The sequence below is a fragment of the Erysipelothrix rhusiopathiae genome (assembly GCF_900637845.1).
Lineage (GTDB): Bacteria > Bacillota_I > Bacilli_A > Erysipelotrichales > Erysipelotrichaceae > Erysipelothrix > Erysipelothrix rhusiopathiae.
This window is the reverse complement of record NZ_LR134439.1, coordinates 1-57,671: the sequence shown is the minus strand read 5'-3', so window position 1 is coordinate 57,671 and position 57,671 is coordinate 1. Positions and strand designations below refer to the sequence as shown.

Sequence of the window (57,671 nt, the reverse complement as noted above, 5' to 3'; positions counted from 1 at the left end):
CAGGTCCTGTAGTTACAGAAGATACTACTGACATGAACGAATTCCCTACAGATTCTAAACTTCAAATATATGAACCTAAAGTTCAAACAAATGTCATTACAAACAATATTACCCAAGAATATATTGACCATGTTAATAAACTCGATTCCGATAAATATATTTCGATACAATATATTCATAAAGCGAATATGAATATGATCCGTAAATCAGGTGATAAATATGTACATGTTCAATCAAGTTCATCCCACATGGGAGAGTTACTTGATAATGAGGACTTCAATAACAATCAATATGATATTCTTGAAGGTCGTATGCCTAAAGGTGATAACGAAATGATTTTAGTTGTTGATAACTATAACCGAATTGCAAAAGAAACGGTTAAAGAACTTGGACTGGGTGATTTAGGGGATAAAGTCGATCTAAAGTCCTTAGTAGGTCAAGAGTTTAAGTTAATTCAAAATAATGATTATTTTGTTAAAGATGAATTTGGACTATACCGAGAAGCTAGCCAACAAAATTACGAAACAATCTACGGAAGTGATAAAGCGAAGACATTATCCATTGTTGGTGTTATGAGACAAAAAGAAGATTCATCGTTCCAAATGTATCAACCAGGTTTATATTACCGTTCTGATTTAGTAAAATCATTCATTAAAGATTCTACAGATTCAGAAGTAGTTAAAGCACAAAAAGAAGTAGGTAAAGAATACAGCGTTGTTTCTGGAATGGGATTTGAAGGTCATCCATTTAAAGAAGCCGATGCACTTTATCAAGATCAACTTGAGGAACTCGGATCCTCTTCATTACCACGAAACATTTCAATCATTCCTGCAGACTTTGAAGCTAAAAAGGAGATTCGATCACATCTTGATGCCTATAATACAGATAAAAAAGATGCTGATAAAATTACATATAGCGATATGTCAGAGATGATTACTGGTGTTATGGAAACAGTTGTTAATACGATTTCATATGTATTAATTGGTTTCTCATCAATTTCGCTAGTGGTTTCATCATTGATGATTGGAATCATTACCTATGTATCCGTAATTGAACGAACAAAAGAAATTGGTGTGCTTCGTAGTTTAGGAGCTCGTAAAAAAGATATTTCACGTGTGTTTAATGCTGAAACGTTCTTGATTGGATTTGTATCAGGTACATTGGGTATTGTGGTAACTTACCTATTAACCTTCCCAATTAATGCGATTATTTATAACTTAACGAAAACAGAGAATATTGCTGTAGTTAATCCTTTACACGCTGTGATTTTAATCATTATTAGTATTATCCTTACATCCATTTCGGGCGTAATCCCTTCAAGAATGGCTGCTAAGAAAGATCCAGTTATTGCTTTAAGAAGCGAATAATAAATGGACATCCTCAAATGGATGTCCTTTTTTGCATTTAGAGCACAAAATCTAAAAAAAAGAAGTCTTCTAGACTTCGATTTTTTTCATATATTGAAATGCAAGAGATCCAATTCCAACATGAACACTTACTGTTGAAATTAACTCAGTTACATAGATTTCTGTGTTTGGGAATGCTTCTTCAAATTTCTTAACAGTTTTATTAAGCTCATCCTTTGCATCCACATCCACAATCGTAATTTTATAAGTTTCATCAACACCAGCTTCTTGCATCGCTTCAATTACACGATCAATTGCTTTGGACATCGTTCGAACTTTATCAAAAGGTTCAATAATTCCTTTAGTGTCTTTATTGAGATGAAGTATTGGTTTAATTTTTAGAAAACCACCAAGTTTTGCGGCAAGAGGGGAAAGTCTTCCACCTCGTGATAGATGCGCCAAATCATCAGGAATAATAAACGTGTTACCATTATTGAGTGCCACATCAATACGTTCTTTGATTTCAGGAATATCATATCCTTGATCAAGAAGTTTTCGAGCAGCGAGTGCACAATCAAGTTCAATTGATGCAGCTGTAAAACAATCAATGAAAACAAATTCTATATCGACAAATTGGGCAGCTGTATTCATTGCGCCAATAGTACCAGAGATTCCAGTGGTAATAGGTATCGCAAGAATTCGCTCGTATCCTTTAGCCTTAATTTCTCTAAATAAGTCTTCAATCATGCCAAGAGCTGGCAGTGATGTTTGAAGCATGATGTTTTCCCTCATGAGGGCATTAACCTGATCAATTGAAATCTCAACACTTTCAAGTGAAGCATCGTCCTCATTGATGATCTGTAAGGGTATCGCGAAAAGACCATCCATTTCGATATTTTCATTATAATAATTACTACTACTATCGACAATAACCGCAGTTTTCATAATACAACCTCCAAGTACTATCATTATACACTAATAATGAAAGGCATACGACCTCACTTGATATATTTATCGGTTTTCGGAATCCATTGAATTGCGACAGTTCCAAGACCCGCGTGCGTTGCGACAGCAGCCGGTAAGTCCATAATATACGCATCATGAGTACCAAAGGATTCAGAAATTGCATCACGAAGGCGTGTTGTTATTTCTTTCGCATCGCTGTGTAAGTAATAAAAATCATACGACTCAGGTGTAACGCCTTGTTCCTTCATATGTTTAATCAACAGTTCGAAAATCTTAGTTTCTGTACGCGCAGTTCCAAATTTTTCGATGGTTAAACCATGGTTTTCAAGATATAGAAGGGGTTTAACTTTTAAAAGTGATGCAAGAGTCGCAGCATGTTTTGAAATTCGTCCACTAACACGTAATTGATCTAAGTTTTGTGGATATACAAATGACTCGGTGCGTAATAAAAATGTATTGATTCGTGTTATCATCTCATCGATTGATACGCCGTTAAGTTCCATGGCTCTTATAAGTTTTACGGTTTGTTGGACCGGACCCCCTAAGGTAAATGAGTCGACAACATGAATTTCGCATCCTTCTACATGTGATGCAGCTTGATTAAAGGCACTGTAAGTCCCTGATAGATTTGAAGAGAGTGTTACCGCAAGAATTTGCTCGTAACCTTCATCACATATTGCTTCAAAAAGATTGATTAATGAACCAAGATTAGGCTGAGAAGTCATAATCTTTTCTTTCTTTGAGAGTAATTCATGTACCTCTTCTTTTGAGATGGTTTCTTGGTCTAAGTACTCAGTGTTGTTGTGGATTAAAGTTAATGGTGCAATAAAAACGTTATACTTTTTAATTTCTTCTGGTGTGAAACATACTGATGAATCACATACAATCGCTAATTTTTTCATACATATCCTCCGATGAAAGCATTATAGAATATAATACTTTGAAAGTCAAACTATTATATTCCTTTATGAAAGAACCAAAATGATTTATAATACATACATGGAACAATTAGACTATAAAACAATTCAATCGGAAGTAATTGCGGAACAAGAGATCAATAAATCTAAATTTATTGGATTTTTAGCGCCAATTAATTCTGAAGAAGAAGCGAAGGCATATTTAAAATCAATCAAAAAAATGCATCCTAAAGCAACGCATCATTGTAGTGCTTATCGAACGGGTGAGATTGAACGATCGAATGATGATGGCGAACCCGCATCGTCAGCAGGCTTACCCATGCTTCAAGTCCTTCGCGGTCATAAACTTGAAGGGGTAATTGCGGTTGTGGTGCGTTATTATGGCGGGGTTTTACTTGGTGTAGGCGGTTTGATTAGAGCTTACGGTTCAACGGTCTCTCTTACTCTTGAAGATGCGAAATTGCTTGCACCTCAAAAGGTATATACGATGGAACTCTCATTTCCCTACGAGTTTATTAACGAGGTGGAATTGCACATTACAAGTGTGGGAACTGTTTTGGATCGTAACTATGATTCCTTAGCACGCTATCAGATATGTGTTACCGATCCAATGTTATTGGAACCGTTAGATGATTTAACACGTGGAACTATAAGTAAGAGTATTATTAAAGAGTCAATTGAGTTTATTTAGGAGGTCTTGATTATGGATATCAAAACAGAATTAAATCATCATGGCATAAAATCAACACGTCAACGTGAAGCGATTTTAACGATTTTAAAAGATAGTGATACACCTATCACAATCAATCAAATTCGCGAATCATTGGATGCGGTTGGAGAATACATGGACTTATCCACGATTTATCGTGTTTTGGATGTCTTTGAACAAAAAAATATTATAACCAAGACAGTGCCACTTGAGCCATCGCAAAGTGTATATGACTATAAACGACATATTCATAAACATCACCTTATTTGTACCCAATGTGGAACCATCACAATTATTGAGGGATGTCCACTTGGAGATTATGAAGGTAAAGTTGCGCGTGATAGTGGGTATATTATCGATCGACATCAATTAGAACTCTACGGGTTATGTCCAGAGTGTCAAAAAAGTGCTTAGCACTTTTTTATGCATAATCCTTTCTTTTATAACATAGTGTAGTAATATGTTAATAGAGGTGAAACTATGAAAACATTAAACAATATATCAATCAAAAACGTCGTACTTAAAGTTTTAGACATTGAATCGATGCAATCTTTCTACGAAAAAACATTAGGGCTTACAGTTCTAAATCAACATGAAAAGAGCGTTGTTTTAGGAATTGATCACATTCCGTTACTCACATTAAAGACTTCCAATCGTTATGAAAAACCCAATCAAAATTACAGTGGTCTTTATCATATGGCATTTTTATTGCCAGAGGAAGCGTATCTTGGGCAATTCATTAAACACCTGGTTGCTTTAAAACAACCAATTACAGGACTTGGGGATCATATTTATTCTCAGGCTATCTATCTCAATGATCCCGAAGGAAACGGGATTGAAGTTTATGCGGATCGTCCGCGATCATCATGGATCATCAATAATGATGGAACGATTATTGGGGGAACAAGGGCTGTGGATGTTGAGGGGCTCATGCGTATCGCTCATCCTCAAGCATGGAGTGGAATGCCTGAGCATACTATATTAGGACATGTTCATCTCCAAGTATCAGACATCGAGAGTGCTCGTAGTTTTTACTTGAATCGATTAGGTTTTGAACTTAAAACGGAAATGCAGAAAGCACTTTTTGTCTCACGTGATGGATATCATCATCACATTGGGATTAATGAATGGGCAGGACCCAATATTGCGGATTTACCTGAAAACACAAGTGGTATGGAATCCTTTACGATTTCGACACCTTCCTTTGTGACCTATAGGGAAGAACTTATTCAAGCGGGTGAGAAGATTGTGGACTTAGATGCGAATCATTTTGAAATCATCGACCCATTTCACATAAACATTATCTTTGAGAAAATTTAATATGATATAATAGGCATATGAAAAACTTAGAAAACAGAAATGTGATTGGAATCAAGGCAGGTATTGTGGGAATAATCTGTAACTTGATTCTTTTTACTTTAAAATTAATCGTTGGTACTTTATCGCATAGTTTTGCGATTCTTGCGGATGCAATCAATAATTTATCAGACAGTTTGTCGTCAATCATCACGATTGTTGGATTTAAAATTGCCGCGAAGCCTGCAGATAAGGAGCATCCCTATGGGCATGAACGTTTTGAATACATTAGTGGCTTTGTAATATCCATCATCATGCTCTACTTAGGTGTAGATATCATTAAATCATCCGTAAAGGATATTTTAAATCCGATGCCTATGCAAATGAGTAAGGCTATGGTGGTTGTATTAGTAATATCTATTATTGTGAAGTTAGGAATGTCTTTATATTATTCAAAGAAAGCTAAAGAAGCTGATTCTGAGGTGTTGGTTGCGAATGCAAAAGATAGTCGTAATGATGTATTTATAACCAGCTCTATTTTATTTGCTCTTTTCATTCAATATTATTTTAATCTGAGGATCGATACGTATCTTGCGATTATCATTGCATTATTTATAATCTATTCATCAATCACAATGCTTCGAGAGTTTATGAATGAGCTTCTGGGTAGTAGACCGGATACGGATACATTATTAAAGGTTAAACAAATTTTATGTGACAACCCGCAGATTGAAGGATATCACGATGTGATGATTTATAACTATGGTACATTTCATGTTTATGGTGTTGTGCATGTGGAAGTCGATGCTAAGTTATCATTAATTGAAGCTCATAATATCATTGATGCGATTGAGCGCGAAATAAAGAAGGAAACAAATATAGACTTAGTAATACATCTCGATCCTTTGGATATGGATAGCCCAGAGATTTTAAACATACAACGTGTGATAAAAACTTACTTGAAGGAATCCTGCGAGGGATGTAAGTTTCATGATTTACGTATAATTAATCATGTACTAAGATTTGAAATTGTTCTGTGTGATGGATTAAAACATGAACCTGATCGCATCAAACAAGAAATTACGGCGTATTTACGGAGTGAAGGAATTCAATACGAATTAGAAATTACGATGGATACAGATCAATTAATTTAAAAAACGTCTTGGTTACATAACCCGGACGTTTTTTTTAGAAAAATGTAGCGAAGATGCTAATTGACCAAAGTGTGAGTGGATAAACAAGAAAGAGTGAAGAAATTAGTGTTCGAAGTGAGTCGTACTTTCTAATTTGAGAGAATGGAAAGAATAAGATGCTTAAAGAATAAAAAGGATTCATTAAGATTGATAGTATCAAAGAGAGTATGAACCACCCAAATAACTGATTATAAGAAGAGTCTCTAAAAATATAGAGAATACTTAAAAATGCGAGAATGATACCAGCGTCTTCAATAAACTTAAAAATCAGAAAGAGAACGCATGGTAACAGGAACCAACCAATTAATTGAAATGTTGGATATTTTTCAGTAATAAAATATTCATACAGATATAAAAGTATAAAAATTAAGAAAAGTGTAATGCATAGGTTTGTATGAACTTGATATTGCGGTGCTACGACGAAAGCATTGAATAATGCATTAAGTATAAACACAAGAGTACTACCAATAAAGAGTTTGTAAAGCATAATCCGTCTATTTTTTGAGGCAAGAAAACAATGAAATCCGAGTAAAGCAATGAGCGGATTGATGAGTGGTAATAAATCTTTAAAATAACTTATCGAGCTAAGTAAAGTATTCAAAGTATCAACTCCTTCTATAAATATCATAGAAAAATATTGAAATTTTCGCCATTGAATTTACTTACATCGACCTTACATTGTTGTAAGTTAGTTCGTACTATAATTATAGAAATGTTTAACCTTATTTTTTTGAGGAAGTATAAAGATAAACAATGCAAGTAGGTAGAATAGCTGTGCAAAAAGGTGAACTTGAGGAATCGGAAAGGATTCCGCAAGAGCACCAAACACGACTTGACCAAACATGCCAGATCCTGAAATAAGAATGATGAAAAAGGAATTAACTTTAGCGCGATATTGTGCAGGGACATGCTTTTGGACGGAACTTATTCGAATGTTTGCACTGTTCATACCCAATACGCCAAGTGTCATGCGAATCAGCACCATAAATGGAAAAGAGACAAAATAGAAAATACTCTCAAGTACGATAAAAAGAACGTAGACAGAAACTGCGATTGTATAACGATGGTTATCTTTAAAAATAACAATACTGTGGATCAATCCACCAATTAGGTAACCAAGACTTGCGAGGGATTGCAGTGTGGCGAAGTGATTTTCGTTTAAGGAAGGACTCGACATGAAGAAAGGATACATTAAAGTTGATGAAGAACTTGAGAAAATAACAAGTGCAAAGAACATGAATACTGAACGAAGTGCGCGATCTGATTTGAGATAGTGTAGACCTTCATTCAGATCATTAAATAAATCGTTTAAGTTCGTTTGGTCAGAATGAATATAGTCAAATTTCGCATTTATCTGATACTCAATAAGTACATCAATCATCGTTAGAAGGGCATATGCGAAGAATATAAAATCCAGACCAAAATAGCGGTACAAGATCATAGCGATGGGTGTAACGATTACACTGCATAAAGGATGAATTGTATTAAGAATCGCATTACCTCTAGAAAAATCTTCCGGGTGAATGATTTGAGGAATGATGGATTGTGATGCAATTGCGGAAATGTTTCCAAGCGAGCTAATCGCAAGGATTATAAATAAATACGAGTAGTAATTAAACGAAAAGAAATGGACGTACAGTCCAGCAAAAATAAAGACTATAAGTAAGATCGATTCGTTTGTTATGAGAACTTTGAGTGGGTTCTTACGGTCAATAAGGGGTCCAATTACAAGTGGAAGTATTAAATTAGGGATCATAGAGAGTGCTGCAAAGATTCCTGAAAGTAAAGTCGATTGTGTTTGGTCAAAGATTACTAAGCTGAGGGCAAGGTTAAGTCCGATGCCACCCATTTCTGAGAAAATAGTACCTAAAAATACGCGAATAAAGTTTTGATTCCATAATGGTTTATGCATAGAAAAACCTCCTACTTTAATTAAACACGTTTTGTTTAAAAGATGTAAGAGGTTGATATTGAGAAATTATGATGTGATTTCAACTGATTTTAGACAATAATGAAGGGAAATTAAGAAATATTGAACTCACTTGTAAGTGCGAGTGCTTTTTTATAGAGACGATTGGCTTTGTAGTACTGAATGAGAAACTTCACATACATAAGGACATAGCCGTGATGAGCTTGAAGATTTGCGGTATCTTTACACATTATTAAAATCGATTCATATTCTTTCTGATGAATATAGTCTGGATTTTCTAACATAAAATCGAGTAAGGCGTAGACAGTTTTAGAGAGTCGATCTGTTGGCTTTTCCAGTTGATCGAAATGGTTTTGAGCTAGATCTCGTTTGTTTTGGAAAATGTTTAGAAGACACGACTTTTGGAGAATTAATGTGTTTAGTTCAATATGTTGTAATGTTTCGCTTTGGGTGTGTTCATACGCACGGGTGAGATGTAGTTGAGCTTTTGTGTAATCCCCAATCAATAAATACGTCGCGCCGAGGTTGTAGTTTATTGAACTTGGAGCGTTAGAATCTTTGAGATAACGATTGAGCTTTAATCCGCGATTATAATAAAATTCCATCATTTCTAACTGATCAGGACTTGTATAAGTTAAATTCGCATAGGATGAACCCATCGTAAACGAGCTCAAATACATTCCTTTAACGTTACCTTGTTTTGAAAATCGTTCGTATGCTTGACTAAGTGTTTCAATCGCGCTGTAATAAAGTCCTGTAATATAGTAAGCAACGCCGAGTTCTTGGTGAATAATACCGTAGTGATCAATTCCCGTTGCATGAAGTAAATACTGTATTTGATCTTCTGAATTCAATGTTTGGGAATAAGCAAGGGTGTAAGCAAGGCGTTGATCAACAGAAAACAGCGCTTCAAAATCTTTGAGACGATTAAGGTATTGAGCGTCGTTTGTGGAATAATAAAGCAGAATATGTGCATTAATTGTTTGATGAGAGTATAAGCACTCTGTTGCAAGGGTTTCTAATTCTTTAGGGACTGTTGGAGTCGTATATGCCAGATAATCATTCCAAAAAGAATTAAAACCGGACAAAAACAGTCCAATTTTTGATTGATCTCGTACTAGATTAATTCCTAAACAATCAAACAGTAAATCAAATATTTCATCACTCGGTGTAACGGTGTTTGATTCGATTTTAGATAGATAAGACACCGAACAGATTCCTTCGCAAAGGGCTTGTTGACTCATGTTTTGCTTAAGTCGTTCATTTCTTAATAGTGTTCCAAGCATCGTATTACCCCCTTTAAATTCATTCTATCACAAACTATTGACTGACACGGTTATTATGTTAAAGAGTTGACAGTTATGACATAAACGCATATGATTAGTAAGAAATAGGAACCTTTAAAATTGTCCAGAGAGGCAAGCAAGGAAAGAGAAACAACCACTTCATCAAATGATGAGCCTCTTTTCGTGCGCGAGAAGGGGCTCTTTTCTATGATTGGAGGGAAATTATGACAAAAATGATTATGAATCAAGAGGAAATCCAACGTGCAATTAACCGTATTGCATTTGAAATTATAGAACATTATCAAGGCATTGAAAATATCGTACTTGTGGGAATTGAAACACGAGGTATCGATATCGCATCTCGAATACAGAAAAAACTTGAAAGCATTGAAGGACCCGTTGCATGTCTGAGTTTAAATATTCATGATTATCGTGATGATGTACGCTCAAAACAAATCTTTGAACGATCTGATGTTTTAGCACAAAAACACGTGGTTATTGTGGACGATGTTTTATTTACAGGAAGAAGTGTTCGATCATCGATGGATGCTATTATTGATTTAGGTCGTCCTTCTTCAATTTCCCTCGCTGTACTTATAGATCGAGGCCATCGCGAGTTACCTATTAGTGCAGACTTTATTGGTAAAAACATTCCAAGCTCTCAGAAGGAACGAATTTACGTTCAGACGATTGAGACGGATGGTATTGATAAAGTTGTGCTTGAAACTACGTAAAAGGAGAACGGAATGGAAAATGTTATTATTGCACTAGATTTTGAAGGAACGGAAGAAGCGTTGTCTTTCTTAGACTTATTCGAAGGACAACAACTTTTTGTGAAAGTAGGAATGGAGCTATATTATCAAAGTGGACCCTCAATTATTCATGAAATCAAAAAGAGAGGACATAAAATCTTCCTTGATCTTAAACTTCATGATATTCCAAATACTGTTGAGCGTACGATGCGTCGTTTAAAAACAATGGGTGTTGATATGACAAATGTTCATGCAGCTGGGGGACTTGAAATGATGGAAGCGGCTCGAAATGGTTTTGGTGAATCTGGAATACTTATTGCAGTTACACAATTAACCTCTACATCTGAATTTCAGATGCAACAAGAACAGTTAGTACACGCCTCATTAAATGATTCTGTATTACATTACGCAGAATTAACACGTAATGCAGGACTTGATGGGGTTGTATGCTCTCCTTTAGAATCAAAATGCATCCAAGACACACTTGGAAGTAATTTTCTAACGGTTACACCAGGAATAAGACCGAATGCTTCAGAAAAAGGTGATCAAAAGCGCGTTACAACACCTGCACAAGCTAAAGCAAATGGTTCAAGTTATATTGTTGTAGGAAGACCGATTACTCAAGCTGAAGATCCTGTTTTAGCTTATGAACAAATAGTATCTGAATGGAAGGTGGCATCATGAATACATCTAAACAAATTGCGCAATACTTACTCGAGGTAGAGGCAGTAACATTAAGTCCCGATCATCTCTTTACATGGGCAAGTGGGATTAAAAGCCCAATCTATTGTGATAATCGGATTACGATGAGTTATCCACAGGTTCGAAAATTTATCGCAGAGTCTTTTGCGAATGAAATTAAAACATTATATCCAGAAGTTGACTATATTGTTGGAACAGCAACTGCAGGAATACCACAAGCATGTTGGGTTTCGGATTTACTGGATAAGCCCATGGCTTATGTTCGACCTAAACCTAAAGATCATGGTAAAGGAAAACAGATTGAAGGCATGATTCCACGGGGATCTAAAGTGATTGTTATTGAAGACTTGATTTCAACTGGGGGAAGTTGTATTAAAGTTTGTGATGCACTTGAAGCCGAAGGCATCGAAGTTCTTTGTGTTTATGCAGTCTTTACTTATGAGCTTAAAAAAGCTCTTGTGGCTTTCAATGAAGCAAATATTACACTCCATACCTTATCGAATTACTCAACTTTGATTCAGGTTGCACGGGAAATGGAAGCGATAACGGATGATAACCTTGAGTTATTACAATCTTGGGCAATAGATCCATCATCATTTAAATAAAAAAAACTTAGTATATTCTCTATACTAAGTTTTTTTATTTCATATTTTTAAACAATTCAAGTCGAGCTCTGTTATCCAATGAATCATCAGCAATCCCTTTTAGAGGATTATCAGTATTAAAGATTGCGATCGACTTATGAGATTCTACCCAAGTAAGTTCTGGATATGTAACCAAAAAGAGATCATCGAGCGGTGTTGAGTCTAAATAATCTGTGAGGACCCGTTTGGCGAGATAGCCTCCCTCAAATAGATTAAACTCAACAACCCACATATCATACTTATTATCTTTAAGTCGCTCAATGATGCCATCCCCTAATGTCATCGCTTCTTCGTATTTGATATAAAAGTTTTTTTGCTCTTCAATACGATTAACGTCTAAATTATCAACGGGAACCGTAAAGCGATCAAGAACGACATTAAATCCTTTTAGAATATAGAGGTAATGACTGCGGTGCTCGCAACTCATTTGATGATTATTAATAACACGATTAATTCTTTCCTGTAACATAATTATCACTCCTTTAATTTAATTATACTCCACTCTGTTTACTAAACAATACTGAATGGACGAAAACATTCTATATACAAGAAATCAATGCTTAGATGTCAGTTTACATGGTAAAGTTCGCCTATTTTAGGAATGATAACTTTTTTGGGTAAACATTTTTCTTTAAATAATTCGGGATCGGCTTCGATAAGGGGAAATGTATTATAGTGCATAGGTATATAGTAGCGGGAAGATATAAAGTGAGTAGCATGTGCTGCATCATCAATACCCATTGTAAAGTGATCACCGATGGGTAAACACGCGACATCAACTGGGCCGATAAGTTCCATATCACTAAAAAGTGCAGTATCTCCGGCATGATAGAAACGTGTATGACGATCATCGATTACAAATCCAGCTGCAACACCCATTTCCTTTCCTTTATACGAAGAAGAATGGAGAGCAGGTGTCATTTTTATGGATGCAAAGGGAAGGTGGTACGTACCGCCAAGATTCATACCAATGGTTGAGAGACCTTCTTTCTCTAAATAGTTTGCAAGTTCTACAATACAAATTATCGGTGCATTGTTTTGTTTAGCGATTAATGCTGCATCGCCAACATGATCTTCATGTGCGTGAGTTATAAGGATAGCATCGACGGATATTTTTGAAATTTCGGTGGAGCTTAATGAATTTTCTGTAATAAAGGGATCAATAATTAAGCGCTTGTTCTCGCTACAAATAATTTCAAAACACGAGTGACCGTGCCAAATAAATTTCATAAGAAAACCTCCTTTACTTTAGTGTAACACGGGATTGCGTGTAAGCGATGTGAAAGAAAAGGAGTGAATAAAGGCTTGCACAACAATGGTATTAGGTGTATACTACTAATGAATTAGGTTAGCCTAATTATTAGAAAGAGGTATGCAATGACACCGAATCGTGAAGATTATATAAAAACAATTTACTCATGTAATGAAAAAAATGAAAAGCTAACCAATAAGGAACTTGCTGAACGATTAGGCGTTTCTCCTGCTTCAACAAGTGAGATGGTTCGTAAACTCATTGAATCAGATCATGTAGTTAAAGATAAAGAATTGGGATTATCTTTAACTGAAAAAGGGACGTTGGAAGCGAAAACCTTAGTTCGTAAGCACCGCCTTTGGGAAGTATTTCTAGTAGAGCATCTTGGTTATTCCTGGACTGAGGTTCATGAAGATGCGGAAGTTCTTGAACATGGTACTTCAGAACTCCTTGCAAATCGATTGAATGAATTCTTAGGATTTCCAGAACACTGTCCTCACGGAAGTCGTATTTATGGTAATACGACTGCAGATATTAATCAGTCTGTGCCATTGAGTTCACTTAAAAAAGGCCAACGTGGTGTGTTATCAAAAGTTAGGGATCATGAAGAGCTCTTAAATTATTTAGAACATGTGAAATTGAATTTAGGTGCAACGTTTGAAGTTGTGGAAGTTGATCCATATGAGGGACCCCACCATATCTTGATCGACAATCGACATGTTCCGGTTAGTCATAAAGCATCACAAGAAATCTACGTAATATTAGATAGCGAGGAATAGTATGAAAAAAATATTAGCAGTTTTACTTGTTTCACTCTTGGTATTAACAGGGTGTAAATCAGCACCGAACAATCCATCAACGGAAAATGATGGGAAAATAAATGTTGTTGCGACAACTACAATGATCAAAGATCTTGTGGAAATTATTGGTGGCGATAAAGTATCTGTAAATGGAATGATGGTAGCAGGGGTTGACCCTCACTTGTATAAAGCCAAACCAAGTGATGTGAAAGCAATTCAAGAAGCAGACGTCGTCGCATTTAACGGAGTTCATCTTGAAGCCAAATTGGATGATGTACTCTCAGGTCTTGAAGGTTCAGGAAAAAACATTATCAAATTAGAAGATGCACTGGAACCAAGTGATATCATCAATGATGATGAGCAAGGTGGGCATGATCCACATATCTGGTTTGATGTAAATCTATGGAAAAAAAGTGCACAACATGTAGCAGATAAATTATCAGAATTTGACGCAGAAAATAAAGACTATTATCAACAAAATGCAGCACAATATGTATCAGAGTTAGTAGATATGGATACATATATTAAAAACCGCATCGCTGAGATTCCTGAACAGCAACGTGTGTTAGTAACAGCTCATGATGCATTCGCATACTTCGGTCGTTACTTTGGCGTTCATGTGGAAGCAATTCAAGGAATTTCAACACAATCTGAAGCTGGTATTGCAGACATTAATAAAGTTTCAGACTTGATTGTTGATCGAAAAATTAAAGCAATTTATACAGAATCAAGCGTACCTAAGAAAACAATTGAATCCTTACAAGCAGCAGTAAAAGATCGTGGCTTTGATGTTTCAATTGGTGGAGAAATCTATTCGGACTCCTTAAAAGAAGATGCGAGCTATATCGAAACGTATAAAATTAACGTTGATACAATTGTAGACAACTTAAAATAAAAGAAAAGGGAGTGTGAATATGGCAGAGAAGGAATATGCAATCGAAGTAGAAGATTTGACGGTTACTTATGACGTTAAACCTGTTTTGTGGGATTGTGACGTGAAATTTGAAAAAGGTAAATTGACCGCAATTGTTGGGCCAAATGGTGCCGGTAAATCGACCATGATTAAGGCGATTATGGGTCTTTTAAAACCTATTTCAGGGAAAATAACCATTAACGGACAGCATCAAAAAGATGAGTATAAGAATATCGCTTATGTACCTCAAAGCGGAAGTGTTGACTGGGATTTTCCAGCAACCGTGGAAGACATCGTTTTGATGGGGCGTTATGGCCACATTGGTTGGATTAAACGTCCACGTAAAGAAGACCGTGAGATTGCTAATGAGATGCTCGAACGTGTTGGGATGAGTGCATATCGAGATCGACAAATCAGTCAACTCTCTGGTGGTCAACAACAACGTGTTTTCCTTGCTCGTGCATTAACACAACAAGCTGAAATTTATATTTTAGATGAACCTCTAAAAGGAGTCGATGTTAAGACAGAAGAAATCTTAATGACACTTCTTAAAGAACTTGCTGCATCAGGTAAAACAGTTATTGTTGTGCATCACGACCTTACAAGTATTGAAGGATATTTTGATAACATTGCGCTAGTTAACGTAAAACTTGTTGCGTGGGGTCCAGTTCAAAATACCTTCACACAAGAAAACCTAAAACTTACCTACCATACAGATGTAGGAGGTATTGTAAAATCATGATAAATGCAATTATAGATTTGTTTAGTAATTATACATTTCAAATCGTTGCACTTGGATCGATTGCGTTAGGAATTCTTACTGGAGTTACTGGAACATTTGCAGTACTTCGAAAACAAAGTTTACTTGGAGACAGTATCGCTCACTCTGCATTAGCGGGGATTACGGTGGCATTTATTATGACCGGTACTAAAAACACAGAAATACTGCTTCTAGGTGCACTTATTGCAGGTCTTCTTGCAACGTTTATTATTAACTCAATCTCAAATAACACTCGAATCAACTTCGAGAGTGCAATGGCACTTGTTATGTCGGTATTCTTTGGAGTAGGATTTATTCTTCTTACTCACATTCAAAAAATGCCTGATTCACAACAAGCAGGGTTGGAACGCTTTCTATTTGGTCAAGCAGCCACGATCTTACAAAGAGATGTTTACTTTGTAATTGGTGTAACACTTGTCGTAGTTGTGCTCATGATTCTGTTGTGGAAAGAAATTAAAGTATTCTCATTTGATCCTATTTATGCACACTCAATTGGGTTATCAACACAATTTCTCAATATTGTATTATCAGGATTTATTGTTGCAGCGATTATTATGGGAATTCAAATGGTGGGTGTAGTCCTCATGTCTGCACTTATCATTGCTCCTGCTGTTGCTGCGCGTCAATGGACACACTCTTTGACGGGAATGACAATTCTTGCTGCAGTATTTGGTGCAATTTCAGGTCTTGGTGGAACAATCGTAAGTTCTCTCATAAATAAATTTCCTACAGGACCTGCAATTGTCGTAATCGCAAGCAGTATTGTTATTATCAGTCTTCTTTTTGCTCCTGGACGCGGAATTATCAACAAAGGGATGCGACAACATGATGCAAAACAAGCATTTGAAGCTGATATGGCGATTATTAACTTATTGACACATCAGTTGTTAGATATTGATGCACATTTTACAAAAGAGCAACTACAAGAAGCATGTATCATTGATCATCATCGCGAAGGAAAATCATTTGATCGTCTCTTCAATAACCTCAAGAAACGTCATATGGTTGAACGTGTGGATGACTCAATGTACTTCAAACTAACACGTGTTGCGAAATTAGAATACGAACAAAATCGAGGTGATCAGTTATGACAATATCAATTCCAGTACAAATTATGATGATTGCGGTTGTCGTAGCATTATCTTGTTCATTACTTGGAGTATTCTTAGTACTTAAAAAAATGGCGATGATGAGTGATGCAATTACGCATACAATTCTGTTAGGGATTGTAATTGGATTCTTTATCACACATGATTTCAATTCACCTTTACTAATCTTAGGTGCTTCCATTACGGGAGTTCTAACGGTTTACTTAATTGAGATGTTACAGGGTACACGGCTTCTTTCGGAAGAGTCATCTATTGGTGTCGTATTCCCTTTGCTCTTTAGTATCGCGATTATCTTAATTACCCGTTATGCGGGTTCGGTTCATTTAGATACGGATGCCGTACTCTTGGGTGAAATCGCATTTGCGCCATTTGATACGATGCTTGTGTTAGGTATGGAATTACCAAAGAGCTTAGTAACCATGTCTGTTATTTTGGTTATCGACTTAATCTTTGTAGTAATTTTCTTTAAAGAACTTAAACTTACAAGTTTTGATCCACTTCTCGCAGCGACACTTGGTTTTGCGCCAGTGTTCTTGCATTATGCATTAATGACGTTAATTTCTGTAACGGCTGTCGGTGCATTTAATGCGGTTGGATCTGTTCTTGTAATCGCATTTATGATTGGGCCACCAATCACAGCATTCTTATTGACACATGACTTAGTTAAATTAATTCTAATCAGTTCCGGATTTGCAGTTTTCAATGCAATTTCTGGATATCAATTTGCGAGTTACTTTGATGTTTCTATCGCAGGAAGTATGGCACTGATGACAGGAATATCATTTGGTATCGTATTTCTCTTCTCACCACGAGAGGGTTTAATTTCAAATAAAATTCGCCGTCACCAACAAAAAAGCGAGTTTGCTGAACTTACAGTCTTATTCCATCTGTTTAATCACGAAGAAAGTGATGTTGAAGCAGAAGAAGCAGGCGTATGGAGTATTTACGAACACCTCAACTGGTCTCAAACAAAGATACAAAAAATTATTGAAAGTTTAGAAATGAAAAAGTATGTCACAATTGATCGAGATATAATTAAACTAACGAATTTAGGCCGTGAAGTAAGTATCAATCATGCTGAAACAATCTTTGACCGCTAGCAATAGCGGTTTTTTTATATCAGAATCCCCAATTCGTGGGAAGTATTTGTTATGATGAATAGGGTGATAAATATGGAACTATCAATTTTAAATTGGATACAGACTTTGAGAACACCGATGTTAGATCGCTTTTTCGCGCTCTTTACATCACTTGGAGATCATGGAGAGATTTGGTTTATAATTCTATTAATTCTATTTGTAATGAAAAAAACACGCAAGGTCGCAATACTAGGGCTCATTGCGATTTCGGTAGAGGTTGTATTAATTAGTGGCATTATTAAACCAATTGTCATGCGACCACGACCATTCTACGCAAATCCTGTGGACTTAATCATCTCGGTCCCAAGGGGATCTTCTTTTCCTTCAGGACATGCAGCCAGCTCTTTCGCAGTCGCGATGATTTTGTATTTCAATAATATTAAGTACAAACCAATTTATATATCATTAGCGATATTAATGGCATTCTCGAGACTCTATGCATACGTTCATTACCCATCCGATGTCTTGGTTGGGACACTGTTGGGAATTTTTATCGCATATGAAGTTACAAAATATCAGGATGTTCTTTTTATAATTATGAATTCAATCCTTGTAAGAATTGGTATAAAAAAAGAAATAGCACCTTAAGGCTATTTCTTTTTTTTATGAAGAAACGATTGAATCAGAGCTTCACGCTGTTTGAGATAGCCGTGATCTTCACGACTTGGATGAACGCGATGCGCAAGCAAAATCATTGCGCGATCGTTATGAAATATAACCATAGGACCGGTAAAACCCGTATGATAACACGCATTCATGTCATGATGAACATAACGGTTCCATCCATACGAACGTAATTCAATATCAGTTTCTCGTATTAGTTGATGGTACTCTGATGTTAAAAGTCGAGAATCTGAAGTAAGCATTGCTTCCATAAACCGTTTCAAATCGTGCAAAGTGGAAAAGATACCGGCATTACCAGCAATACCACCACAGTTTCGCGCAGTCTCATCGTGGACAATACCTTGGATTAAGCCGTATTTCTTTGTTTTTTCTGTAGGAACACACAAGAGCATATTTTTAGGATTAAACATCGAATTCGTCATGTTTAAGGGTTTAAAAATCGAATTATGGAGGCTTTGTTCTAAATTGGTGTCGACAGCCTCGATAAGGTATCCCAGGATTAAATAATTAATACATGAGTAGACCATTATTTGATTTGGTGTATTTATAAAATCGACACAATTCATGACACTATTATAGATTTGTTGGCGATCCATTTCTGCGCGTCCAGTAACACTTGGTGCCATACCAGATCGATGAAGCAGACATTGTGCGATTGTGATATTGGGTTGTTTAAAGGCTTTGATATATTTTTGAATGGGTGCATCTAAAGAAAGTACACCTTGATCACAAAGCTGGAGGATTCGTGTTGTTGTGAATAATTTGGTGATTGAAGCAATATCGAATTGATGTGTTGCTTCAAGTGTTGGTCCTCCAAATGTTGTGTGCCCATAAATTGTCTCAGTCCATGTTCCATTTTCATAGATGGCAAGAGCAAGGCCACTTACGTGTCCAGCATCAACCATCTTGTGTGCTTGCTCTATAATTGAATTCATTACAATACCGCTTTTAGGATGTCGGACGGTGTTTTTAGTATCCAGTCAATATCATCCATTCCTTCCATTGAAATATTTCCCCAACTTGCAAGCCCAAAAGCCATTCCAGCGGCTTTAGCTGCTTGGTAGTCAAAGATACTGTCTCCAATATATAAAGCACGTTTTGGATCGATATCAAGCATTTCTGCACATACAAGCAGCGGCTCAGGATGTGGTTTATGATGCTTAGTGTCTCCAGATAACACAACAGCCTTAAAATACTCATCCATTCCATTTTCTACAACATCAATGTCATATTGCAAGCGTCGTTTTGATGAAGCGACACCTTGTTTTACTTTGTCATCAAGTTCTCGAATTACAGATTCAATTCCTTCAAATAACGTTGCGGGATGGGGGTATTCATTGACATATTGAACCCATCGGGGATAAACATCCGTAGAGATTCCTAATGCATTTAAAACACCGTGTCCGTCATAACACGTTAAGTGCATCAGCTCATCATATGTCATCTCTATTCCAAGTTCCTCTTCAACAATTTTCATTAATGGGTAAAGGTTCATATCAAATGTGTTTACGACCGTCCCATCAAGATCGTAGATAACTGCATCATAGTTCATACGTTTCCTCACTTTTAATTCTATTATACATGATTTAGGATACGGGTTCTTGGACAAATAATGAACGATTTGAAATCAAAAAGTAAGAAAATGTATCGGAAACGTGATTTTTGTTCATCAAAAGCGAAACAATATGAAAAATTAGAGAAAGGAGTGGGATGAATTCCCATTATTTGTAACGTATAATAAACTAGGAATGGAGACGATACTTATGAAAAAACGAATTACCTTATTATTATGTATTGTATTGTTAACAGGTTGTGGCGCAAAGACAGAACCCGAAGAAGTGCTTGAGTCTAAAACACTTACAACAAAAGATGTGGAACTTCTAAAAAAACATGGCTTGGATGTTACTGAGAGTAATGAAGTTAAGGTTGATAAAGATGGTAATATGATCTTTACTGTTGATGAAAAGGAAGTTAAAGTTCCATTTACTTTACTCGATGATAAAGAAGCAGATAAAAAATTAACTGAAACATTGAAGGAACAGAAAGAGGTATCTAAAAAAGATACTGATCCGAAAAAAAATTCAAAAAAAGACACCAAAAAGGATTCGAAAAAAGAATCAAAAACAGAGGCTTCTAAAGAAACTAAAAAAGAAGAGAAAAAAGAAGTTGAGAAGAAACAAGATAAAGCTTCTGAGAAGAAAGAACCAACGGTGACTTATCGTGAAGCGAAAGACTATGAGTCCATCGCATTTTCAGAAGAATACCGCGAGGATGCATCGATGAATAAAGGCGAAAGTTATGTTCAACGTGATGGAGAAAACGGTAAGAAAGAAATCGTCTATAGCGTAAAAGTTGTGGATGGTGTTGATACGGAGTGGACCGTGAAAAGTTCTTCAGTTATCAAAAACCCAGTTAATAAGATTATTGTGAATGGAACTTATGAAGCGAGAGGATCAATCAGTGATGGTTATGCGACAGAGGTTTATAACCTTATTAACGCGAACCGTCGTGCTAAAGGATTAAGTAATCTAACATGGTCAAACAGTCTTTATAATTCAGCACAAATAAGAGCTAAAGAGATTTCAGTTCTATTTGAACACACCCGTCCTAATGGGCAATCAGTCCTCGCGATGGCTAATGATATCAACGGTGAGAATATTGTATATGGTCGCATTGACATGGATTTCTTAGTTAACCTATGGATGAATTCTCCAGGACATTATGGTAATATCATGAATGACTTTAAATATACTGCGACAGCAGTTTATATTGAAGACGGTTATGCATACGCAGTACAATTATTTGGATATTAGTAAAAAAGCGTACTTCTCAATTTGAGAAATACGCTTTTATTTTTGATTTAAGCTAAACGGCCTGTTGCTTCAAGATAAATGTTTGTAAAGTAGTTTACGGAAATAGGCGATATTAGAATACTGAAAGCATATTCTAGGATGTTTCCTTGAGCTGTTCCAGGACCAAACATCGAATCCAAGAGTGTTCTTAATATAAATTGAACAGAGACAATGGCAAGAGAAAAACCAAAAATGCGTAAACGGTAACCTTTGCTTATCTCAAAGCATTTCTCGAAAAGATTATTATCTTCTGGGAAATCCACAATCACAAAGCTTAAAATTGAGAAGGCAAGAGCAATCAAAATACCTGGAACAACTAATAATATAAGTCCAAGTGTAATTGCAAGCCCAGAAAGTAGGTAAAACTTTAGAGCGCGTCCCCAGTCAACATAGGAAGCGACTTGTTTTACGAGGTCCCAATTCAGTTCCGCATCTTCAAGACGACTGAAGAAAACAACCATCTCGACAAGACCTTGCAGTAACATCGATACAATCCCAATAATAATCATGAGAATTGCTGAGATTAATGGATCAACTCCAAAATCGAGGAATCCAAGTGCAAATGGAATTAAGAGGACGACAATTGATAGGATAATGATTTGTAAATAATTATGAAGTAGACTTTTCTTTGTCATAAGTTCTCCTTTATTTTTGTGTTTCAATATGGTTCATAAGTATCGTAGCGTCGTTTTGATCGATACGATAAACTTTTCGATCAACCACAAGCTTATCTTCAAAGACTGAGAGTTTCATGTGTTTCTCGTCCTTAAATGTGAGTTCCATATTATAGGTTACGGCAGGTTGTGATAGCTGACGTGTTGTACCTTTTAGTTCAATCGATTTTAAGAGTGTGATACTATCGAGAATACGATTTGTATCTTGAGTCGTGATTTCAATTTCTTTGTAGTTGTATAATATTGAATCAATCTGTGTTGGATCAATAGATTGGAGTTTTCCTTTGGATAAGTAATTGGGAAGACCCATCAGGACTAAAACACCGATACAAACAATAAAAACAATGATTCTTGAGTTTTTTTTCATGTTTCCCCCTTTATCTCAATTATAACGGATTTTAATAGTAAAATGTTGCGGTATCATATTTTGAACATTGGGATATGTGGAGGTAAAATAAAAAACCACTAATGGGTGGTTTGAAATTTAATATGGTGGAGATGGCGAGAGTCGAACTCGCGTCCAAGAAGTGTTCCACATTCGAATGTCTACAGTTTAGTCTGTTTCTAAATAATCAAAGTTCAAGCTCCAGACAAACCTTCCTTTGATGTGCTCTAAAATTTTCGTGGCATACACCGAGCAGTGCTGGCCCTTATTCTTTGTGAGTGAGTTGATATCGATTGCCCAAAGACCAAACGCCCGATATCAGGCTGCAGCGTTAAACGCTAATTAAGCAGCGAATTGTAAACTGTTGTTTCCAGTTAATTTTTTTTAGCTATTAGGTAGCAACTCCACTGCAATTCGAATCAAACGAAATCCTGTCGAAACCATGACATCCCCAGGACCACCATTATAACAATATTTCCGCAAAACTACAATAATTAGACGTTATCGAAGCTCTTTTTAAAAAATATCAGATGGTGTATTATAGATGGAGAAATAGAGGGACAGAAATCATGAATAGAGAAGTTTTGAGAGATAAAAAACGTATTGTTGTGAAAGTAGGGTCATCATCCCTTACGCATAAAGAATCAGGAGATTTAAATTTTCGTAAACTCGAGCAACTCGTCCGCGTTTTGGCTGATTTAAAAAGCCAAGGTAAAGAAGTTGTGCTTGTGTCTTCTGGAGCACAAGCTGTTGGTCGAAAGGCTTTAAATCTATCTCAAATCCCCGATAAAATGGCTAAAAAGCAGGCATTAGCGGCGATTGGTCAAGCTAAATTAATGATGACGTACCAACGGTTATTTGCGGAGTATAATCAAATTGTTGCGCAAGTATTGCTTACAAAGCATACAATGTTTAAAGAAGAAAGTCGTAATAACGCGAAGAATACTTTCCATGAACTGTTAGAAATGGGTGTTATTCCGATTGTGAATGAAAATGATACCGTTGCGACGCATGAGATTGAGTTTGGGGATAATGACCATCTCAGTGCGTTTGTACTTGCGATGATTGATGCGGATTTACTCATTATTCTTTCGGATATTGATGGGTTTTACACGGATGATCCATCACAAAATGAAGATGCACGACTCATCGAATATGTGGAGAAAATTGATGAGCGTCATCTAAAGATGGGAAAAGAAACAAGTTCGTCTGCAGTTGGTACGGGTGGTATGAGTGCCAAGATTGATGCAGGTCGCATTGTAACCAGTTCGGGAGCAGATATGGTTTTGGCGAACGGGAAAGACGTGAATATTCTTCATCAAATTCTTGATGGGGAAGTAGTTGGAACTTATTTTAAAGCAAATAAATCAGAATCGTTTGATTTAGAAGCTTATTTATAGGAGGAACGATGAAAGACATTGGAATAAAGGCAAAAGAAGCTTCACGCTCGCTTGCACTTTTGACACAAGAACAGAAAAATCAAGCCCTTAAACGTATTGGTGACGATTTATTAGAACAAGCTAATGAAATTATCGAAGCGAATCAATTGGATTTGGAAGCGGCAGATCAAAATGGAATTACGGGTGCATTGCGTGATCGCTTAATTTTAAATCAAGCACGCATAGAAGCAATGGTACAAGGTCTAAATGAACTTACGTTGTTAAAGGATCCAGTTGGTGAAGTTTTAGAGGTTTTAGAACCTGAAAATGGATTGTACATTGAAAAAGTATCCGTACCACTGGGTGTTATTGGGATTATTTATGAATCAAGACCCAATGTAACGGTCGATGCTTTTGGTTTATGTTTTAAAAGTGGCAATGCGGTTGTATTAAAAGGTGGAAAAGAAGCGATACATACCAATATAGAACTTGAACGAATTGTTCGTAACAGCTTGACGGATTTAAATATAAATCCCAACTGTGTCCAAGTTATTAAAGATACACGACGTGAAGTAACGACCCAACTTATGAAACTTAATGAATATATCGATGTATTGATTCCACGAGGGAGTGCGAGCTTGATTCGTGCCGTTGTGGAAAACAGTACCATACCCGTTATTGAGACGGGGGCAGGGAATTGTCATATTTATGTGGACTATGATGCGGATATATCGATGGCTTTAGATATTATTGAAAACGCGAAATGCCAAAGATTGGGTGTGTGCAATACGATGGAGTCTTTAGTTGTTCATAAAGATATTGCACCTACATTTTTACCGTTATTAGTGAATAAGCTTCCTCATGTTGTTTATCATGGGGATTTGGTTGCGTGTGAAATAGTGGATACAATGGTACTTGCAAATGACGTTGATTTTAGGAAAGAGTATTTGGATTTAGAAATGTCGGTTAAGGTTGTGGATTCTTTAGAAGAAGCGATTGCGCATATTAATTTCTATAATACTAAGCATTCCGAAGCAATCATTACAAATAATGAGAAAACGGCTCAACGCTTTACGCAAGAGGTTGATGCTTCGACGGTGTATGTGAATGCATCAACACGCTTTACAGACGGCTCACAGTTTGGTTTTGGGGCTGAGATAGGTATTAGTACTCAAAAGTTGCATGCGCGTGGTCCTATGGGCTTAAAACAGCTTACATCGTATAAATATATCGTAAAAGGAAAGGGTCAGACACGTGTCTGACCCTTTTAATTATTTATCGAGTGTTGTCATTAAAGAACGATCATAGAAAGTACTTCTACGAGATAGCTCTTCATTAAAGGTCTCAAGCCCATCACGCTCGACCAATGTTGGTTCTTTTGAGAATAAATCAGTACCCAAACCAAGGCGATGGCCTTCAATCTCGACACCCATTGCGGAAAGCGTTGTCGGGAAGAAATCAACAGGAGAAAAGGCACGGTTATGAGTTTCTGCTGATTTTTGGGGAGCATTTAGAATTAAGTTAAAGACAGTGCGTTGATAACTTGGATCAAAATTTTCGAAGAATTTTTTATCCATGCTTAAGTGATCACCAGTAATTAGAACGGTAGTGTCCTTATAAAAAGGCTGTGCTTGAATCCAACGAACAAATTTAACCGTCTCAGCCTGTGAAAATTGAATTACGTTAGCATATTGAGAATCGTATGGTGTTGGCGCACCTTCTTGTAAGTAACCGTCGGGGAAATGTGTATCGGCAGTTTCCATCGTAAAATTAAAAGGTTTACCAGTAGTGGAAAGACGTGTGATTTCATCTTTCGCAAAGCGATACAGTTTATCGTCTTCATAACCCCACCAAACTTGATAATCTTGAGGAATGAGGCCTTCATTACGGGCATGATTTAAATCGAATATATTGAATTCACCGTGCGAGGTGAAGTAGGTTGTAAGTCCACCGAAATCAGCATCAGCCCCAAACATAATTGTTTGTTCATATCCTCGGTCATGAAGAATGTCTCCAATACCGCGAGCACCCGGTAAGAAATATCCAGACTTACCGTAATCCTGACCTTCTGCGGGAACTTTTAAAGGAATTCCCATTCCCATATTAACCATAGCTGCCACAGACCATCCGGAACCATAGGTTTGGTAAGGTCCTCCAAATGTGTCATTATGAGAAAAACTAATCCCTTCTTTCGCAAGCTCAGTCATCTCGGGCATTAAATTCACATCCATGTGACCACCTAATTCTTTAGGTAGGTAAGAGTTCTCCACAGATTCGACATAAATATGAATTAGATTACGTTTTTTTTCTGGAAAACGAAGTAAATCATCGCTCGGTTTAACGTAATTAGACTCAATATAGGGAGATTTGCTTGCGACAGAAGTTGCGACTTCATCTAAGCGTAAGCGTTTCACGCCATACACTGTACCCACTAAAGCAAGAACAATTCCAATGATTAAGGTTGATGTACGCAATTGCTTAGCAGTAATTACTTCGCGACGGTGTTTTCTAAAAATATGTAAGTCCTTTTTGTTTAAGAGGATAAGAGCAAATACAATACCAACAAGAGCTGTCTTTACGATTGGTTTTAATAATTCAGTCATAACACTGTCTCCAGTTCCTTTGACTGGGGAAATCAGGTTAAAGATAAACTGCTCTGGTGTTAGTGCACCAAAGAAAGCTGTAAACCAACGTGAGAAGAAGAAAAATGCAGCGCCGATCACAATAAGTATGACAAGAATACTATTTACGATACGATGACCACGTGTACGAACATAATCTCCAGGAATAAAAATAATCGTATTATTGATAATCGCCTGAAGAAACATGAAGAGTAATCCTACTGGAATTGAAACAAGCACAAACTTAAGTGCAAAGCTTAAAGTATAAGCGCTGCTCATTAAAACTTGAGGTTTCTCCAAACCAAAACGGATGAATAATACCGTTACCGCATTAACAAGAATGCCATAACCTAAAAGATTAAACCAAAGTGATTGCTTGTGATGTTCTTGGTTCATTAAGTGTGTACTTAAAAAACCAAAAAAAAATGCAATAAAACTATATGTCATTATTTGTATAATCATAGTAATACCTCGAATCTATATAAACAAAGGATACAATATGAATCCAAAGCATACAAGATGAAAATGGTTAGAAAAGAGAAAAAGAGCCATTTGGCTCTTTTATCCTTGTTTATCTTTAAGAATTGTAGCGTGCGAAGCGGCGTGAATCGCTTCCGCAAAACCACTAGCATCAAGTGAACGAACACCCTCGATTGTTGTTCCACCAGGGGAACAAACACGATCGACAAGTACATCTGCCGGTTCTCCACTTTGACTTAAATAATCTGCACTTCCTGAAACTGCAGCACAGGTAATTCTAAGGGCGGTCTCATAATCAAATCCTTCATCAAGTACTGACTTCGCAAGTTCATCAATAAACTTAAATACAAATGCAGGAGAGCTCCCAGCTATTCCAATAAAACCACTAAACTGTGATTCAGGGATGGATACAAACCCACCAAGTGCATCAAAAATTCTTTGTACTTCTTCGAGCGCTTTGGTATCGATGCGATCGTTGTGACAAATTGCGGAAATACCTCGTTGAATTGCAACATTCAAGTTAGGCATAACTCGGATGATTGGCATGGGACCAGATAGGGATTCAATATCCTCAAGGGTCTTTTTAGCCGCAATAGAAACTAAGGTTTGATGATTTAAAACGGGCTTAATTTCATTGAGTACTGTTTCAAACATTTCCGGTTTAACGGATAGAAATAATAAATCGACACTTTGCGCACAGTCACGGTTTGATTTACATGCATGGACGCCAAGTGCAGATGCTTTATCACAAGTAGACTCATAGATTCTTCCACTAATATAGATTGAATCTTTATTCTCAATACCGTTTATGATCGCGTTAGCCATATTACCAACGCCGATAAATCCAATTTTCATAATTCACCTCATAGAGACTAAAACAAGTCTTCTTTATACATTACGCGATGTACCTGTTGTACCCATTTCTTAAATTCCACAAAATACGCATCATCCTTTACAAACTGAGGTCGGTGCAGTTCACCATAAACACCTTGTTCATATCGATTTCGTACGTTGTGATTCGCTTGAGTGGGTGCAATATCTTCAATACAATTTACGGTATAACTTAAATCTGTATTTGCACTACAAATATAAATACTTGCAGGATCAACGATATTCATGGTTGAAAGCTTATCCATCGTCAAAAATGTTTGACCTTCAATTTGAGGCATATAATACTCAATAATATGTTGTACAAGGAAGGTATGAAGTGATAAATCAAAATCATCACCAATCAAAGTACTGCCCATTAATGCATCAAACAGTGCAAATATTTTATTCACAAAATCATAGGTTCCTGAAGGGAATTCCCCAAATGGAATGGTGTAATTGCCTTCAATTCCCTTTTTAACGACTTTTAATTCATAATCCCACAAGTCCTTTCCCTTATGCGTAAAGGCATAATACGCTTCAATGACATTGGAAAAGAGCGTTACCAACATGTTACTTAATAAGGGTTGAGCCTTTTCAAACGCTAACTTCCCAAATGAATCATAAGTTCCAGAGAAAGGAGTGATATTGTTATCGGTAAAGAAATTAAAATAGGCTTGATGATCGAAATAAGGTTCAACACCAATGTGCATGCGACGGATAAACATACAAACATCTAAGAGCGTATATTTAATCGAAATTTTATAGAATGATTGTCGTTCGATGATAAAGTTAAGAATTGACAACATCGTGTGTTTACCATAATACATGTCATATAAATTTTGAATCACAGGCATATCTTTGGTAAGAATCATCCCTCTTCCGAATGAAAAGTCGGTTGGAGATGCAGTAAAAATAATAATGGCTCGGTTATTGATTCGTTTAAAGAGACTCTCACTTACAATTTCTTGATACTGATTAAATACGATTTCATAAACAAATACTTGTCCTTCAAGAATCATCTCATACGCTAAAACCATATTTTCTTGTGCAAAAATACGATAATGACGTTTTGCTTCCTCTTTAAGATTGAAGAACGCTATAGTAGGATGATCATATTTTGGATTATCACGTGTTTCGAGTAAATAATTAAGGTAAAGACCGTCATTCATCTTTCTCAAAAACGCAAAGGATAACAAGAGTGATGACTTACCAGAGGCATTATCACCATAAATGTAGACGCGTGGTTTTACAGTTCCACGCTTATTTTTAAACTCAACTCTTAAATCTCTATAACATCTAAAATTCTTTAGTGTTAGACTACCAAACATTAAAAGACCTCACTATTTTAAGTATTTATCCATCCAGTTGGTAATCTCTTCAAGTCGTTTAACACGAGCTTTAGGTTTACCAGTACGTGAAAGATCATGGTTTTCTCCACGTAACCAAACAAAACGTGTATCAACGCCGTTTTCTTTGATATATGTGAAGAATTGCATACCTTGTTCAATCGGACAACGATAATCTTCATCCGAATGAATAAAGAGTAACGGTGTTTTCACGTTGCGAGCATATTTAAGTGGCGATTGGTGCCACATTTTTTCAGTGTCTTCAATTGGATCTGCAGCCGTTTGATCGTCCGCAAAGTAAAAGCCAATGTCCGATGTACCATAGAACGAAATCCAGTTTGAAATTGAACGTTGGGTCGCAGCACATTTAAAGCGATCTGTGTGACCAACAATCCAGTTAGTCATAAATCCACCATACGATCCACCCGTTACACCAACACGCTTAGGATCAATTGCATAGCGATCTAAGACAATATCGGTAAACTTCATGAGGTCATCATAATCTACATCGCCATAACGACCAAAGATATCCATAAACTCATTTCCATAAACATCTCCACCACGAGGGTTAGTAAAGAAGACAATATAGCCTTTGTTTGCCCATACTTGCATTTCATGATAGAAAACATCGGAATAGATTGTTTTTGGTCCCCCATGAATATCTAAGATAGCAGGATAAGATTGACTAGGGTCATAATCTTGCGGTAAAAGAACCCAACCATCAAGCAATTGACCGTCATTGGTATATTCAAAGTGTTCAGGTTTTGCGATGTATGTATCTTTAAGAATTGATTGATTAAATTCAGAAACCCTTGAGACTGTGTTATTTGCTAAGTCAAGACGATAGAATTCTTGGAGGTTATTGTTATAGAGTCCAATACCGTAAAAATCATCGTTAAATTTGACCCACGCATCAAGACTTCCTAATGCATTAAATGCACGTTTGATTGATGTACCATCAAAACTATAGAGTACAGTTCGATCACGGTATGTTCCTACAAAATAATAGATATCATCGACGACACGGTTGGTTACTGATCCAGCAAAACGAACATCACTACCAATTGAACCCCAAGCACTTAATCCAAAATCTTGGATCTTAATGAGGGCATTGTGAGTGATTTGATATAAATCACTGTTTTGATTAATACCGTGTTTTTGGAGGTTACTTCCCAATGCGTAAACGGTATCGTTAATGATGAATACAGAACTAAAAGAAAAATCATGTTTTGTGTAGAGAGCTGTTTCTTCGTTTTTCTTAAAATCATACAAATAAATATCTTGGAAGAAATCAGGTTTACCCATTGCAACTTCACGTGCATAAATCATGCACTGTTTTTCTTTATCAAAATGATAAAGCGAAATGTCTTCATTTTTATCTGAGAGTGCGGTGTAACGATCTTCATCAATCGTATAGATAAACAATTGACTGCGTTTCGCTTGATTAAAACCGCCGCCATTTGAGTAGAACGGAATTTCTTCAAACACTTCATAGTATGTGTTAGCTTCCGTTTCCGCGTTATATTTCGAGCGTGCTTCATCATCACCTTCAAGGAAAACGTGATCTGTGACACTTAAACTACCTGAAAGTAATAAATGATTATCATCAATAACTTTTAAAAATCCTACTGGAAACTTGAAAGTATATGCGTGATTTAATTCGCCAGAATGAATGTCATAACGGTAAAATACTGAATGCTTCGCTTTGAGAGCATTCTTTTCGGATTCGATACGTGAAGTAGGGATTAGCAGCGTATCATCAGTCTCCCAAAAATAACGCGAATCATTTCCTAAATCAAAAATACGTTTATGCGTTGATCCATCCGTTAAATATAAATCATGAACATAATCATTTTCATCATAACGGGCATTTGATTTAATAAATGCCATGTGTTTCTTAGCAGGACTTGTCGTAAGTGAAGCCAAATAAGTATAATTCAGAAAATCTTTTAATTCTAATTGTTTCATATGTGTCACTCCTTTTTAGAATTATATCACAATCACGCCAAACAGAACCGTTTAAGCATAAAAAAAAGAGTTGGTGTTACCAACTCCTTAGACATTCAAAATTGAGCAGGGATTACTTAGATCGTTGTTCCTTTAAAGGAATAAATAGTCGAAGGACCGGAACCATCACAGCTGCGACAATACCGACCGCAAACCCGGTGTTATAAAGGTTCATCCCTGCATGCAAGGAACCCGAATTAAGAACAACAGAAGAGTTTATAAATCCAGCAACAACACCCCAAATAAATCCAAAGTCTCCTGCAATCGGTGCTAGGGCGGTACTAAAAAGAGCACCAAGCAGTACTGCAGGCTGATCTAAAGACCAACTCTTGGTAAGTCCACCGAGATAGATACCGATAAAAATAGGCGTAATATTTTTCCAATGTTTCCCAGCTCCTGAGAAACCAATTATTGTGAGAATACCGCCAATATTGGGTCCATTAAGTGCACCTTTCGCAACCACAAGCACAAAGAATAACGCTAAAAACCCGTTCACGGACATATTAATTAAGACAGCGCCAAGACCGTATTTTTTATAAAAATCGTTATCACCATGTCCTGTTTCATGAAGCAATTGGCGATATTTTTTAAAAGCATCATGATCACTGAGCCAACCGATATAAAACAGCAACAGAAATAGAATTGATAAGACAATTGCGGAGGGAACCGTATATTGAGTCGTTACGATCATGCGTTTATAGGGTACATAACCGTATGATTTCATGACGGATACATAGAGCGTACTCATAATACCAATCGCGAAACCAATATTCGCGAGGCTATAACCGTCATGAACTTTATATAAAGAACGTGCGACGGGTTTAATCGTAAATCCAATCGAGAGACCTACCGTAATACTCAAAAGTAATCGTAAGTAGAGAGGTAGGTTCACGACAAACATTAACTCACTTACAATTGGGGAAAAACTTGTAGCAAGCAACGATATATGTACGATATCTTTATAGGGCTCTTTGGTAACGAGTGCATAAAGATATGTACCAATGAGAATCGGAATAATATTGACAATGTTTTTACCAAACAATCCGAAACTTAACATAAGCATAATTGAGGCAATGACCGAACCTGAAAATTCGGTCTCAGAATACATAATGATTAAAACGGAAACAAGCGTGATCAGACCAGCATTAAAGAGTGCTGCGCCAACGCCGCCGATTGCGAAATAATCGGTAATCAAAATATCTGACTGAACAATGATCTGAATCATTCCAGAAAAAATAGCTTCAAGTGAATCAAGAACAAAAGCAGAGCCAATAAGTAAAACACTTAAATATAAGAAAAGCCGGTTTGTTTGATTACGCATAAATCACTTCCTTTTTCATAAATATAACTTAATTTTTCTTAAATAAAAAGCATTATATGAATAAAAGAACACCCAGAAAACAATAAAAAGAACGCATAAGCGTTCTAAAAATTGTTCTTTGAGTTTTCGTCGTCGATTAAATTTCGGATATCAAGCATTTTTTGATCAGTTTTCGCAATCGTCTCTGCACAGTCAAAAAGTTCTTCTGATACTAACTCAATATGACGATGATCTTTTTTATAACGGATTTCATGTTCCAACGAAGCCCAAAAATCCATGGCAATTGTACGAATCTGAATTTCTACTTTAGCGTAATGTTTTCCATCTGAAAGAAAGACGGGAACCTCCACAATTAGATGAAGGCTGCGGTAACCGTTCTCTTTAGGAAATTGAATATAATCTTTAATTTCAAGGACTTGGATATCATCTTGATTTGAAATCATATCTGCGACAATATAGATATCATCGATGTATGAACAGATTACCCGAACGCCTGCAACATCATTTAAGTGCTGAGGGATTGAATCCACATTTAAAGGGACTTCAAGTCTGAGCAGCTTTTCCACAATACTTTGTGGTTTTTTAACGCGTGATTTTATGGTTGTAATTGGATTTCGGGTCGTAAGTGTTCCAAGTTCTCTATCCAAAATTTCAAGTTTGGTGGTGATTTCGCGTACTGCGCAATCATATAAAAGCATTAAAGCAATGAAATTTTTGGTTTGATTTACAAAATCTGTGGGCACTTTAAATTTTTGATTATTAATAATAACTTCATTTCGTGACATAAACTCACCTCTAATATTATTTTATCATAAAATATTAAAAGTCTATGATATCTAGAAGAAAGTAAAAAAAAGAGGGTTACCCCTCTATTATTGTTACGTCGTATTTTGGTTCATCACGTTCTTTATCAAACGTAATGCTGAGGTCTTTATCGGCAAAAAACCAGTCATCTGATTTTTCAACATAAAAGTTGATGCCTTCTACTTTGATCATTTCCAGTGGTCTACTTGGTTCCATAATTGCCAACGCAAATGAGAAACCACCGTGAGGACCATAAACCTTACCAAAAAATTTAACGCTGTCGTTTGCATTAAGATTCAGTTCGCGAATATACCACTCTGCTGCTTCTTTTGATACTTCTAATTTCATTGTGTCACCTCTTTTAAGTTATGTTATCACACTCTGGTTGAATTATTATGTAATATGCTTACTCTCGATAGGTAGCCATCAAGTCTTTAAACATATCGGCTGTGCTTGGGGGTGTAAAGGATACAGCGTTTGCGCCAGCTTGGATGGTTTTCCGACATGATTCTTCCGTAGGGCCACCAGTCGCGATAATTGGTACTTGCGGATGATTCTTTCGAATTGCTGCAACAACTTCAGGTGTACGCGCTGCCGCGGATACATTGAGTATCGTTGCACCGGCATCAAGACGTGCCTGAATATCTTCATTTTCGTTTAGAACGGTGATAATAATCGGAATCTCAATCGCTTGTTTCACAAGACGTATTAATTTATTTGTAGTTGGAGCATTTAGGACAACACCTGTTGCACCTTGTTGTTCAGCATCAACTGCAAGACCTACAACGCGAAGTCCACGGGTAGTGCCACCACCAATTCCAGAAAAGACTGGAACATCCGCAACATTCTTAATTGCGTGTGTAATAATTGGTTGGGGTGTAAAAGGATAAATTGCGATGACCGCATCGGCATTACAATTACGAATAATTGCGACATCAGTCGTGAATAAAAATGATTTAATCGTACGACCAAATAATTTAATTCCACTTGCTTCCTGAATCGATTCAGGCACACGAATAATGTGTGATCTTAAGTTGCCATTATATTCTGGAACAAACATAATTACCTCCTAGATGAGACGTTTTTCAAATCCTCCGTCTACTTTTAAATTTTTTGTAACAATGATAAATGCATTGGGATCATGTTTTCGAATAAGTTGTTTTAATTCAACAACTTCACTTTGCGCAACAATGGTTACAAATACATCCATTTGACTACCTGTATATGCACCATAGCCATCCCAATACGTTACGCCACGGTGAATAACTTCAATAATTTCTCGTTTGATATCTTTGTTTTTCGTGTAAACCATAACACTTACCTCAATATTATGTTCATGGAACTTATCAAGACAGAAAGAAAAGATAAAGGAGTACACGAGCGAGTAAAGTGCAGTTTGTGCATTATAAACAATTAAACACACAAGATAAATTGAACAGTTCACCATTAAATATAATGAACCCAAACTTCCTTTCTTTTTTTGAGATAAATAAAACCCAATAACATCCAATCCACCTGAAGAACCTTTGGCACGATATGATAATGAGGCACCAAAAGCACCAAGAACAGCCGCAATGATTATTGAAATAAAAACATCATCTACAATTGGCTGATTTAGGACAGGAATTAATGTAAAACAGATTGCTTGTGTTACAATAGTTACAAGTGTATAACGCACAAAAGAATGCGAAAACTTGAACCAAGCAAAGACGAGCAATGGAATGTTTAAAAATAAATTAACAATCCCGGCGATATCAAAACCAAATTCAAATTTAAAGACATATTGGATGGCATCGCGCAGTAACTGGGCTATCCCCACCATACCGCCATTGTAAATCTGTGCAGGAATAATAAATAGATTAACAGAGAGTGCAAACATAATTGCACCAGTAATACAGAGTAAATAATTTTTTGTTTTTTTCATACTACAATTATAACAAAATCTCGGTGTTAAGAGTATTGTTTCTTTATGAAAGAATTTGAACCTATAAATTAATAAGATAAGAGGGATTAATGATGACACTACGAATTCGAAAAGCAAACAGGGATGATTTAACCAAAATCATGAACATTATCGAACAAGCGAAGAACGTTTTTCGAGAAAAAGGCATTGATCAATGGCAAAATGGTTATCCTAACGTAGATACAATTTTAAAAGATATACGTGATACGTGCAGTTATGTTATTTTAAAAGAACATGATATTGTGGGAACGTTTATGCTTCAATTTGGTGATGATGAAAATTATGATACGATTGAAGAAGGAAAGTGGCATCAAGAGGGTCCATATGCTGTAGTGCATCGAATTGCGGTAGATCCCACATACTATGGTCAAAAAATAGCGACACAGGCATTTCTTGAAATAGAAAGTACTTGTGGAAAAGCAGGTTATTCAGTACTTAGAATTGATACCCACAAAAACAATCTTGCTATGAATGCACTGTTAGTGAAAACAGGATACCAACTTTGTGGTAAAATAACTTTAAAAGATGGGGGAGAACGACTCGCGTATGACAAAAAAATATAAAATTATTGATTGGCACTGTGATGTGCTTTTAAAACTCCAACAAGATCAAACGCTTCAATTTAAAGATTCGGAAGATTTGGATGTAAACTATGAAAAATTAAAAGCCAGTAATACTAAAGTTCAAGCTATGGCGATTTTTATTGATCCCGATTTGAACTTTGATGATAAATATCAAATTGCTTTAGAACAAATCGAAGCTTATAAGCATCGTGTACTTACAACTCCAGGTGTCGTTCAGTTAAAATCTTTTCAAGATATCGAGAACTTGGGCGAGGATGAAATCGGAACGTTTCTAACTTTAGAAGGACTCGATTGTGTTGGCAGTGATATGAATAAAGTGAAACATCTTTTAGATGAAGGCGTTCTTTCAATCGGTATGACATGGAATGATGCGAATCTTGCATGTGATGGTATTGGTGAACCAAGAGGCGCTGGATTAACCGCTTTTGGGTTTAATGTAGTTGAAGAACTAAATGCTCGTAACTTATTTGTGGATGTATCACATATTAGCTTGAAGGGATTTGATGATGTATTAAATAATGCGAAGCATGTAATCGCTAGTCATTCTAATGTCAAGGCTATCGCGAGTCATCGACGCAATTTAGATGACAATCAGATTCGCCGAATGGTAGAGCATGGTTTTCCGATTCATGTTGTTTATTATGATGCTTTTGTAACCGATGAAGAAAAAGAAACACAAATTTCAGACTTGGTACGTCATATTGAATATTTAAGAAAAATGGACTGTACAAATCAAATTGGACTCGGGTCCGATTTTGATGGGATTGCAACTAAAATCAAAAATTTAGAAGATGCTTCAAAAACCCAGAATCTACTTAAAGAAATTGAAATGGAATTTGGTGAGAGATTTACAAATGGAATCGCTTATGATAACTTTATTAATTATGTTAATCATAAAATGATATAAAGGAGAACTAAAACTAAATGGAAATCTTTAACACTCGATCATTAACACAGAAACAAAGATTTAATGTAGCACTGCTTGTAGGACTTGTATCCGCTGTAGTCTTAGGAATTGTATCTGGAATTTTTAGAAATAAAGTAGCCAACTTTTCACTCGTAATTGTGGGGGTCGGCTATCTAATCGCACTTGCAATTCAAAAATTTGGACGCGGTGTTCAAATAAAATTTTCAATTGCAGCTGCCTTATTCACATTCCTTGCGATTGTCATGAGTGATGTTGTTACGGTAATGGGGATTGCGGGACTCTTTGACTTGAGCAGTTACCAAATTATTTTCAAGTATGCGGCGCAAAATGAAATTCATTCAGTTTTATGGATTGCCTATAGATTGCTTGCGATTTATATTAGCTATAACTATTCGAGGATTATTTAATGGATGGTAGAGAGACGATTGCAACGATAAATCTCGACAATCTTTCGTACAATATCAATAAAATACAAGAAGTGACTGGGAAGTCGCTTTTTGGCGTTGTAAAGGCAAATGCATATGGTCATGGTGATGTTGAATGCAGTCGCATCATGATAGAGGAAAATCTCCCATTTATTTGTGTATCATCGATTGATGAGGCACAACGATTAGTTCATAAAGGAATCAACTACGATATTCTGATTTTCAGTTATGTTGATCCAAAGATTATTGCGGAACAAGGGAAAGAACATTTTATTTATACCATCCCATCAATCCAGTGGTTTCGCGAAGTTACAGCCCTAAACCTTAATCTTCGCATGCATCTTGAAATTAATGTAGGGATGAATCGTATTGGAATTAAAAATGACAAAGAAATTGAAGAAATTCTATCGAGTGATGTTCCACTTGAAGGGATTTACACTCATTTACCTAGTCCTGAAAATCTTGAAAAAGGTAAGGAACAACTCACACGATTTGAGAATATAATTAATGCATCAGAACGCAATTTTAAATGGATTCACGTAGGAAATGCGCCGGTATCTCTAATTAAAGACAATACTTTAATCAATGGATTCCGTATGGGTTTGGCAGTATATGGATATCGCGTAGATATTCCGTCTCTTAAACCGGTTTTATCACTTCATTCGAAAATCTGCCATATTGATAGAGTAAACCCAGGAGAATCGATTGGTTATGATTATACTTACCTGGTAGAGAAGAAGGAATATTTTGGAACGATGCCAATTGGATATGCTGATTGTTTCGATGTTAGAAATAATTTAGTTCCAGTCTACATTAAGGGAAAACCCTATTCAATCGTCGGGAAGATATGTATGGATCAGACAATGATTCGAATTGATGAAAGTGTTTACCTTGGTGACGAGGTTGAACTTATTGGACCTCATCGAACCTGTGTAGAAATTGAATCAATTACAGGAATTTCTAAATATATTCAACTCTCAACATTAAGCGAACGCATTACGCGACACTATACCCGAAAAGGTCAAGTTGTCTATATTGAAAAAAGAAAGTAAAAAAGAGGATTCTAGAATCCTCTTTTTATATGGAATTTAAAACATAGGCTTTGATTTGGCTAAATGAAAATAACGTTAATCCCTCATAAGTACCTTCACGCCTTCTATGATTAAACCAGACCGCTTCCCACCCCGCGTTTTTAGCACCAATCACATCATTAGGAAGTGAGTCGCCAATCATTGTGAGTGGGCCTTCTTGTTGTGCTTCAATAGCACGAAATATTTCCCGGGACGGTTTATAATGTCCGATATCTCCAGATACAATAATTCGATGGGTAGGTAAGTATTTTTCAAGACGCAGTGCTTTGATTTTCTTCCATTGGTGTTCGGAAGGTCCATTGGTTAAAATGTAAAATGGAATATCTCGTTTCGCAAGAATTGTAAACAAATCATGGATTGAGGGATGAAGTTCTAAGCGATCCAAATAATAGGCATAGCGTTCTTGAAAAAAATCCGCTTGCTCATTGCCTATTATAATTCCAAGATCTTCTAAGGGTTTTTGAATTCTAAATCGTCTCATATCAAGATTGGTCATGGTACCGTTTTGAGTTGCATCAAATACAGCGTCACTATAGCTACGACTTTTTATGTATAAAGATTGAACGTCTTCTATGTTTATGAGTCCTGAGTCTTCGAGTGCTTTAGTAAAAGGGATGATTTGGTCATAAATTGTATCATCCATATCAAAAATAAATGTTGTCATAAAATCTCCTCATCACATTGATTATAAGGTGGAATGTATAAAGATAGTAGTTATAAAAAAGGATTAATTTGAATTAATCCTTTTTCTCTAAATTTATTTAATTTCCCACTGACTCTTGTTAGACATCATAAAAGAATTTAAAGAACGTAAGGCAACTTCTACCATGTCTGAAACAGCTTGATCTGTGTAAAAGGCACAATGGGGTGTAATGATAACATTTTTATGGCTTTCAAGTAGAGCAAGTTGATGATTTGAAAGTGTTGAAAGTCGGTGGTCCTTATGGAAAATTCCAAGTTCTCCTTCAAGAACATCCAGTCCAACAGCACCAATATGTCCATTTTCCACGTATTTAATCAAAGCATCGGTATCAATTAATTCACCACGAGCACAGTTTACAATTATAACTCCGGGTTTTGTTAGGGCGAGGCTTTCCGCGTTAATAATGTGATGTGTTGACTCGATAAGTGGAGCATGTAAAGTAATAACATCGGCTTCTTTTAAAAGTGTTTCGAGATCGACATAAGTAAGTACATCTTTGATAGAATCATTTTCATAGAGGTCATAACCAATAATGCGACCACCAAAACCAGAAAGATTGCGGGCGGTTATACAGCCAATACGACCTGTACCAATGACGCCAAATGTCATATTATGCATTTCTTTACCCTGAATTCCTGGCAGTGAGTAATCTTTAACTTCTGCTCGTTTCATAATTGCTTTCATGTTACGAAGCGACATAAGAACTAACATCACCGCAAAGTCTGCAACACAATTTGGTGAATAGGTTGCGTTTGAGAACTTAAGACCTAGATCACGTACGGCATCCATATCCACATTATTAAATCCGGCAGAGCGGGATGCGATATATTTTGTGCCACCTTGCGCAAGAAGTTCAAGAACTTCTCTGCTCGCATCACAATTACCTAGAAAGGCAACAGCTTCATATCCGTTTGCTTCATTAACGTTGTCAATACTCATTTGTGCATTCACAACTTTTAAGTCGATATTCATTTCCTTTGTAAAGCGTTCAAAAGCTTCCTTTTCATCAGGACGTACAGCATAAGCTACTAATTTCATATTAAACATTCTCCTTTATATGATTAAGATGTATTCTTTTAAAATATAAAACCTAGACATCTATTAAGTGTATCCTACAATAGATCACGATAGAAAGGGCGTAATAAGCCCATAAAAAATTCTTTATTGATTTTCAATATCCTTTTGAGACAGAGCATCGCGGTCAACTTCCGAAATGGATTCAAAGCGACTTGAAATCTTTCGAGAGGTGATGTGTAAATCTTTAACATCTTGATTTACATTTTCGATATGCTTACTTAAATTATCCCAACGTAATCGATAGCGATCAAACTCAACATTTAAACGCTTCAGTTCGTCATGAATAACACTTGCATACTTTTCACGTTCTAAATTCACGAGAATTGTTTGAATTGTGGTAAGTGTGCTCATTAGTGTTGTCGGAGAAACAAGCCAGACACGTTTTCGTTGAGCATAGTCTAAAATATCAGAGTGATAGGCATTAATGGTCGCAAACACTGCTTCAGCTGGGACAAACATCAAAGCTTGATCAGAAGTTGTGCCGGGAATAATATACTTATCAGCGATTGCATCAATGTGTTTTTTACAATCCAGCACAAATTGTCGTTCAGCGTTTTGGCGTTGGCTGGTTTCAAGGGACTTATCAATCATGCGACGATAGTTTTCGAGGGGAAACTTAGAATCAATTACAAGAGTTCCGAGTGGTTCTGGCGCAAAAAGCACTGCATCAGGTCGAACACCGGGGGATAGATTATACTGCATTTGGTAGATGCGATCATTTTTATCCCCGAATATTGAAGCTAAAATCTGATGGAGTTGTACTTCACCAAAGGTTCCACGCGTTTTCTTATCGGTTAAAACATCTTGCAAAGAGACAATTTCAACGGAAAGTGCATCAATTTTCTTTTGAGCTTCGTCGATTTTACTTAATCGTTCAACGATGTTTGTGAAGGTATCATTTGTCTTCTTGAATCCTTGATCTAGAGATTGATTAACTTTTTCATCCATAAGCAGAAGTCGTTTTTCGACGCTTTCGGTAAGTTTTGTAAACTGTTGATCCAATTGAAGATTCATTTTATCGTGAAAAAGAATCAAGGCGCGATTTACTTCTTTTTCAAAAACGATGTTACGTTGTGTTAAGTCATTAAACCGAAGATCCATTCGGTCGGTAAATTGATTGAATTTATCGGATGTCTTCTCACGACTTTCGAAATCGAATGCGACCATTTGATTTATTGTATTGTTTGCTTGACTCATCATTAAATCTTTAAGTTGTGCAAACTGATTTTGGAGCGTTTCGTTTTCGACGCTATTTCGTTGTGTTTTTAATTGCATATATATAAGGATAAGTAATAGTGCAATTATAATGAATAATAGAATTTGTATCATATAGACTCCTTTGACTAAAACTATTATACGACACTTCTGCATCACCATGTCAATTTCATGTGTTTATCGAGTAGAAATGACATTTTATAGTATAATAAGGATAGAGGTGTCAGTATGAATAAAATTGGATTAGCGTTATCAGGCGGTGGTGTGAAATCAATTTCCCAACTTCCTGTTATTCGAGCATTAAGTGAAGAAGGTATTAAAATTGATATGGTATCTGGAACCTCAATGGGTTCTGTGATTGCGGCACTTGTGGCTTGCGGATTAAGTTCTGATGAATTAACAGAGATTGTTTTGAAGTTAGAGCGAAATATTAAAGAGAAACATATATTTTCAAAACCAAGTCTTAAGCTTCTTCCTTTTTCAAAAGAAAAACTTACGGCGGGTTATGTAGATGGACAAGAGTTGGAAGATGAGCTTCAAAAGGTTTTGGACGAAATTGGTGTCAATAATATTTCGGAAGTGAAAATTCCGCTTGCAATTCCGGCAGTTGATTTAACTACAGGGAAAATAGTTTGCTTTGTTTCACATCCACAGGATTTTAAAGTGTTAGATCCGATGTGGGATATTGTGACGGATATTCCGTTAGCAAAAGCGGTTCGTGCTTCCTGTTCCTTTCCATTTGTGATTGCAGCTATGGAATACCATGGGTACATGCTTGTGGATGGTGGTGTGAGAATGAATCTTCCGCTTGAATTAGTCGAGGCATACGGGTCCGATAAAACAATTGCTGTGACGATGCATTCCAACGAAAATTTCCATGAGTATAATTCGCTGATGGCTATTGCGACGCGTTGTATGGATCTTATGCGTATTGAAGAAGACTATCATATTATTAAAAATGCGGATATCCATATTAATGTACCACTAGACGATGTTTGGGTTTTTGAACTCGGTAAGGGTCGCTTTACAATGGATCGTGCAGATTTGGTTATAGAAAAACATAAGGATGATATAAAAGCCCTCGTGAAGAAGAAAACACTTTGGGAACGTATAAAAGAAGAATTAGGAGGGGTATAATGATTTACAAAACATTGAGTAATGGAACATCGATGCCGATGCTTGGTTTGGGAACCTATCGTTTACTTGAAGAAGATGCATATGAAATTGTTTTGAAAGCTCTTGAACTTGGATATCGTCATATTGATACTGCGATGATATACGAAAATGAAGAGGTCGTTGGCCGTGCAATTAAGGATTCTGGCGTTTCTCGGGAAGAACTCTTTATAACAACGAAATGTTGGAATGAAGACCAAGGGTATGAGACGACACTTAAAGCATTCGAATTATCGCTTGAAAAACTTGGCTTAGATTATATTGATTTATATCTGATTCATTGGCCACAACCAAGCTCACATGAGACTTGGCGCGCTTTTGAGGAAATTTATCGAAATAAGAAAGCGAAAGCAATTGGTATCTCAAACTTCAATACGCAACAATTGGAAGCGTTGTTGGAAGAAGCGAAGATTGTTCCGATGGTCAACCAAGTTGAACGACATCCATTTCTAGTACAATCAGAATTGAAATCGATGTGTGATCGTTATGGAATTGCATGCGAAGGGTGGATGCCGATAGCTCGTAACAAAGTAGCGGACAGTAATGCTGTGTTGGCGTTAGCGGATAAGTATCACAAAACTGCTGCTCAAATTACATTAAGGTGGCAAATACAAACGGACTGGACAGTTTTCCCAAAAACACAATCGATGAGCCGTTTGGAAGAAAACTTTGATATATTTGATTTCGCACTAACAAATGAAGAAGTTGAAATTGTGAATAAGCTTAATGAAAACTTACGCTTAGGTACGAATCCAAATAAATATAATTTTAAATAGAGCGTCTACGCTCTTTTTTTATTCAACCTTGTGAATCTTTTTATTTAAAGAATGAATAATGTTAATCGAGAGTTGTAGATTTATCAATTCAAAATGGTATAATATACATATATTGATAATCATTATCATTATTATTGGAGGGTTTGTTATGTGGAAAGATACACTATTAAGTTTAAAAGAAACCATACTGTGTGGGATTCTGTTATTGCTCGGTGCAATACTTAATAACAATGTACTATTAATTTTAGCAATTGCAATTGGTGGATATAATCAAACTAAAGAGGGAATTACAGATACAATTCAAAATAAACATTTGAACGTTGAACTCCTTATGATTTTGTCGGCGATTGGCGCATGTTTGATCGGTTATTATATGGAAGGCGCAGTATTAATATTTATTTTTTCTTTATCTGGAGCACTTGAGGAACTAACGCTTGATCGCAGCCAGCGAGAAATTCGTTCTTTAATGGAACTGCAACCGACAGAGGCTACACGTCTTAATAAAAATGGAAGTACAGAAGTTGTGTCCGTTGAGTCATTACAAATTGGAGATAAAGTGATTGTGGCTGTTGGTGAGACTGTTCCAATTGATGCAATGATCTATAAGGGTCAAAGCAGTATTGAAGAAGCTGCAATCACAGGGGAATCGATGCCTAAAGAAAAAGGTGTGGGTGATTCCGTATTTGGCGGAACAATGAATATTTCGCATCCAATTACAATCGAAGTTAATACTTTGGTAAACGATACACTCATTCAGAAAATTGTTAAGATGGTGGAAGAAGCGCAGCAATACCCATCAAAAACAGCACGATTTATTGAGCGCATCGAAGATTACTATGCGCGCGTAGTACTGGTTGTTGTTTTATTGGTGGTTCTTATCCCTATAATTACCATGGGTCAATCCTTTGAAACTGCATTTTATCGCGGAATGATTTTGCTTGTTGTAGCATCACCATGTGCGCTCATTGCATCGGTTACGCCAGCAACACTTTCTGCAATCTCAAACGGAGCAAAACGCGGAATATTAGTAAAAGGTGGAATTCACTTTGAGAACATGATGGATGCTAAAGCAGTTGCTTTTGATAAAACTGGAACTTTAACGCAAGGGGTGCCATCCTTAACGAATATGTTCTATATTGATGATGTTGATGCACGTGAGGTGGGCGAAGCGGTCATCGCAATTGAACAATATTCGACACATCCACTTGCCAGCGCAGTAGTTTCTGGACTTTATAAGAATTTGAATATCGAAGACTATCCATCTGCAAACAACGTTGAGGAAATTGCCGGTTTTGGTATTAAAGGTGTCTACGCGGGAAAAGAATATCGTATCGGTAAATTTGAGCACATGATATCAGAAGATCAAATCGTTACAGACAAGGGCCTTGAATTTGCCGAAAGTGGAAACAGTCTTGTTTATATCCAACAGGATGATGATGTTATTGGTGTTCTTGGACTTACAGATGTTATTCGTCCGGAAGCATTATCTTTAGTACACTGGCTGAACAAAAACAATATTAAGACAGTAATGATTACAGGTGATAATAAAAAAACAGCAGAACATATCGGATCGCAGATTGGTGTATCCAAGATTGTTGCTGAATGTCTACCTGATGAAAAAGCAACGATTATAAGAGACTTGGAACGAGAATACGGAACAGTAGTAATGATTGGAGACGGAATTAATGATGCACCCGCTCTAGCGAATGCTACAATCGGGATTGCAATGGGAAGCGGTACAGACATTGCTATGGAAGCAGCCGACATTATATTGGTTAAAGATGATATCCATGGAATTCAATATGCAATCGAACTATCGCTCAAACTCCGTAAGATAGTTATACAAAATGTGAGCTTTTCAATTGGGGTTATACTTCTGTTGGTGATTTCAAACTTCTTTGATCGAATATCACTGCCTTTAGGTGTTGTTGGTCATGAAGGAAGTACAATTCTAGTAATTCTAAACAGTTTAAGACTCTTGAAAGAAATAAAAATAGAACGATAAGTGATTTTAAAGGGATAATTCCCTTTTTTTATTGCCTTAAACCACCAAATCAAGCCTTTAAAATCACACATATTTAGAATTCAACAACATTATCAAAATAAAGTGAAAATAGTGTTGACGGTGGCTAAAGAGGGTGGTATTATATACAAGCGCTAAGGGAAACCGAGTGCAGAAAATGGTCTTTGAAAACTAAACAGGAAACGTCAATTTCAAAAAGAAATACGGATAAATTAATAAACAAAACTCGTCAGAGTTAAAAAGAGAAAGAATCAAATGGAGAGTTTGATCCTGGCTCAGGATGAACGCTGGCGGCGTGCCTAATACATGCAAGTCGAACGAAGTGAAGAGGAGCTTGCTCCTTGGAACTTAGTGGCGAACGGGTGAGTAATACATAAGCAACCTGCCTCGATGCCTGGGATAACAGAGGGAAACTTCTGCTAATACCGGATACGTTAATCTAAGACATCTTAGATTAATTAAAGATGGGATACATCACAACGAGATGGGCTTATGGCGCATTAGTTAGTTGGTAAGGTAACGGCTTACCAAGACGATGATGCGTAGCCGACCTGAGAGGGTGACCGGCCACACTGGGACTGAGACACGGCCCAGACTCCTACGGGAGGCAGCAGTAGGGAATTTTCGGCAATGGGGGAAACCCTGACCGAGCAACGCCGCGTGAGTGAAGACGGCCTTCGGGTTGTAAAGCTCTGTTGTAAGGGAAGAACGATAGGAAGAGGGAATGCTTCTTATATGACGGTACCTTACCAGAAAGCCACGGCTAACTACGTGCCAGCAGCCGCGGTAATACGTAGGTGGCAAGCGTTATCCGGAATTATTGGGCGTAAAGGGAGCGCAGGCGGTTTATCAAGTTTATGGTTAAAGTTCGGGGCTTAACCCCGTGATGCCATAGAAACTGGTAGACTAGAGTGCAGGAGAGGTTAGTGGAATTCCATGTGTAGCGGTAAAATGCGTAGATATATGGAGGAACACCAGTGGCGAAGGCAGCTAACTGGCCTGTAACTGACGCTGAGGCTCGAAAGCGTGGGGAGCAAATAGGATTAGATACCCTAGTAGTCCACGCCGTAAACGATGGATACTAAGTGTTGGAGAAATTCAGTGCTGTAGTTAACGCAATAAGTATCCCGCCTGGGGAGTATGCGCGCAAGCGTAAAACTCAAAGGAATTGACGGGGGCCCGCACAAGCGGTGGAGTATGTGGTTTAATTCGAAGCAACGCGAAGAACCTTACCAGGTCTTGACATACCGCGCAAAAGCACAGAGATGTGTAATAGTTATGGCGGATACAGGTGGTGCATGGTTGTCGTCAGCTCGTGTCGTGAGATGTTGGGTTAAGTCCCGCAACGAGCGCAACCCTTGTCTTTAGTTACCAGCATTAAGTTGGGGACTCTAAAGAGACTGCCGGTGATAAACCGGAGGAAGGTGGGGATGACGTCAAATCATCATGCCCCTTATGATCTGGGCTACACACGTACTACAATGGCGTATACAGAGGGCAGCGAAGCAGCGATGCGGAGCGAATCTCAGAAAGTACGTCTCAGTTCGGATTGGAGTCTGCAACTCGACTCCATGAAGTCGGAATCGCTAGTAATCGCGGATCAGAATGCCGCGGTGAATACGTTCTCGGGCCTTGTACACACCGCCCGTCAAACCATGAGAGTTGGTAATACCCGAAGCCGGTGGCCTAACCTAGTTTACTAGGAGGGAGCCGTCGAAGGTAGGATCGATGATTGGGGTTAAGTCGTAACAAGGTATCCCTACCGGAAGGTGGGGATGGATCACCTCCTTTCTAAGGAGTAATTAGAAAGACGTGAAGTTGACACCTAAAGTTTCCTGTTTAGTTTTGAGAGTCCGTTGGAATCTCAAGAAAAATGATCTTTGAAAACTGAATAACAGAAAAGAAAAAGAGATAGACAAAGAAATAAATGTTATCAACATGATCTTTTCGAATAGTTGTATAAAACTAGATTTACATCAAGTTAAACAAAAACAGTAACTTAAGCAATTAAGTAAGCAATCAAAGCAAACACACAGCTTATCAAGCGATAAGCGTTAAAAAAAACCTGATTTTAAGAATTAGGGCGCGAAATTACATGTGATTAAATATGTAAGGGCGTACGGTGGATGCCTAGGCACTAAGAGCTGATGAAGGACGCGACTAACAGCGAAATGCCTCGGGGAGTGGTACGTACACAACGATCCGGGGGTATCCGAATGGGGAAACCCAATACTGGTTATGCAGTATTACACATAAATGAATACATAGTTTATGATGAGGCAACCTTGCGAACTGAAACATCTTAGTAGCAAGAGGAAAAGAAAACAAAAGTGATTCCCTGAGTAGTGGCGAGCGAAACGGGAAAAGCCCAAACCATCTTCGTGATGGGGTAGTAGGACCACAACGTGGGATATCGAAGCTAGTCGAATGGCATTGAAAGGCCAGTCAAAGAAGGTGCAAACCCTGTAGACGAAAGCGTAAGATACTCTAGTGGTATCCTGAGTACGGCGAGGCACGAGAAACCTTGTCGGAATCAACCGGGACCACCCGGTAAGGCTAAATACTCCTTAGTGACCGATAGTGAACCAGTACCGTGAGGGAAAGGTGAAAAGAACCGCGGAAGCGGAGTGAAATAGATCCTGAAACCGTATGCTTACAAGAAGTCAGAGCCCGTTAATGGGTGATGGCGTGCCTTTTGTAGAATGAACCGGCGAGTTACTCATAATGTGCGAGGTTAAGTTGAAGAGACGGAGCCGAAGCGAAAGCGAGTCTTAATAGGGCGATATAGTAAATTGTGGTAGACCCGAAACTGAGTGATCTAGCCATGACCAGGTTGAAGTTTGGGTGAAACCAAATGGAGGACCGAACCGACCATCGTTGAAAAGCTGGCGGATGAGTTGTGGCTAGCGGAGAAATTCCAATCGAACTCAGATATAGCTGGTTCTCCCCGAAATAGCTTTAGGGCTAGCGTCAATGTAAGGCCACTGGAGGTAGAGCACTGAATGTATGATGGCCCCATCTCGGGGTACTGAATATAATCAAACTCCGAATGCCAGTGGATAGTAGTTGGCAGTCAGACTATGGGTGATAAGGTCCGTAGTCGAAAGGGAAACAGCCCAGACCATCAGTTAAGGTCCCAAAATTCATGCTAAGTGGAAAAGGATGTGGGGATGCACAGACAACTAGGAGGTTGGCTCAGAAGCAGCCATCCTTTAAAGAGTGCGTAACAGCTCACTAGTCGAGTGACCCTGCGCCGAAAATGTACCGGGGCTAAGTATGATACCGAAACTATGGATTTATTGTTTCAATAAATGGTAGGGGAGCGTTCTATACTGCGTTGAAGCTGTACCGTAAGGAGCAGTGGAGTGTATAGAAGTGAGAATGCCGGTGTGAGTAGCGAGATGTCAGTGAGAATCTGACACACCGATTGCCTAAGGTTTCCAGGGGAAGGCTCGTCCTCCCTGGGTAAGTCGGGACCTAAGATGAGGCTGAAAAGCGTAGTCGATGGACAACAGGTTGATATTCCTGTACCCGATACATAAGTGAAGGAATGACAGAGAAGGCTAGGTTATGCCAGCGACTGGAAGTGCTGGTTTAAGCGAAGGAGCTGTATGGTAGGCAAATCCGCCATGCAAAGCAAAGGCGTTACGAGGAGTGAACCCGTGAGGAAGTAGCGAAGTAACTGATGCCAGCTCTCAAGAAAAGTTTCTAGCGTTAATTATGTATTGGCCCGTACCAAAACCGACACAGGTAGGCAAGGAGAGAATCCTAAGGTGAGCGAGAGAACTGTTGCCAAGGAACTCGGCAAAATGACCCCGTAACTTCGGGAGAAGGGGTGCTCGTAAGAGCCGCAGTGAAGAGGCCCAAGCGACTGTTTAACTAAAACACAGCTCTCTGCAAAGTCGCAAGACGAAGTATAGGGGGTGACACCTGCCCGGTGCTGGAAGGTTAAGGGAATATGTTAGAATTCGTTCGAAGCATTGAACTGAAGCCCCAGTGAACGGCGGCCGTAACTATAACGGTCCTAAGGTAGCGAAATTCCTTGTCGGGTAAGTTCCGACCCGCACGAAAGGTGTAACGATTTGGGCGCTGTCTCGGCAGCAGACTCGGTGAAATCTTAGTACCGGTAAAGATGCCGGTTACCCGCAACTAGACGGAAAGACCCCATGGAGCTTTACTGTAGCTTGATATTGAACTTTGAGCCTACATGTACAGGATAGGTGGGAGACTATGAAGCATGTACGCTAGTATATGTGGAGTCGCCATTGGGATACCACTCTTGTATGTTTGAAGTTCTAACCGCGTACCGTGATCCGGTACCGGGAGAGTGTCAGGTGGGCAGTTTGACTGGGGCGGTCGCCTCCTAAAGAGTAACGGAGGCGCCCAAAGGTACCCTCAGATTGGTTGGAAATCAATCGACGAGCGTAAAGGCAGAAGGGTGCTTGACTGCGAGACCTACAAGTCGAGCAGGGACGAAAGTCGGGCTTAGTGATCCGGCGGTTCCGAGTGGAAGGGCCGTCGCTTAACGGATAAAAGCTACCCTGGGGATAACAGGCTAATCTCGCCCAAGAGTTCACATCGACGGCGAGGTTTGGCACCTCGATGTCGGCTCATCGCATCCTGGAGCTGAATTAGGTTCCAAGGGTTGGGCTGTCCGCCCATTAAAGCGGTACGCGAGCTGGGTTCAGAACGTCGTGAGACAGTTCGGTCCCTATCTGTTGTGGGCGTAGGAAATTTGAGGAGCGCTGTCCCTAGTACGAGAGGACCGGGATGGACATACCGCTGGTGTACCAGTTGTTCTGCCAAGGGCATCGCTGGGTAGCTAAGTATGGACTGGATAAGCGCTGAAAGCATCTAAGCACGAAGCCAACTCCAAGATGAGATTTCCCATACGTAAGTAGTAAGACCCCTGAGAGACGATCAGGTTGATAGGTCAGAGGTGGAAGCATAGTGATATGTGGAGCTGACTGATACTAATAGGTCGAGGTTTTAATCACAAAAGATACAACGATTCGAAAAAGATCAAATTTCTGTTATTCAGTTTTGAGAGTTCATCTCTCTAATGCACTACGATCTGGTGATTTTAGCGAAGTGGTCACACCTGTTCCCATCTCGAACACAGAAGTTAAGCACTTTAGCGGCGACAATATCTAGCCACGCGCTAGTGAAGATAGTTCATCGCCAGGTAATTTGACACTCTATTTAGAGTGTCTTTTTTTATGTTTTCAAAGAAGCGCTTATACTGACCATCACGGTATAAAATGATGAAACACGATGTCGATCTAAAAAATCATAGAATAAAGTGGTAAGTCTAAATAGGTGCTGCATTGTGAGCTGGATCGGTATCAAGCTTATAAAACGCCAACTTTTGTGAGCGAAAAGGGAAAAAGAAACAAAAAACTATCCAAAAACCGCCTATAAAAAAGACAAAAAAACAGGTAAAACAGGCATATATGAACCATGAAAATCACGAATGAACTGAAAAGACCTAAAAAAAGAAGAAATGTCAAAATAAAGTGAAAATAGTGTTGACGGTGGCTAAAGAGGGTGGTATTATATACAAGCGCTAAGGGAAACCGAGTGCAGAAAATGGTCTTTGAAAACTAAACAGGAAACGTCAATTTCAAAAAGAAATACGGATAAATTAATAAACAAAACTCGTCAGAGTTAAAAAGAGAAAGAATCAAATGGAGAGTTTGATCCTGGCTCAGGATGAACGCTGGCGGCGTGCCTAATACATGCAAGTCGAACGAAGTGAAGAGGAGCTTGCTCCTTGGAACTTAGTGGCGAACGGGTGAGTAATACATAAGCAACCTGCCTCGATGCCTGGGATAACAGAGGGAAACTTCTGCTAATACCGGATACGTTAATCTAAGACATCTTAGATTAATTAAAGATGGGATACATCACAACGAGATGGGCTTATGGCGCATTAGTTAGTTGGTAAGGTAACGGCTTACCAAGACGATGATGCGTAGCCGACCTGAGAGGGTGACCGGCCACACTGGGACTGAGACACGGCCCAGACTCCTACGGGAGGCAGCAGTAGGGAATTTTCGGCAATGGGGGAAACCCTGACCGAGCAACGCCGCGTGAGTGAAGACGGCCTTCGGGTTGTAAAGCTCTGTTGTAAGGGAAGAACGATAGGAAGAGGGAATGCTTCTTATATGACGGTACCTTACCAGAAAGCCACGGCTAACTACGTGCCAGCAGCCGCGGTAATACGTAGGTGGCAAGCGTTATCCGGAATTATTGGGCGTAAAGGGAGCGCAGGCGGTTTATCAAGTTTATGGTTAAAGTTCGGGGCTTAACCCCGTGATGCCATAGAAACTGGTAGACTAGAGTGCAGGAGAGGTTAGTGGAATTCCATGTGTAGCGGTAAAATGCGTAGATATATGGAGGAACACCAGTGGCGAAGGCGGCTAACTGGCCTGTAACTGACGCTGAGGCTCGAAAGCGTGGGGAGCAAATAGGATTAGATACCCTAGTAGTCCACGCCGTAAACGATGGATACTAAGTGTTGGAGAAATTCAGTGCTGTAGTTAACGCAATAAGTATCCCGCCTGGGGAGTATGCGCGCAAGCGTAAAACTCAAAGGAATTGACGGGGGCCCGCACAAGCGGTGGAGTATGTGGTTTAATTCGAAGCAACGCGAAGAACCTTACCAGGTCTTGACATACCGCGCAAAAGCACAGAGATGTGTAATAGTTATGGCGGATACAGGTGGTGCATGGTTGTCGTCAGCTCGTGTCGTGAGATGTTGGGTTAAGTCCCGCAACGAGCGCAACCCTTGTCTTTAGTTACCAGCATTAAGTTGGGGACTCTAAAGAGACTGCCGGTGATAAACCGGAGGAAGGTGGGGATGACGTCAAATCATCATGCCCCTTATGATCTGGGCTACACACGTACTACAATGGCGTATACAGAGGGCAGCGAAGCAGCGATGCGGAGCGAATCTCAGAAAGTACGTCTCAGTTCGGATTGGAGTCTGCAACTCGACTCCATGAAGTCGGAATCGCTAGTAATCGCGGATCAGAATGCCGCGGTGAATACGTTCTCGGGCCTTGTACACACCGCCCGTCAAACCATGAGAGTTGGTAATACCCGAAGCCGGTGGCCTAACCTAGTTTACTAGGAGGGAGCCGTCGAAGGTAGGATCGATGATTGGGGTTAAGTCGTAACAAGGTATCCCTACCGGAAGGTGGGGATGGATCACCTCCTTTCTAAGGAGTAATTAGAAAGACGTGAAGTTGACACCTAAAGTTTCCTGTTTAGTTTTGAGAGTCCGTTGGAATCTCAAGAAAAATGATCTTTGAAAACTGAATAACAGAAAAGAAAAAGAGATAGACAAAGAAATAAATGTTATCAACATGATCTTTTCGAATAGTTGTATAAAACTAGATTTACATCAAGTTAAACAAAAACAGTAACTTAAGCAATTAAGTAAGCAATCAAAGCAAACACACAGCTTATCAAGCGATAAGCGTTAAAAAAAACCTGATTTTAAGAATTAGGGCGCGAAATTACATGTGATTAAATATGTAAGGGCGTACGGTGGATGCCTAGGCACTAAGAGCTGATGAAGGACGCGACTAACAGCGAAATGCCTCGGGGAGTGGTACGTACACAACGATCCGGGGGTATCCGAATGGGGAAACCCAATACTGGTTATGCAGTATTACACATAAATGAATACATAGTTTATGATGAGGCAACCTTGCGAACTGAAACATCTTAGTAGCAAGAGGAAAAGAAAACAAAAGTGATTCCCTGAGTAGTGGCGAGCGAAACGGGAAAAGCCCAAACCATCTTCGTGATGGGGTAGTAGGACCACAACGTGGGATATCGAAGCTAGTCGAATGGCATTGAAAGGCCAGTCAAAGAAGGTGCAAACCCTGTAGACGAAAGCGTAAGATACTCTAGTGGTATCCTGAGTACGGCGAGGCACGAGAAACCTTGTCGGAATCAACCGGGACCACCCGGTAAGGCTAAATACTCCTTAGTGACCGATAGTGAACCAGTACCGTGAGGGAAAGGTGAAAAGAACCGCGGAAGCGGAGTGAAATAGATCCTGAAACCGTATGCTTACAAGAAGTCAGAGCCCGTTAATGGGTGATGGCGTGCCTTTTGTAGAATGAACCGGCGAGTTACTCATAATGTGCGAGGTTAAGTTGAAGAGACGGAGCCGAAGCGAAAGCGAGTCTTAATAGGGCGATATAGTACATTGTGGTAGACCCGAAACTGAGTGATCTAGCCATGACCAGGTTGAAGTTTGGGTGAAACCAAATGGAGGACCGAACCGACCATCGTTGAAAAGCTGGCGGATGAGTTGTGGCTAGCGGAGAAATTCCAATCGAACTCAGATATAGCTGGTTCTCCCCGAAATAGCTTTAGGGCTAGCGTCAATGTAAGGCCACTGGAGGTAGAGCACTGAATGTATGATGGCCCCATCTCGGGGTACTGAATATAATCAAACTCCGAATGCCAGTGGATAGTAGTTGGCAGTCAGACTATGGGTGATAAGGTCCGTAGTCGAAAGGGAAACAGCCCAGACCATCAGTTAAGGTCCCAAAATTCATGCTAAGTGGAAAAGGATGTGGGGATGCACAGACAACTAGGAGGTTGGCTCAGAAGCAGCCATCCTTTAAAGAGTGCGTAACAGCTCACTAGTCGAGTGACCCTGCGCCGAAAATGTACCGGGGCTAAGTATGATACCGAAACTATGGATTTATTGTTTCAATAAATGGTAGGGGAGCGTTCTATACTGCGTTGAAGCTGTACCGTAAGGAGCAGTGGAGTGTATAGAAGTGAGAATGCCGGTGTGAGTAGCGAGATGTCAGTGAGAATCTGACACACCGATTGCCTAAGGTTTCCAGGGGAAGGCTCGTCCTCCCTGGGTAAGTCGGGACCTAAGATGAGGCTGAAAAGCGTAGTCGATGGACAACAGGTTGATATTCCTGTACCCGATACATAAGTGAAGGAATGACAGAGAAGGCTAGGTTATGCCAGCGACTGGAAGTGCTGGTTTAAGCGAAGGAGCTGTATGGTAGGCAAATCCGCCATGCAAAGCAAAGGCGTTACGAGGAGTGAACCCGTGAGGAAGTAGCGAAGTAACTGATGCCAGCTCTCAAGAAAAGTTTCTAGCGTTAATTATGTATTGGCCCGTACCAAAACCGACACAGGTAGGCAAGGAGAGAATCCTAAGGTGAGCGAGAGAACTGTTGCCAAGGAACTCGGCAAAATGACCCCGTAACTTCGGGAGAAGGGGTGCTCGTAAGAGCCGCAGTGAAGAGGCCCAAGCGACTGTTTAACTAAAACACAGCTCTCTGCAAAGTCGCAAGACGAAGTATAGGGGGTGACACCTGCCCGGTGCTGGAAGGTTAAGGGAATATGTTAGAATTCGTTCGAAGCATTGAACTGAAGCCCCAGTGAACGGCGGCCGTAACTATAACGGTCCTAAGGTAGCGAAATTCCTTGTCGGGTAAGTTCGACCCGCACGAAAGGTGTAACGATTTGGGGCGCTGTCTCGGCAGCAGACTCGGTGAAATCTTAGTACCGGTAAAGATGCCGGTTACCCGCAACTAGACGGAAAGACCCCATGGAGCTTTACTGTAGCTTGATATTGAACTTTGAGCCTACATGTACAGGATAGGTGGGAGACTATGAAGCATGTACGCTAGTATATGTGGAGTCGCCATTGGGATACCACTCTTGTATGTTTGAAGTTCTAACCGCGTACCGTGATCCGGTACCGGGAGAGTGTCAGGTGGGCAGTTTGACTGGGGCGGTCGCCTCCTAAAGAGTAACGGAGGCGCCCAAAGGTACCCTCAGATTGGTTGGAAATCAATCGACGAGCGTAAAGGCAGAAGGGTGCTTGACTGCGAGACTACAAGTCGAGCAGGGACGAAAGTCGGGCTTAGTGATCCGGCGGTTCCGAGTGGAAGGGCCGTCGCTTAACGGATAAAAGCTACCCTGGGGATAACAGGCTAATCTCGCCCAAGAGTTCACATCGACGGCGAGGTTTGGCACCTCGATGTCGGCTCATCGCATCCTGGAGCTGAATTAGGTTCCAAGGGTTGGGCTGTCCGCCCATTAAAGCGGTACGCGAGCTGGGTTCAGAACGTCGTGAGACAGTTCGGTCCCTATCTGTTGTGGGCGTAGGAAATTTGAGGAGCGCTGTCCCTAGTACGAGAGGACCGGGATGGACATACCGCTGGTGTACCAGTTGTTCTGCCAAGGGCATCGCTGGGTAGCTAAGTATGGACTGGATAAGCGCTGAAAGCATCTAAGCACGAAGCCAACTCCAAGATGAGATTTCCCATACGTAAGTAGTAAGACCCTGAGAGACGATCAGTTGATAGGTCAGAGGTGGAAGCATAGTGATATGTGGAGCTGACTGATACTAATAGGTCGAGGTTTTAATCACAAAAGATACAACGATTCGAAAAAGATCAAATTCTGTTATTCAGTTTTGAGAGTTCATCTCTCTAATGCACTACGATCTGGTGATTTTAGCGAAGTGGTCACACCTGTTCCATCTCGAACACAGAAGTTAAGCACTTTAGCGGCGACAATATCTAGCCACGCGCTAGTGAAGATAGTTCATCGCCAGGTAATTTGACACTCTATTTAGAGTGTCTTTTTTTATGTTTTCAAAGAAGCGCTTATACTGACCATCACGGTATAAAATGATGAAACACGATGTCGATCTAAAAAATCATAGAATAAAGTGGTAAGTCTAAATAGGTGCTGCATTGTGAGCTGGATCGGTATCAAGCTTATAAAACGCCAACTTTTGTGAGCGAAAAGGGAAAAAGAAACAAAAAACTATCCAAAAACCGCCTATAAAAAAGACAAAAAAACAGGTAAAACAGGCATATATGAACCATGAAAATCACGAATGAACTGAAAAGACCTAAAAAAAGAAGAAATGTCAAAATAAAGTGAAAATAGTGTTGACGGTGGCTAAAGAGGGTGGTATTATATACAAGCGCTAAGGGAAACCGAGTGCAGAAAATGGTCTTTGAAAACTAAACAGGAAACGTCAATTTCAAAAGAAATACGGATAAATTAATAAACAAAACTCGTCAGAGTTAAAAAGAGAAAGAATCAAATGGAGAGTTTGATCCTGGCTCAGGATGAACGCTGGCGGCGTGCCTAATACATGCAAGTCGAACGAAGTGAAGAGGAGCTTGCTCCTTGGAACTTAGTGGCGAACGGGTGAGTAATACATAAGCAACCTGCCTCGATGCCTGGGATAACAGAGGGAAACTTCTGCTAATACCGGATACGTTAATCTAAACATCTTAGATTAATTAAAGATGGATACATCACACGAGATGGCTTATGGCGCATTAGTTAGTTGGTAAGGTAACGGCTTACCAAGACGATGATGCGTAGCCGACCTGAGAGGGTGACCGGCCACACTGGGACTGAGACACGGCCCAGACTCCTACGGGAGGCAGCAGTAGGGAATTTTCGGCAATGGGGAAACCCTGACCGAGCAACGCCGCGTGAGTGAAGACGGCCTTCGGTTGTAAAGCTCTGTTGTAAGGGAAGAACGATAGGAAGAGGGAATGCTTCTTATATGACGGTACCTTACCAGAAAGCCACGGCTAACTACGTGCCAGCAGCCGCGGTAATACGTAGGTGGCAAGCGTTATCCGGAATTATTGGGCGTAAGGGAGCGCAGGCGGTTTATCAAGTTTATGGTTAAAGTTCGGGGCTTAACCCCGTGATGCCATAGAAACTGGTAGACTAGAGTGCAGGAGAGGTTAGTGGAATTCCATGTGTAGCGGTAAAATGCGTAGATATATGGAGGAACACCAGTGGCGAAGGCGGCTAACTGGCCTGTAACTGACGCTGAGGCTCGAAAGCGTGGGGAGCAAATAGGATTAGATACCCTAGTAGTCCACGCCGTAAACGATGGATACTAAGTGTTGGAGAAATTCAGTGCTGTAGTTAACGCAATAAGTATCCCGCCTGGGGAGTATGCGCGCAAGCGTAAAACTCAAAGGAATTGACGGGGGCCCGCACAAGCGGTGGAGTATGTGGTTTAATTCGAAGCAACGCGAAGAACCTTACCAGGTCTTGACATACCGCGCAAAGCACAGAGATGTGTAATAGTTATGGCGGATACAGGTGGTGCATGGTTGTCGTCAGCTCGTGTCGTGAGATGTTGGGTTAAGTCCGCAACGAGCGCAACCCTTGTCTTTAGTTACCAGCATTAAGTTGGGGACTCTAAAGGACTGCCGGTGATAAACCGGAGGAAGGTGGGGATGACGTCAAATCATCATGCCCCTTATGATCTGGCTACACACGTACTACAATGGCGTATACAGAGGGCAGCGAAGCAGCGATGCGGAGCGAATCTCAGAAAGTACGTCTCAGTTCGGATTGGAGTCTGCAACTCGACTCCATGAAGTCGGAATCGCTAGTAATCGCGGATCAGAATGCCGCGGTGAATACGTTTCGGGCCTTGTACACACCGCCCGTCAAACCATGAGAGTTGGTAATACCGAAGCCGGTGGCCTAACCTAGTTTACTAGGAGGGACCGTCGAAGGTAGGATCGATGATTGGGGTTAAGTCGTAACAAGGTATCCCTACCGGAAGGT

At 38.8% G+C, this 57,671-nt stretch carries 47 protein-coding genes, 7 rRNA genes and 1 other RNA gene (1 of these 55 running past the window's edge); 31 read left to right on the top strand and 24 right to left on the bottom strand.

Features of this window, described 5'->3' with window-relative positions; all coding sequences use genetic code 11:
• A protein-coding gene (locus tag EL194_RS00275) for an ABC transporter ATP-binding protein/permease (protein ID WP_003774128.1) crosses the window boundary here: on the top strand, nt 1–1,367 show its 3' portion. Its footprint begins 925 nt before the window's first position; only the last 1,367 of its 2,292 coding nucleotides appear in the window; its start codon lies beyond the left edge, outside the window; the stop codon is at nt 1,365–1,367.
• Nucleotides 1,368–1,436: 69 nt separating this feature from the next.
• On the opposite strand, the gene EL194_RS00270 is transcribed toward EL194_RS00275, so the two are convergent.
• Nucleotides 1,437–2,291, bottom strand: coding sequence for a DegV family protein (locus EL194_RS00270; protein ID WP_034886632.1), 855 nt, complete (start codon nt 2,289–2,291; stop codon nt 1,437–1,439).
• A 53-nt stretch (nt 2,292–2,344) separates the two neighbouring features.
• A complete protein-coding gene (locus tag EL194_RS00265; protein WP_003774124.1) occupies nt 2,345–3,214 on the bottom strand; it encodes a DegV family protein in 870 nt (289 codons plus the stop codon).
• Nucleotides 3,215–3,293: 79 nt separating this feature from the next.
• On the opposite strand from EL194_RS00265, the gene EL194_RS00260 reads away from it, so the two are divergent.
• The 4 genes from EL194_RS00260 to EL194_RS00245 all read left to right on the top strand — a co-directional run bounded on the left by EL194_RS00260 (nt 3,294) and on the right by EL194_RS00245 (nt 6,388).
• Nucleotides 3,294–3,920 carry an IMPACT family protein gene (locus EL194_RS00260; protein WP_051009463.1) on the top strand — a complete coding sequence of 209 codons (627 nt, stop codon included), beginning with the start codon at nt 3,294–3,296 and terminating at the stop codon, nt 3,918–3,920.
• A gap of 12 nt (nt 3,921–3,932) precedes the next feature.
• Nucleotides 3,933–4,352 carry a Fur family transcriptional regulator gene (locus EL194_RS00255; RefSeq protein ID WP_003774120.1) on the top strand — a complete coding sequence of 140 codons (420 nt, stop codon included), beginning with the start codon at nt 3,933–3,935 and terminating at the stop codon, nt 4,350–4,352.
• Nucleotides 4,353–4,418: 66 nt separating this feature from the next.
• Nucleotides 4,419–5,258, top strand: coding sequence for a VOC family protein (locus tag EL194_RS00250; RefSeq protein ID WP_003774118.1), 840 nt, complete (start codon nt 4,419–4,421; stop codon nt 5,256–5,258).
• 17 nt (nt 5,259–5,275) lie between these two features.
• Nucleotides 5,276–6,388: a cation diffusion facilitator family transporter gene (locus tag EL194_RS00245; protein ID WP_003774116.1), complete on the top strand. Its 1,113-nt coding sequence runs from the start codon at nt 5,276–5,278 to the stop codon at nt 6,386–6,388.
• 34 nt (nt 6,389–6,422) lie between these two features.
• Here the strand turns inward: EL194_RS00245 and EL194_RS00240 are convergent, their stop codons facing one another.
• The 3 genes from EL194_RS00240 to EL194_RS00230 all read right to left on the bottom strand — a co-directional run bounded on the left by EL194_RS00240 (nt 6,423) and on the right by EL194_RS00230 (nt 9,643).
• Nucleotides 6,423–7,028, bottom strand: coding sequence for a hypothetical protein (locus EL194_RS00240; RefSeq protein ID WP_126345093.1), 606 nt, complete (start codon nt 7,026–7,028; stop codon nt 6,423–6,425).
• 87 nt (nt 7,029–7,115) lie between these two features.
• Complete coding sequence (locus tag EL194_RS00235; RefSeq protein ID WP_003774112.1) at nt 7,116–8,339, bottom strand: MFS transporter; 1,224 nt, start codon at nt 8,337–8,339, stop codon at nt 7,116–7,118.
• 110 nt (nt 8,340–8,449) lie between these two features.
• Nucleotides 8,450–9,643 carry a helix-turn-helix domain-containing protein gene (locus EL194_RS00230; RefSeq protein ID WP_003774110.1) on the bottom strand — a complete coding sequence of 398 codons (1,194 nt, stop codon included), beginning with the start codon at nt 9,641–9,643 and terminating at the stop codon, nt 8,450–8,452.
• A 224-nt stretch (nt 9,644–9,867) separates the two neighbouring features.
• Between EL194_RS00230 and pyrR the strand changes: the two genes are divergently transcribed.
• Genes pyrR through pyrE form a run of 3 tightly spaced genes read left to right on the top strand, consistent with a single transcriptional unit; the run spans nt 9,868 to nt 11,702 of the window.
• Nucleotides 9,868–10,377, top strand: coding sequence for a bifunctional pyr operon transcriptional regulator/uracil phosphoribosyltransferase PyrR (gene pyrR / locus EL194_RS00225; protein ID WP_003774109.1), 510 nt, complete (start codon nt 9,868–9,870; stop codon nt 10,375–10,377).
• Between the two features lie 12 nt (nt 10,378–10,389).
• Nucleotides 10,390–11,079 carry an orotidine-5'-phosphate decarboxylase gene (gene pyrF / locus EL194_RS00220; protein ID WP_003774107.1) on the top strand — a complete coding sequence of 230 codons (690 nt, stop codon included), beginning with the start codon at nt 10,390–10,392 and terminating at the stop codon, nt 11,077–11,079.
• Nucleotides 11,076–11,702 carry an orotate phosphoribosyltransferase gene (pyrE, locus tag EL194_RS00215; RefSeq protein ID WP_016357510.1) on the top strand — a complete coding sequence of 209 codons (627 nt, stop codon included), beginning with the start codon at nt 11,076–11,078 and terminating at the stop codon, nt 11,700–11,702. The genes pyrF and pyrE overlap by 4 nt, the downstream gene beginning before the upstream one ends.
• A gap of 34 nt (nt 11,703–11,736) precedes the next feature.
• On the opposite strand, the gene EL194_RS00210 is transcribed toward pyrE, so the two are convergent.
• On the bottom strand, nt 11,737–12,210 hold the full coding sequence (locus EL194_RS00210) for a hypothetical protein (protein WP_003774102.1): 474 nt from the start codon (nt 12,208–12,210) through the stop codon (nt 11,737–11,739).
• 98 nt (nt 12,211–12,308) lie between these two features.
• Nucleotides 12,309–12,971, bottom strand: a complete 663-nt coding sequence (locus tag EL194_RS00205) for a metal-dependent hydrolase (RefSeq protein WP_003774100.1) — start codon at nt 12,969–12,971, stop codon at nt 12,309–12,311.
• Between the two features lie 147 nt (nt 12,972–13,118).
• On the opposite strand from EL194_RS00205, the gene EL194_RS00200 reads away from it, so the two are divergent.
• From EL194_RS00200 to EL194_RS00175, 6 genes are all read left to right on the top strand, one after another.
• Nucleotides 13,119–13,772 carry a metal-dependent transcriptional regulator gene (locus tag EL194_RS00200; protein ID WP_003774098.1) on the top strand — a complete coding sequence of 218 codons (654 nt, stop codon included), beginning with the start codon at nt 13,119–13,121 and terminating at the stop codon, nt 13,770–13,772.
• A 1-nt stretch (nt 13,773) separates the two neighbouring features.
• Complete coding sequence (locus tag EL194_RS00195) at nt 13,774–14,688, top strand: metal ABC transporter solute-binding protein, Zn/Mn family (RefSeq protein ID WP_003774097.1); 915 nt, start codon at nt 13,774–13,776, stop codon at nt 14,686–14,688.
• Nucleotides 14,689–14,707: 19 nt separating this feature from the next.
• Nucleotides 14,708–15,448 (top strand): metal ABC transporter ATP-binding protein, encoded by a 741-nt coding sequence (locus EL194_RS00190; protein WP_003774095.1) that lies wholly within the window; start codon nt 14,708–14,710, stop codon nt 15,446–15,448.
• Nucleotides 15,445–16,578 (top strand): metal ABC transporter permease, encoded by a 1,134-nt coding sequence (locus EL194_RS00185; protein ID WP_003774093.1) that lies wholly within the window; start codon nt 15,445–15,447, stop codon nt 16,576–16,578. Before EL194_RS00190 ends, EL194_RS00185 begins: the two co-directional genes overlap by 4 nt.
• Nucleotides 16,575–17,696 carry a metal ABC transporter permease gene (locus tag EL194_RS00180; protein WP_003774092.1) on the top strand — a complete coding sequence of 374 codons (1,122 nt, stop codon included), beginning with the start codon at nt 16,575–16,577 and terminating at the stop codon, nt 17,694–17,696. The genes EL194_RS00185 and EL194_RS00180 overlap by 4 nt, the downstream gene beginning before the upstream one ends.
• A 72-nt stretch (nt 17,697–17,768) precedes the next feature.
• Complete coding sequence (locus EL194_RS00175) at nt 17,769–18,323, top strand: phosphatase PAP2 family protein (RefSeq protein WP_013852408.1); 555 nt, start codon at nt 17,769–17,771, stop codon at nt 18,321–18,323.
• A gap of 2 nt (nt 18,324–18,325) precedes the next feature.
• Here EL194_RS00175 and EL194_RS00170 read toward each other — a convergent pair whose 3' ends face one another.
• Together EL194_RS00170 and EL194_RS00165 are read right to left on the bottom strand one after the other, a co-directional pair.
• On the bottom strand, nt 18,326–19,294 hold the full coding sequence (locus EL194_RS00170; protein ID WP_003774087.1) for a serine hydrolase domain-containing protein: 969 nt from the start codon (nt 19,292–19,294) through the stop codon (nt 18,326–18,328).
• Nucleotides 19,294–19,911, bottom strand: coding sequence for an HAD family hydrolase (locus tag EL194_RS00165; RefSeq protein ID WP_003774086.1), 618 nt, complete (start codon nt 19,909–19,911; stop codon nt 19,294–19,296). Before EL194_RS00165 ends, EL194_RS00170 begins: the two co-directional genes overlap by 1 nt.
• A 211-nt stretch (nt 19,912–20,122) precedes the next feature.
• Here EL194_RS00165 and EL194_RS00160 point away from each other — a divergent pair, with 211 nt between their 5' ends.
• The gene (locus tag EL194_RS00160; protein WP_034886631.1) at nt 20,123–21,172 is read left to right on the top strand and encodes a G5 domain-containing protein; all 1,050 of its coding nucleotides are present in this window, start codon (nt 20,123–20,125) and stop codon (nt 21,170–21,172) included.
• Nucleotides 21,173–21,219: 47 nt separating this feature from the next.
• On the opposite strand, the gene EL194_RS00155 is transcribed toward EL194_RS00160, so the two are convergent.
• From EL194_RS00155 to ssrA, 3 genes are all read right to left on the bottom strand, one after another.
• The gene (locus tag EL194_RS00155) at nt 21,220–21,846 is read right to left on the bottom strand and encodes a hypothetical protein (RefSeq protein WP_034886629.1); all 627 of its coding nucleotides are present in this window, start codon (nt 21,844–21,846) and stop codon (nt 21,220–21,222) included.
• A 10-nt stretch (nt 21,847–21,856) separates the two neighbouring features.
• On the bottom strand, nt 21,857–22,252 hold the full coding sequence (locus EL194_RS00150) for a hypothetical protein (protein ID WP_003774083.1): 396 nt from the start codon (nt 22,250–22,252) through the stop codon (nt 21,857–21,859).
• Between the two features lie 123 nt (nt 22,253–22,375).
• Nucleotides 22,376–22,723: a transfer-messenger RNA gene (gene ssrA, locus EL194_RS00145) on the bottom strand.
• A gap of 116 nt (nt 22,724–22,839) precedes the next feature.
• Between ssrA and proB the strand changes: the two genes are divergently transcribed.
• On the top strand, nt 22,840–23,670 hold the full coding sequence (gene proB / locus EL194_RS00140) for a glutamate 5-kinase (RefSeq protein WP_013852411.1): 831 nt from the start codon (nt 22,840–22,842) through the stop codon (nt 23,668–23,670).
• 8 nt (nt 23,671–23,678) lie between these two features.
• A complete protein-coding gene (locus EL194_RS00135; protein WP_003774081.1) occupies nt 23,679–24,911 on the top strand; it encodes a glutamate-5-semialdehyde dehydrogenase in 1,233 nt (410 codons plus the stop codon).
• A 9-nt stretch (nt 24,912–24,920) separates the two neighbouring features.
• On the opposite strand, the gene EL194_RS00130 is transcribed toward EL194_RS00135, so the two are convergent.
• The 9 genes from EL194_RS00130 to EL194_RS00090 form a co-directional block, all read right to left on the bottom strand.
• Entirely contained in the window at nt 24,921–26,732 is a 1,812-nt protein-coding gene (locus tag EL194_RS00130; protein WP_003774079.1) for a sulfatase-like hydrolase/transferase, read from the bottom strand.
• Between the two features lie 99 nt (nt 26,733–26,831).
• Nucleotides 26,832–27,605 (bottom strand): pyrroline-5-carboxylate reductase, encoded by a 774-nt coding sequence (gene proC / locus EL194_RS00125; RefSeq protein WP_003774076.1) that lies wholly within the window; start codon nt 27,603–27,605, stop codon nt 26,832–26,834.
• 17 nt (nt 27,606–27,622) lie between these two features.
• Nucleotides 27,623–28,948, bottom strand: a complete 1,326-nt coding sequence (locus EL194_RS00120; RefSeq protein WP_003774075.1) for an AAA family ATPase — start codon at nt 28,946–28,948, stop codon at nt 27,623–27,625.
• A gap of 12 nt (nt 28,949–28,960) precedes the next feature.
• Nucleotides 28,961–30,934, bottom strand: a complete 1,974-nt coding sequence (locus EL194_RS00115) for an alpha/beta hydrolase family protein (protein WP_003774073.1) — start codon at nt 30,932–30,934, stop codon at nt 28,961–28,963.
• 112 nt (nt 30,935–31,046) lie between these two features.
• A complete protein-coding gene (locus EL194_RS00110) occupies nt 31,047–32,294 on the bottom strand; it encodes a DUF1576 domain-containing protein (protein ID WP_003774071.1) in 1,248 nt (415 codons plus the stop codon).
• A 104-nt stretch (nt 32,295–32,398) separates the two neighbouring features.
• Nucleotides 32,399–33,079: a GTP pyrophosphokinase gene (locus EL194_RS00105; protein WP_003774069.1), complete on the bottom strand. Its 681-nt coding sequence runs from the start codon at nt 33,077–33,079 to the stop codon at nt 32,399–32,401.
• 76 nt (nt 33,080–33,155) lie between these two features.
• On the bottom strand, nt 33,156–33,446 hold the full coding sequence (locus EL194_RS00100) for a HesB/YadR/YfhF family protein (RefSeq protein WP_003774067.1): 291 nt from the start codon (nt 33,444–33,446) through the stop codon (nt 33,156–33,158).
• 58 nt (nt 33,447–33,504) lie between these two features.
• Complete coding sequence (locus EL194_RS00095) at nt 33,505–34,158, bottom strand: beta/alpha barrel domain-containing protein (protein WP_003774066.1); 654 nt, start codon at nt 34,156–34,158, stop codon at nt 33,505–33,507.
• Between the two features lie 9 nt (nt 34,159–34,167).
• Nucleotides 34,168–35,022, bottom strand: coding sequence for a YitT family protein (locus tag EL194_RS00090; protein ID WP_003774063.1), 855 nt, complete (start codon nt 35,020–35,022; stop codon nt 34,168–34,170).
• An 89-nt stretch (nt 35,023–35,111) separates the two neighbouring features.
• Between EL194_RS00090 and EL194_RS00085 the strand changes: the two genes are divergently transcribed.
• Genes EL194_RS00085 through alr form a run of 4 tightly spaced genes read left to right on the top strand, consistent with a single transcriptional unit; the run spans nt 35,112 to nt 38,050 of the window.
• Entirely contained in the window at nt 35,112–35,624 is a 513-nt protein-coding gene (locus tag EL194_RS00085; protein WP_003774058.1) for a GNAT family N-acetyltransferase, read from the top strand.
• Nucleotides 35,608–36,552, top strand: coding sequence for a dipeptidase (locus EL194_RS00080; RefSeq protein ID WP_003774056.1), 945 nt, complete (start codon nt 35,608–35,610; stop codon nt 36,550–36,552). Before EL194_RS00085 ends, EL194_RS00080 begins: the two co-directional genes overlap by 17 nt.
• Before the next feature lie 17 nt (nt 36,553–36,569).
• On the top strand, nt 36,570–36,980 hold the full coding sequence (locus EL194_RS00075; protein WP_003774054.1) for a hypothetical protein: 411 nt from the start codon (nt 36,570–36,572) through the stop codon (nt 36,978–36,980).
• Nucleotides 36,980–38,050 carry an alanine racemase gene (alr, locus tag EL194_RS00070; RefSeq protein ID WP_003774053.1) on the top strand — a complete coding sequence of 357 codons (1,071 nt, stop codon included), beginning with the start codon at nt 36,980–36,982 and terminating at the stop codon, nt 38,048–38,050. Before EL194_RS00075 ends, alr begins: the two co-directional genes overlap by 1 nt.
• Nucleotides 38,051–38,075: 25 nt before the next feature.
• Here alr and EL194_RS00065 read toward each other — a convergent pair whose 3' ends face one another.
• The 3 genes from EL194_RS00065 to EL194_RS00055 form a co-directional block, all read right to left on the bottom strand.
• Entirely contained in the window at nt 38,076–38,753 is a 678-nt protein-coding gene (locus EL194_RS00065) for an HAD family hydrolase (RefSeq protein ID WP_003774052.1), read from the bottom strand.
• Between the two features lie 93 nt (nt 38,754–38,846).
• Nucleotides 38,847–39,830, bottom strand: a complete 984-nt coding sequence (locus EL194_RS00060; RefSeq protein WP_034886628.1) for a D-isomer specific 2-hydroxyacid dehydrogenase family protein — start codon at nt 39,828–39,830, stop codon at nt 38,847–38,849.
• A 123-nt stretch (nt 39,831–39,953) separates the two neighbouring features.
• Nucleotides 39,954–41,198 (bottom strand): DNA recombination protein RmuC, encoded by a 1,245-nt coding sequence (locus EL194_RS00055; protein WP_034886627.1) that lies wholly within the window; start codon nt 41,196–41,198, stop codon nt 39,954–39,956.
• A gap of 114 nt (nt 41,199–41,312) precedes the next feature.
• Here EL194_RS00055 and EL194_RS00050 point away from each other — a divergent pair, with 114 nt between their 5' ends.
• The 10 genes from EL194_RS00050 to EL194_RS08600 all read left to right on the top strand — a co-directional run bounded on the left by EL194_RS00050 (nt 41,313) and on the right by EL194_RS08600 (nt 57,671).
• On the top strand, nt 41,313–42,221 hold the full coding sequence (locus tag EL194_RS00050; RefSeq protein WP_003774049.1) for a patatin-like phospholipase family protein: 909 nt from the start codon (nt 41,313–41,315) through the stop codon (nt 42,219–42,221).
• On the top strand, nt 42,221–43,033 hold the full coding sequence (locus EL194_RS00045) for an aldo/keto reductase (RefSeq protein WP_003774046.1): 813 nt from the start codon (nt 42,221–42,223) through the stop codon (nt 43,031–43,033). Before EL194_RS00050 ends, EL194_RS00045 begins: the two co-directional genes overlap by 1 nt.
• A gap of 148 nt (nt 43,034–43,181) precedes the next feature.
• Nucleotides 43,182–45,038: a heavy metal translocating P-type ATPase gene (locus EL194_RS00040; protein ID WP_034886626.1), complete on the top strand. Its 1,857-nt coding sequence runs from the start codon at nt 43,182–43,184 to the stop codon at nt 45,036–45,038.
• A gap of 270 nt (nt 45,039–45,308) precedes the next feature.
• A 16S ribosomal RNA gene (locus EL194_RS00035) occupies nt 45,309–46,847 on the top strand.
• Nucleotides 46,848–47,155: 308 nt separating this feature from the next.
• Nucleotides 47,156–50,053, top strand: a 23S ribosomal RNA gene (locus tag EL194_RS00030).
• A gap of 76 nt (nt 50,054–50,129) precedes the next feature.
• Nucleotides 50,130–50,243: ribosomal RNA gene (gene rrf / locus EL194_RS00025) — 5S ribosomal RNA — on the top strand.
• A gap of 497 nt (nt 50,244–50,740) precedes the next feature.
• Nucleotides 50,741–52,279 (top strand): 16S ribosomal RNA (locus tag EL194_RS00020).
• A gap of 308 nt (nt 52,280–52,587) precedes the next feature.
• A 23S ribosomal RNA gene (locus tag EL194_RS00015) occupies nt 52,588–55,482 on the top strand.
• A 75-nt stretch (nt 55,483–55,557) separates the two neighbouring features.
• Nucleotides 55,558–55,670: ribosomal RNA gene (gene rrf / locus EL194_RS00010) — 5S ribosomal RNA — on the top strand.
• A 496-nt stretch (nt 55,671–56,166) separates the two neighbouring features.
• A 16S ribosomal RNA gene (locus EL194_RS08600) occupies nt 56,167–57,671 on the top strand.
• Together the 16S, 23S and 5S rRNA genes form the textbook arrangement of a ribosomal RNA operon.

Bases quoted from the DNA above. Each gene is read 5' to 3' on its own strand.
- EL194_RS00270 (WP_034886632.1), bottom strand. From the start codon at position 2,291: ATGAAAACTGCGGTTATTGTCGATAGTAGTAGTAATTATTATAATGAA.
- EL194_RS00265 (WP_003774124.1), bottom strand. From the start codon at position 3,214: ATGAAAAAATTAGCGATTGTATGTGATTCATCAGTATGTTTCACACCA.
- EL194_RS00260 (WP_051009463.1), top strand. From the start codon at position 3,294: ATGATTTATAATACATACATGGAACAATTAGACTATAAAACAATTCAA.
- EL194_RS00255 (WP_003774120.1), top strand. From the start codon at position 3,933: ATGGATATCAAAACAGAATTAAATCATCATGGCATAAAATCAACACGT.
- EL194_RS00250 (WP_003774118.1), top strand. From the start codon at position 4,419: ATGAAAACATTAAACAATATATCAATCAAAAACGTCGTACTTAAAGTT.
- EL194_RS00245 (WP_003774116.1), top strand. From the start codon at position 5,276: ATGAAAAACTTAGAAAACAGAAATGTGATTGGAATCAAGGCAGGTATT.
- EL194_RS00235 (WP_003774112.1), bottom strand. From the start codon at position 8,339: ATGCATAAACCATTATGGAATCAAAACTTTATTCGCGTATTTTTAGGT.
- EL194_RS00230 (WP_003774110.1), bottom strand. From the start codon at position 9,643: ATGCTTGGAACACTATTAAGAAATGAACGACTTAAGCAAAACATGAGT.
- pyrR (WP_003774109.1), top strand. From the start codon at position 9,868: ATGACAAAAATGATTATGAATCAAGAGGAAATCCAACGTGCAATTAAC.
- pyrF (WP_003774107.1), top strand. From the start codon at position 10,390: ATGGAAAATGTTATTATTGCACTAGATTTTGAAGGAACGGAAGAAGCG.
- pyrE (WP_016357510.1), top strand. From the start codon at position 11,076: ATGAATACATCTAAACAAATTGCGCAATACTTACTCGAGGTAGAGGCA.
- EL194_RS00210 (WP_003774102.1), bottom strand. From the start codon at position 12,210: ATGTTACAGGAAAGAATTAATCGTGTTATTAATAATCATCAAATGAGT.
- EL194_RS00205 (WP_003774100.1), bottom strand. From the start codon at position 12,971: ATGAAATTTATTTGGCACGGTCACTCGTGTTTTGAAATTATTTGTAGC.
- EL194_RS00200 (WP_003774098.1), top strand. From the start codon at position 13,119: ATGACACCGAATCGTGAAGATTATATAAAAACAATTTACTCATGTAAT.
- EL194_RS00195 (WP_003774097.1), top strand. From the start codon at position 13,774: ATGAAAAAAATATTAGCAGTTTTACTTGTTTCACTCTTGGTATTAACA.
- EL194_RS00190 (WP_003774095.1), top strand. From the start codon at position 14,708: ATGGCAGAGAAGGAATATGCAATCGAAGTAGAAGATTTGACGGTTACT.
- EL194_RS00185 (WP_003774093.1), top strand. From the start codon at position 15,445: ATGATAAATGCAATTATAGATTTGTTTAGTAATTATACATTTCAAATC.
- EL194_RS00180 (WP_003774092.1), top strand. From the start codon at position 16,575: ATGACAATATCAATTCCAGTACAAATTATGATGATTGCGGTTGTCGTA.
- EL194_RS00175 (WP_013852408.1), top strand. From the start codon at position 17,769: ATGGAACTATCAATTTTAAATTGGATACAGACTTTGAGAACACCGATG.
- EL194_RS00170 (WP_003774087.1), bottom strand. From the start codon at position 19,294: ATGAATTCAATTATAGAGCAAGCACACAAGATGGTTGATGCTGGACAC.
- EL194_RS00165 (WP_003774086.1), bottom strand. From the start codon at position 19,911: ATGAACTATGATGCAGTTATCTACGATCTTGATGGGACGGTCGTAAAC.
- EL194_RS00160 (WP_034886631.1), top strand. From the start codon at position 20,123: ATGAAAAAACGAATTACCTTATTATTATGTATTGTATTGTTAACAGGT.
- EL194_RS00155 (WP_034886629.1), bottom strand. From the start codon at position 21,846: ATGACAAAGAAAAGTCTACTTCATAATTATTTACAAATCATTATCCTA.
- EL194_RS00150 (WP_003774083.1), bottom strand. From the start codon at position 22,252: ATGAAAAAAAACTCAAGAATCATTGTTTTTATTGTTTGTATCGGTGTT.
- proB (WP_013852411.1), top strand. From the start codon at position 22,840: ATGAATAGAGAAGTTTTGAGAGATAAAAAACGTATTGTTGTGAAAGTA.
- EL194_RS00135 (WP_003774081.1), top strand. From the start codon at position 23,679: ATGAAAGACATTGGAATAAAGGCAAAAGAAGCTTCACGCTCGCTTGCA.
- EL194_RS00130 (WP_003774079.1), bottom strand. From the start codon at position 26,732: ATGATTATACAAATAATGACATATAGTTTTATTGCATTTTTTTTTGGT.
- proC (WP_003774076.1), bottom strand. From the start codon at position 27,605: ATGAAAATTGGATTTATCGGCGTTGGTAATATGGCTAACGCGATCATA.
- EL194_RS00120 (WP_003774075.1), bottom strand. From the start codon at position 28,948: ATGTTTGGTAGTCTAACACTAAAGAATTTTAGATGTTATAGAGATTTA.
- EL194_RS00115 (WP_003774073.1), bottom strand. From the start codon at position 30,934: ATGAAACAATTAGAATTAAAAGATTTTCTGAATTATACTTATTTGGCT.
- EL194_RS00110 (WP_003774071.1), bottom strand. From the start codon at position 32,294: ATGCGTAATCAAACAAACCGGCTTTTCTTATATTTAAGTGTTTTACTT.
- EL194_RS00105 (WP_003774069.1), bottom strand. From the start codon at position 33,079: ATGTCACGAAATGAAGTTATTATTAATAATCAAAAATTTAAAGTGCCC.
- EL194_RS00100 (WP_003774067.1), bottom strand. From the start codon at position 33,446: ATGAAATTAGAAGTATCAAAAGAAGCAGCAGAGTGGTATATTCGCGAA.
- EL194_RS00095 (WP_003774066.1), bottom strand. From the start codon at position 34,158: ATGTTTGTTCCAGAATATAATGGCAACTTAAGATCACACATTATTCGT.
- EL194_RS00090 (WP_003774063.1), bottom strand. From the start codon at position 35,022: ATGAAAAAAACAAAAAATTATTTACTCTGTATTACTGGTGCAATTATG.
- EL194_RS00085 (WP_003774058.1), top strand. From the start codon at position 35,112: ATGATGACACTACGAATTCGAAAAGCAAACAGGGATGATTTAACCAAA.
- EL194_RS00080 (WP_003774056.1), top strand. From the start codon at position 35,608: ATGACAAAAAAATATAAAATTATTGATTGGCACTGTGATGTGCTTTTA.
- EL194_RS00075 (WP_003774054.1), top strand. From the start codon at position 36,570: ATGGAAATCTTTAACACTCGATCATTAACACAGAAACAAAGATTTAAT.
- alr (WP_003774053.1), top strand. From the start codon at position 36,980: ATGGATGGTAGAGAGACGATTGCAACGATAAATCTCGACAATCTTTCG.
- EL194_RS00065 (WP_003774052.1), bottom strand. From the start codon at position 38,753: ATGACAACATTTATTTTTGATATGGATGATACAATTTATGACCAAATC.
- EL194_RS00060 (WP_034886628.1), bottom strand. From the start codon at position 39,830: ATGAAATTAGTAGCTTATGCTGTACGTCCTGATGAAAAGGAAGCTTTT.
- EL194_RS00055 (WP_034886627.1), bottom strand. From the start codon at position 41,198: ATGATACAAATTCTATTATTCATTATAATTGCACTATTACTTATCCTT.
- EL194_RS00050 (WP_003774049.1), top strand. From the start codon at position 41,313: ATGAATAAAATTGGATTAGCGTTATCAGGCGGTGGTGTGAAATCAATT.
- EL194_RS00045 (WP_003774046.1), top strand. From the start codon at position 42,221: ATGATTTACAAAACATTGAGTAATGGAACATCGATGCCGATGCTTGGT.
- EL194_RS00040 (WP_034886626.1), top strand. From the start codon at position 43,182: ATGTGGAAAGATACACTATTAAGTTTAAAAGAAACCATACTGTGTGGG.